Annotated in this window: 54 protein-coding genes (2 of these 54 running past the window's edge); 32 read left to right on the forward strand and 22 right to left on the reverse strand. The window is 73.2% G+C overall.

From position 1 onward, the window contains the following. A protein-coding gene (locus ACQP1N_RS09610; RefSeq protein ID WP_433230536.1) for a GTP-binding protein crosses the window boundary here: on the forward strand, positions 1-112 show its end. It extends 494 nt beyond the left edge of the window; only the last 112 of its 606 coding nucleotides appear in the window; its start codon lies off the left edge, out of view; the stop codon is at positions 110-112. Between the two features lie 75 nt (positions 113-187). On the opposite strand, the gene ACQP1N_RS09615 is transcribed toward ACQP1N_RS09610, so the two are convergent. Beyond that, positions 188-880, reverse strand: a complete 693-nt coding sequence (locus tag ACQP1N_RS09615) for a cupin domain-containing protein (protein WP_433230539.1) — start codon at positions 878-880, stop codon at positions 188-190. A 208-nt stretch (positions 881-1,088) separates the two neighbouring features. Here ACQP1N_RS09615 and ACQP1N_RS09620 point away from each other — a divergent pair, with 208 nt between their 5' ends. Next, the gene (locus ACQP1N_RS09620) at positions 1,089-1,649 is read left to right on the forward strand and encodes a DUF1707 SHOCT-like domain-containing protein (protein ID WP_067807966.1); all 561 of its coding nucleotides are present in this window, start codon (positions 1,089-1,091) and stop codon (positions 1,647-1,649) included. A 108-nt stretch (positions 1,650-1,757) separates the two neighbouring features. Next, positions 1,758-4,199 carry a hypothetical protein gene (locus ACQP1N_RS09625; protein WP_433230542.1) on the forward strand — a complete coding sequence of 814 codons (2,442 nt, stop codon included), beginning with the start codon at positions 1,758-1,760 and terminating at the stop codon, positions 4,197-4,199. A 265-nt stretch (positions 4,200-4,464) separates the two neighbouring features. Here the strand turns inward: ACQP1N_RS09625 and ACQP1N_RS09630 are convergent, their stop codons facing one another. The 3 genes from ACQP1N_RS09630 to ACQP1N_RS09640 all read right to left on the reverse strand — a co-directional run bounded on the left by ACQP1N_RS09630 (position 4,465) and on the right by ACQP1N_RS09640 (position 6,879). Further along, complete coding sequence (locus ACQP1N_RS09630; protein WP_067806423.1) at positions 4,465-4,650, reverse strand: hypothetical protein; 186 nt, start codon at positions 4,648-4,650, stop codon at positions 4,465-4,467. 129 nt (positions 4,651-4,779) lie between these two features. After that, entirely contained in the window at positions 4,780-6,627 is a 1,848-nt protein-coding gene (locus ACQP1N_RS09635) for an endonuclease/exonuclease/phosphatase family protein (protein ID WP_242608925.1), read from the reverse strand. Between the two features lie 60 nt (positions 6,628-6,687). Then, positions 6,688-6,879, reverse strand: coding sequence for a ferredoxin (locus ACQP1N_RS09640; protein ID WP_067806425.1), 192 nt, complete (start codon positions 6,877-6,879; stop codon positions 6,688-6,690). 155 nt (positions 6,880-7,034) lie between these two features. On the opposite strand from ACQP1N_RS09640, the gene ACQP1N_RS09645 reads away from it, so the two are divergent. Continuing rightward, a complete protein-coding gene (locus ACQP1N_RS09645; protein WP_067806426.1) occupies positions 7,035-7,748 on the forward strand; it encodes a class I SAM-dependent methyltransferase in 714 nt (237 codons plus the stop codon). Between the two features lie 16 nt (positions 7,749-7,764). Here the strand turns inward: ACQP1N_RS09645 and ACQP1N_RS09650 are convergent, their stop codons facing one another. The 8 genes from ACQP1N_RS09650 to ACQP1N_RS09685 form a co-directional block, all read right to left on the reverse strand. Continuing rightward, positions 7,765-8,880: a prenyltransferase gene (locus ACQP1N_RS09650; protein ID WP_433230547.1), complete on the reverse strand. Its 1,116-nt coding sequence runs from the start codon at positions 8,878-8,880 to the stop codon at positions 7,765-7,767. Next, a complete protein-coding gene (locus ACQP1N_RS09655; protein ID WP_174548907.1) occupies positions 8,870-9,631 on the reverse strand; it encodes a class I SAM-dependent methyltransferase in 762 nt (253 codons plus the stop codon). Before ACQP1N_RS09655 ends, ACQP1N_RS09650 begins: the two co-directional genes overlap by 11 nt. 42 nt (positions 9,632-9,673) lie before the next feature. Then, entirely contained in the window at positions 9,674-10,954 is a 1,281-nt protein-coding gene (locus ACQP1N_RS09660; RefSeq protein ID WP_067806432.1) for a glycosyltransferase family 4 protein, read from the reverse strand. 28 nt (positions 10,955-10,982) lie between these two features. Further along, the gene (locus ACQP1N_RS09665; RefSeq protein ID WP_433230549.1) at positions 10,983-12,218 is read right to left on the reverse strand and encodes a cytochrome P450; all 1,236 of its coding nucleotides are present in this window, start codon (positions 12,216-12,218) and stop codon (positions 10,983-10,985) included. Positions 12,219-12,254: 36 nt separating this feature from the next. Continuing rightward, positions 12,255-13,526, reverse strand: coding sequence for a cytochrome P450 (locus tag ACQP1N_RS09670; RefSeq protein WP_067806440.1), 1,272 nt, complete (start codon positions 13,524-13,526; stop codon positions 12,255-12,257). Positions 13,527-13,677: 151 nt separating this feature from the next. After that, positions 13,678-14,667 (reverse strand): MBL fold metallo-hydrolase, encoded by a 990-nt coding sequence (locus tag ACQP1N_RS09675; protein WP_433230552.1) that lies wholly within the window; start codon positions 14,665-14,667, stop codon positions 13,678-13,680. Positions 14,668-14,742: 75 nt separating this feature from the next. Next, complete coding sequence (locus ACQP1N_RS09680) at positions 14,743-15,900, reverse strand: steroid 3-ketoacyl-CoA thiolase (RefSeq protein WP_067806445.1); 1,158 nt, start codon at positions 15,898-15,900, stop codon at positions 14,743-14,745. An 82-nt stretch (positions 15,901-15,982) separates the two neighbouring features. After that, positions 15,983-17,227, reverse strand: coding sequence for a cytochrome P450 (locus ACQP1N_RS09685; protein WP_433230554.1), 1,245 nt, complete (start codon positions 17,225-17,227; stop codon positions 15,983-15,985). Between the two features lie 330 nt (positions 17,228-17,557). On the opposite strand from ACQP1N_RS09685, the gene ACQP1N_RS09690 reads away from it, so the two are divergent. After that, positions 17,558-17,971, forward strand: coding sequence for a hypothetical protein (locus ACQP1N_RS09690; protein ID WP_131732804.1), 414 nt, complete (start codon positions 17,558-17,560; stop codon positions 17,969-17,971). On the opposite strand, the gene ACQP1N_RS09695 is transcribed toward ACQP1N_RS09690, so the two are convergent. Beyond that, the gene (locus ACQP1N_RS09695) at positions 17,968-19,152 is read right to left on the reverse strand and encodes a cytochrome P450 (protein WP_067802276.1); all 1,185 of its coding nucleotides are present in this window, start codon (positions 19,150-19,152) and stop codon (positions 17,968-17,970) included. The two genes, ACQP1N_RS09690 and ACQP1N_RS09695, sit on opposite strands and share 4 nt — an antisense overlap. Before the next feature lie 188 nt (positions 19,153-19,340). Between ACQP1N_RS09695 and ACQP1N_RS09700 the strand changes: the two genes are divergently transcribed. From ACQP1N_RS09700 to ACQP1N_RS09730, 7 genes are read left to right on the forward strand one after another with little or no spacing between them, the layout of a single operon-like run. Further along, a complete protein-coding gene (locus ACQP1N_RS09700) occupies positions 19,341-20,342 on the forward strand; it encodes a 3-oxoacyl-ACP synthase III family protein (protein WP_067802273.1) in 1,002 nt (333 codons plus the stop codon). A 2-nt stretch (positions 20,343-20,344) separates the two neighbouring features. Then, complete coding sequence (locus tag ACQP1N_RS09705; RefSeq protein ID WP_067802270.1) at positions 20,345-21,097, forward strand: glycosyltransferase family 2 protein; 753 nt, start codon at positions 20,345-20,347, stop codon at positions 21,095-21,097. Next, on the forward strand, positions 21,094-22,248 hold the full coding sequence (locus ACQP1N_RS09710; RefSeq protein ID WP_433230559.1) for a cytochrome P450: 1,155 nt from the start codon (positions 21,094-21,096) through the stop codon (positions 22,246-22,248). Before ACQP1N_RS09705 ends, ACQP1N_RS09710 begins: the two co-directional genes overlap by 4 nt. Continuing rightward, a complete protein-coding gene (locus ACQP1N_RS09715; protein WP_433230562.1) occupies positions 22,245-23,762 on the forward strand; it encodes a class I adenylate-forming enzyme family protein in 1,518 nt (505 codons plus the stop codon). Before ACQP1N_RS09710 ends, ACQP1N_RS09715 begins: the two co-directional genes overlap by 4 nt. Beyond that, entirely contained in the window at positions 23,759-24,685 is a 927-nt protein-coding gene (locus ACQP1N_RS09720) for an NAD-dependent epimerase/dehydratase family protein (protein WP_433230565.1), read from the forward strand. The genes ACQP1N_RS09715 and ACQP1N_RS09720 overlap by 4 nt, the downstream gene beginning before the upstream one ends. A 50-nt stretch (positions 24,686-24,735) precedes the next feature. Next, complete coding sequence (locus ACQP1N_RS09725) at positions 24,736-25,467, forward strand: Clp protease N-terminal domain-containing protein (protein WP_067802260.1); 732 nt, start codon at positions 24,736-24,738, stop codon at positions 25,465-25,467. Between the two features lie 40 nt (positions 25,468-25,507). After that, a complete protein-coding gene (locus ACQP1N_RS09730) occupies positions 25,508-26,368 on the forward strand; it encodes an alpha/beta fold hydrolase (protein WP_067802255.1) in 861 nt (286 codons plus the stop codon). Here the strand turns inward: ACQP1N_RS09730 and ACQP1N_RS09735 are convergent. Next, positions 26,337-27,773 carry a PucR family transcriptional regulator gene (locus ACQP1N_RS09735; RefSeq protein WP_433230568.1) on the reverse strand — a complete coding sequence of 479 codons (1,437 nt, stop codon included), beginning with the start codon at positions 27,771-27,773 and terminating at the stop codon, positions 26,337-26,339. The genes ACQP1N_RS09730 and ACQP1N_RS09735 overlap by 32 nt on opposite strands. Positions 27,774-27,869: 96 nt before the next feature. Here ACQP1N_RS09735 and uraD point away from each other — a divergent pair, with 96 nt between their 5' ends. From uraD to ACQP1N_RS09790, 11 genes are all read left to right on the forward strand, one after another. After that, on the forward strand, positions 27,870-28,337 hold the full coding sequence (gene uraD, locus ACQP1N_RS09740) for a 2-oxo-4-hydroxy-4-carboxy-5-ureidoimidazoline decarboxylase (RefSeq protein WP_242608926.1): 468 nt from the start codon (positions 27,870-27,872) through the stop codon (positions 28,335-28,337). Beyond that, positions 28,334-28,645: a hydroxyisourate hydrolase gene (gene uraH / locus ACQP1N_RS09745; RefSeq protein WP_067802251.1), complete on the forward strand. Its 312-nt coding sequence runs from the start codon at positions 28,334-28,336 to the stop codon at positions 28,643-28,645. The genes uraD and uraH overlap by 4 nt, the downstream gene beginning before the upstream one ends. Before the next feature lie 5 nt (positions 28,646-28,650). Further along, positions 28,651-29,511 (forward strand): factor-independent urate hydroxylase, encoded by an 861-nt coding sequence (gene pucL / locus ACQP1N_RS09750; RefSeq protein WP_433230570.1) that lies wholly within the window; start codon positions 28,651-28,653, stop codon positions 29,509-29,511. Between the two features lie 12 nt (positions 29,512-29,523). Continuing rightward, positions 29,524-30,402: an FAD binding domain-containing protein gene (locus tag ACQP1N_RS09755; protein WP_067802244.1), complete on the forward strand. Its 879-nt coding sequence runs from the start codon at positions 29,524-29,526 to the stop codon at positions 30,400-30,402. Then, complete coding sequence (locus ACQP1N_RS09760; protein ID WP_067802241.1) at positions 30,402-30,884, forward strand: (2Fe-2S)-binding protein; 483 nt, start codon at positions 30,402-30,404, stop codon at positions 30,882-30,884. The genes ACQP1N_RS09755 and ACQP1N_RS09760 overlap by 1 nt, the downstream gene beginning before the upstream one ends. Beyond that, positions 30,881-32,224 (forward strand): 8-oxoguanine deaminase, encoded by a 1,344-nt coding sequence (locus ACQP1N_RS09765; protein WP_174548883.1) that lies wholly within the window; start codon positions 30,881-30,883, stop codon positions 32,222-32,224. Before ACQP1N_RS09760 ends, ACQP1N_RS09765 begins: the two co-directional genes overlap by 4 nt. Next, complete coding sequence (gene pucD, locus ACQP1N_RS09770) at positions 32,224-34,536, forward strand: xanthine dehydrogenase subunit D (protein ID WP_433230575.1); 2,313 nt, start codon at positions 32,224-32,226, stop codon at positions 34,534-34,536. The genes ACQP1N_RS09765 and pucD overlap by 1 nt, the downstream gene beginning before the upstream one ends. Continuing rightward, on the forward strand, positions 34,533-35,843 hold the full coding sequence (gene allB, locus ACQP1N_RS09775; RefSeq protein WP_067802238.1) for an allantoinase AllB: 1,311 nt from the start codon (positions 34,533-34,535) through the stop codon (positions 35,841-35,843). Before pucD ends, allB begins: the two co-directional genes overlap by 4 nt. Next, positions 35,840-36,841, forward strand: coding sequence for an allantoicase (gene alc, locus ACQP1N_RS09780; protein ID WP_067802235.1), 1,002 nt, complete (start codon positions 35,840-35,842; stop codon positions 36,839-36,841). Before allB ends, alc begins: the two co-directional genes overlap by 4 nt. 234 nt (positions 36,842-37,075) lie before the next feature. Next, on the forward strand, positions 37,076-37,897 hold the full coding sequence (locus tag ACQP1N_RS09785) for a GntR family transcriptional regulator (protein WP_433230579.1): 822 nt from the start codon (positions 37,076-37,078) through the stop codon (positions 37,895-37,897). After that, positions 37,894-38,655, forward strand: a complete 762-nt coding sequence (locus ACQP1N_RS09790) for a sulfite exporter TauE/SafE family protein (protein ID WP_067802230.1) — start codon at positions 37,894-37,896, stop codon at positions 38,653-38,655. The genes ACQP1N_RS09785 and ACQP1N_RS09790 overlap by 4 nt, the downstream gene beginning before the upstream one ends. Before the next feature lie 33 nt (positions 38,656-38,688). Here ACQP1N_RS09790 and ACQP1N_RS09795 read toward each other — a convergent pair whose 3' ends face one another. Continuing rightward, positions 38,689-38,925, reverse strand: coding sequence for a DUF397 domain-containing protein (locus tag ACQP1N_RS09795; protein WP_067802229.1), 237 nt, complete (start codon positions 38,923-38,925; stop codon positions 38,689-38,691). A 104-nt stretch (positions 38,926-39,029) separates the two neighbouring features. Then, positions 39,030-39,665, reverse strand: a complete 636-nt coding sequence (locus ACQP1N_RS09800; protein WP_407642229.1) for a TetR family transcriptional regulator — start codon at positions 39,663-39,665, stop codon at positions 39,030-39,032. A 297-nt stretch (positions 39,666-39,962) separates the two neighbouring features. Between ACQP1N_RS09800 and ACQP1N_RS09805 the strand changes: the two genes are divergently transcribed. Further along, positions 39,963-41,120, forward strand: coding sequence for an acyl-CoA dehydrogenase family protein (locus tag ACQP1N_RS09805; RefSeq protein ID WP_433230583.1), 1,158 nt, complete (start codon positions 39,963-39,965; stop codon positions 41,118-41,120). Between the two features lie 37 nt (positions 41,121-41,157). Further along, positions 41,158-42,330, forward strand: coding sequence for an acyl-CoA dehydrogenase family protein (locus ACQP1N_RS09810; protein WP_433230585.1), 1,173 nt, complete (start codon positions 41,158-41,160; stop codon positions 42,328-42,330). Here the strand turns inward: ACQP1N_RS09810 and ACQP1N_RS09815 are convergent. Together ACQP1N_RS09815 and ACQP1N_RS09820 are read right to left on the reverse strand one after the other, a co-directional pair. Beyond that, complete coding sequence (locus ACQP1N_RS09815) at positions 42,266-43,762, reverse strand: glutamate decarboxylase (RefSeq protein ID WP_433230588.1); 1,497 nt, start codon at positions 43,760-43,762, stop codon at positions 42,266-42,268. The two genes, ACQP1N_RS09810 and ACQP1N_RS09815, sit on opposite strands and share 65 nt — an antisense overlap. Before the next feature lie 106 nt (positions 43,763-43,868). Then, complete coding sequence (locus ACQP1N_RS09820; protein WP_067802217.1) at positions 43,869-44,540, reverse strand: TetR family transcriptional regulator; 672 nt, start codon at positions 44,538-44,540, stop codon at positions 43,869-43,871. Between the two features lie 150 nt (positions 44,541-44,690). Here ACQP1N_RS09820 and ACQP1N_RS09825 point away from each other — a divergent pair, with 150 nt between their 5' ends. Both ACQP1N_RS09825 and ACQP1N_RS09830 read left to right on the forward strand, forming a co-directional pair. Further along, complete coding sequence (locus ACQP1N_RS09825) at positions 44,691-46,310, forward strand: MFS transporter (protein ID WP_433230591.1); 1,620 nt, start codon at positions 44,691-44,693, stop codon at positions 46,308-46,310. A gap of 26 nt (positions 46,311-46,336) precedes the next feature. Further along, positions 46,337-46,990: a rhomboid-like protein gene (locus tag ACQP1N_RS09830; RefSeq protein WP_067802210.1), complete on the forward strand. Its 654-nt coding sequence runs from the start codon at positions 46,337-46,339 to the stop codon at positions 46,988-46,990. Between the two features lie 8 nt (positions 46,991-46,998). On the opposite strand, the gene ACQP1N_RS09835 is transcribed toward ACQP1N_RS09830, so the two are convergent. Then, entirely contained in the window at positions 46,999-48,276 is a 1,278-nt protein-coding gene (locus ACQP1N_RS09835; protein ID WP_067802207.1) for an RNA polymerase sigma factor, read from the reverse strand. Between the two features lie 263 nt (positions 48,277-48,539). On the opposite strand from ACQP1N_RS09835, the gene egtA reads away from it, so the two are divergent. From egtA to egtD, 4 genes are read left to right on the forward strand one after another with little or no spacing between them, the layout of a single operon-like run. After that, positions 48,540-49,754, forward strand: coding sequence for an ergothioneine biosynthesis glutamate--cysteine ligase EgtA (egtA, locus tag ACQP1N_RS09840; protein ID WP_433230595.1), 1,215 nt, complete (start codon positions 48,540-48,542; stop codon positions 49,752-49,754). Further along, complete coding sequence (gene egtB, locus ACQP1N_RS09845) at positions 49,742-51,106, forward strand: ergothioneine biosynthesis protein EgtB (RefSeq protein WP_433230597.1); 1,365 nt, start codon at positions 49,742-49,744, stop codon at positions 51,104-51,106. Before egtA ends, egtB begins: the two co-directional genes overlap by 13 nt. Further along, positions 51,107-51,841, forward strand: coding sequence for an ergothioneine biosynthesis protein EgtC (gene egtC, locus ACQP1N_RS09850; RefSeq protein ID WP_433230599.1), 735 nt, complete (start codon positions 51,107-51,109; stop codon positions 51,839-51,841). 11 nt (positions 51,842-51,852) lie between these two features. Further along, positions 51,853-52,806: an L-histidine N(alpha)-methyltransferase gene (gene egtD / locus ACQP1N_RS09855; RefSeq protein WP_067806692.1), complete on the forward strand. Its 954-nt coding sequence runs from the start codon at positions 51,853-51,855 to the stop codon at positions 52,804-52,806. 3 nt (positions 52,807-52,809) lie between these two features. Here egtD and ACQP1N_RS09860 read toward each other — a convergent pair whose 3' ends face one another. Together ACQP1N_RS09860 and ACQP1N_RS09865 are read right to left on the reverse strand one after the other, a co-directional pair. Then, the gene (locus tag ACQP1N_RS09860; protein WP_433230602.1) at positions 52,810-53,550 is read right to left on the reverse strand and encodes an SGNH/GDSL hydrolase family protein; all 741 of its coding nucleotides are present in this window, start codon (positions 53,548-53,550) and stop codon (positions 52,810-52,812) included. Between the two features lie 317 nt (positions 53,551-53,867). Beyond that, positions 53,868-54,392: a cysteine dioxygenase gene (locus ACQP1N_RS09865; RefSeq protein WP_067806686.1), complete on the reverse strand. Its 525-nt coding sequence runs from the start codon at positions 54,390-54,392 to the stop codon at positions 53,868-53,870. 149 nt (positions 54,393-54,541) lie between these two features. On the opposite strand from ACQP1N_RS09865, the gene ACQP1N_RS09870 reads away from it, so the two are divergent. Beyond that, positions 54,542-55,549, forward strand: coding sequence for a LacI family DNA-binding transcriptional regulator (locus ACQP1N_RS09870; RefSeq protein WP_067806683.1), 1,008 nt, complete (start codon positions 54,542-54,544; stop codon positions 55,547-55,549). A gap of 3 nt (positions 55,550-55,552) precedes the next feature. Here ACQP1N_RS09870 and ACQP1N_RS09875 read toward each other — a convergent pair whose 3' ends face one another. Next, positions 55,553-55,749, reverse strand: partial view of an aromatic amino acid ammonia-lyase gene (locus ACQP1N_RS09875; protein ID WP_433230606.1) — the final stretch only. It continues 1,267 nt past the right edge of the window; only the last 197 of its 1,464 coding nucleotides appear in the window; the start codon falls outside the window, past its right edge — the gene reads right to left on this strand; its stop codon occupies positions 55,553-55,555.

The raw sequence follows: 55,749 nt of genomic DNA on the forward strand, positions 1-55,749 counted from the left end.
TCCCATCATCTCCTGTGACGTCCGCGACCGCGAGGACGCCAAACAGGTCCTCATCACCCTGATCGAGCACATCATGCGGACCATGAGCGGCCGCCAGGCCGTCAGCTACTGACCGCGCGCCCGGCCCCCGGACCGTGTGCGGTCCGGGGGCCCCGGTGCGTCCGGGCGGGCGGCGGCGCCGCGCCCGTCAGGGCCCGGCGCGGAAGTCGGCGAAGTCGAAGCCGGGGGAGACGACGCAGCTGACCAGGACCTCCCGGTCTCCGGCCGGACGGGCGGCCTGCCACACGTTCGCGGGGACGACGGCCTGGGGGACCTGCCCGCCGGTCACGTCCGTGCCGAGCGTGACCGGTTCCGGCGTCTCGGACGGCCTGTCCCCGTCCCCGCCGAGGAGCAGCGTCAGCGGCCCGCCGCCGTGCCACAGCCACACCTCCGCGGACCGGACGGCGTGCCAGATCGACTCCTCGCCGGGCGGCAGCAGGAAGTAGATGCCGGTGGCGCTCGCCCGCTCGCCCGGATAGCCGTCCGGCGTGAAGGTCACCTCCGACCGCCACGTCTCCCGGTACCAGCCGCCCTCGGGATGCGGGAGGAGGCCGAGCGCCTCGGCGGTGGCGGGCCGGTCGAGCAGCGCCGCATGGCGCCCGCCCGGCCCGCGCCGCAGATAGCGGACGCGGGACGCGGTCGTCTTGTCGATCACTCCGCGGCCCGGCACCGCGCCGGGCTCGGGATCCAGCGTGACGGCGACGACCTGCCCGCCGGTGAACACGTCGTCGGCGACGGCGAGCGCGGCCTCCTCCGGCGCCCACACCGCCCCCGCGTCGGACAGGACGAACCGCGGACCCGGCTGGGCCTGCCAGGCATCGAGCGTCGTGAGCAGCAGCACGCGCCCGAGCCTAGACCGTCAGGGCGATCTTCCCGATCCGCCGCGGTACCGCCTTCGCCCGGGGACCGGGTAGGGGTGATCGTTTCGCCGGGGCGGCCCGGATGTCTCGAAAACCGAGCGGTGGCGAGTTAAGATACATCGCGTCTTGACCCTCCAGGTGCTGGAGGGAGCAGGCTGCGGAGGCAGACCGCCTCGAAGGAGAGATGCGATGAGCGTCGAGCAGCATCCCGCGCCCGCACTGCGCGCCTCGGACCGTGACCGCGACGACATGCTCGTCCGGCTGCACACCGCCTTCGCCGAGGGGCGGCTGGACGAGCCCGAGCTGGACGAGCGCATAGACCTCGTCCTGGCCGCGCGCACCCACGCCGAACTCGGCGCCGTGGCGGCCGACCTGCCCTCCGGCCGAGCCGTCCCGGAGGGCCCCGGTGGCGGGACCGCGGGGCGCTTCCAGATCGCCTACAAGGGCTCGGTCACCCGTGCCGGACGCCGGCGGCTCCCCGAACGCTTCACGGCCGTCGTCTACAAGGGCTCGGGCACGCTGGACCTGTGCGCCGCCGACCTGGAAGGCCAGGTCACGACCCTGCGCGTGCTCGCCTACAAGTCGCGGGTGGAGATCATCGTGCCTCCGGGGATTCGCGTGGAAGCGGACGGCGCGGGGGTGTCCGCCGAGATCCACGGGGACCCTCCGGCCGGTGCACAGGTCGTCCATGTCCGGGGTTTTGCGTATAAGGGGGTTATCAGTGTGAAAGGTCTGATACGTCGGCCCTGAAGTGATAGAACGCTCCAGCAGCCCCATTGGCCGCCGTTCATGCGGATTTCGGTACAGGACGTCCCATGGCGCGATTTGATGGTGTCCTACGGACCGTAAGGAGCGCGTGTGACGGCGAGGAGCCCGGAGCAGGACGAGGCCCGGCTGACGGCCGAGGGCGAGCCGGCGGGCTCCCGCCAGGTCCGGCGGCGGCTGACGTTCGGCGTCGCCGGGGACATCGCCGGCATGCCCGCCGCCCTGTCGCCCTGGCAGCGCGCCTACGAAGCGTGGCGGACGGCCGGGCTGGACTGGGGGCACGGCGCCCCGCCCCGGGAACTGCGCGGGGAGGGGACGAGCCCCGGCGCGGTCCGCCCGGAGAGTCCGCCGGACGTCCCCGAACCCGCCGAGCCGAAGCCCGCGCCCAGGAAGGTGAAGCGCGACCCGGGGGACGTACTGGTCGCCGGGCCCCCGAAGCCGGCATCGATGCGGCGCTTTCGCGTCCGGGCGGCGGTCGGGGCGGGGCTCGCCGTGGTCGCCGCCGGGACGATCTTCGCCGTGTCGCGGGGCGAGGACGCGCCGGACGGGCCGGGCACCCCCGCCCCGATCGCGGCGGACGCGCTGTTCGCCGCCGACCCCGCCGCGACGACCGACGGCCTCGTCCAGGAACTCACCGCCATCGCGGCCGGTGGCCGGACGATCGTCGCCGCCGGTACCGAGGGCGACGGCGTGCCCGGACGGGAGCGCGCCCGGTTCCTCGTCTCCACCGACGCCGGGCGCGTCTGGAAGGTCGCCAGGATCCGTACGGCGGACGGCGCCACCTCCCCGGCCGGCGACACTCCGCGTCTCGTCTCCGGTACCTCCGGGCGCTGGGTCGCGCTCGGCCGGACGCCCGGTGGCGGCACGGTGGCGTGGACGAGCGAGGACGCCGGGACCTGGACGCGGCGCCCCCTGGGCCCCGCGTTCACGCCGTCCGACCGGGTGAACGACCTGACCCGCACCGCCCAGGGCTTCGTCGCCGTGGGCGCCGCGACGGACCGCGCGCTGGCGTGGAGTTCGGCGGACGGGCGGGCGTGGCAGCGCATCGACGGCATCAGGGGGATCACCGGCCTGGACCGTGTCGCGGCGTCCGGGAGCGTCGTGGTGGCGCACGGTACGTACGCCAGGAAGGTCGCGAAGAAGCGGGGCCGGAAGAAGGTCACGCGGACGGTGCGCGGCGACGGCCTCTGGCGGTCCGCCGACGGCGGCCGGACCTGGACGGCCGTGAACATCCCGCAGGCGCAGGGCTCCTACGGCCCGACGAAGGGACTCGTGGTCGGTCCGGGCGGGTTCGCCACCGTCCGCGAGGGCAGCCGCACGACCGGGCGGAAGAAGCACCGCAGGACCACGCGGTTCGGGGTCCTGTTCAGCTCGGCGGACGGCCGGACGTGGCAGGCCGCGAGCCGGTTCGGCGGCTCCGGTATCGAGCGCTTCGGCGGGACGCCGTCCGGTCTCGCCGTGCTCGTGCGGGGCGCGAAGGGCGCGCACGTGATCCTGCGCAGCGCCGACGGCCGGACGTGGCAGCCCGGCGGCGGCGTCGCGGCGCCGGTGCGCGGCAGCGGGCTGACGGTCGCCGCCGGCGGCGCGCCCGCGATCTCCGGGCGGCGGGGCGACGACGCCTACCTGCACGGTGTCGACCTGCGCACGGTGCCGGGCGCCGTCCACGCCGAACGCTCGATCAGGTCACTCGCCACGGGGCCCGCCCTCTCCGTCGCGGTGGGCGGCAGCAACGGCGGCGCCGCGATCTGGACGGCCCCCGACGGGCGCCAGTGGACCCGCGCCCAGGTCCCCGGCACCGGCGGGCGGCTGGCGGACGTCGTGCACGGCCCCCGCGGCTGGCTGGCCGTGGGCCGCGCGTCCGGCGCGTCGCCCGCCCCGCTGGCACTGACCTCGCAGGACGGGGCGGCCTGGCAGAAGGCGGTGTTCCCCGCCGGTCCGCCGCCGGCGGCCGCCGCGACGGGACCGTCCGGGTATGTCGTGGTCGGGTCTCGGGTGGCGTGGCGCTCCGCCGACCTGCGGACATGGAAGCGCGCCGGTCTCGACGGCGCCCCGTCCGATGTGACCGCGGCGTCCGGGAAGTACGTGGCGGTCGGCGCCCGGGGCAGGGCGCCCGCCGTCTGGACGTCCCCTGACGGCGCCACGTGGACGGCCGCCAAGCCGCCCGCCGGCCTCACCGCACCGCTCACCCACGTCGCCGCCCGCGGCAACGTCCTGGTGGCGATCGCCGCGAACGCGACCGCGCTGGTCTCCACCGACGCGGGGACGACCTGGACGCAGCGCGCCCTCGGCCCCGGCCTGACCGCCACCGCCGTCACGCCCACCCCGCAGGGCTTCGCCGTGACCGCCACCGCGAACGGGAACACCACCGTGCTGTCTTCCCCCGACGGTACGTCCTGGCGCCGCCTCGACGTCCCGGCCCTGCCGGGCCCCGGCGATCAGCGCCTCACCGTGCTGACCACGATGGGCCCCGACCTCTTGGCCACGGGATGGAAGGACGAGACCCCCATCCTCTGGCGTGCCCCCATCCCAAGGTAGGGGATGTGCGCCCGCCCCGCCGCAAAGGCGCCCAAGGGCTTCGCGGGGCGGCGCAGGTGTCAGCCGTTGCAGCCGCAGGAGCAGCCCTTCGGGCACGAGCATCCGCCGCCATGTCCGCAACTACAGTCTTTTCGCGTCATGGGCGGAACGTAACCTTCGTGCCCCTGTGCGGTCTATGGCCGGTGCGCGATGTGCGTCTTTCCTGGAGGACACGGGCCGTCCCGAGGTGGGGATGGAGGGGACGGCCCGTGCCCGGTCGTGGGGGTCAGGTGTGGATGTGGAGGTCCACGCCGAGCAGGACCAGGAACCACAGGAAGACGGCCAGCAGCGCGCTGCCGACCTCACGGACGAGGTCCAGGTTGATGTAGCCGCGGTCCCAGGCGATGAACACGCCGATGATGACGTAGATGAGGCCGACCAGGCTCACCTGCGGCCGGTATCGGGTCGCCATGAAGGCGTCTCCTCCGAGTGGGGGGTGTGACGATCCGTCGTTGCCCGGCCGGTTCGGAGGAAAACACCGGCGGTATTGCGGGCCATGTCCTGACGATCTTTTTGGTGGCTCCCAAATTCGGGGAGTCGCCTACTTCCCGGACATGTCGATGCGGACGACGGTCGGGTCGCGGTCCCCGGCCCGGTCGGCGAACTCGGCGTTGCGGTGCACGATGTCGACCTCGTGCTTGCGCCTGTGCAGCGACGGGCTGAGCAGGATGTGGTCGAGGTCCTCGGCGTTGCCGTCCGACACGGCCGTGTAGCGGTCGCCCGCGGGCAGTTCGGCGGGCAGGTCGCCGAGACCCGCGCCCTTGGCGAGGGTCTGGACGGGCACGGACGTCCCGCGGTCGTTGAGGTCGCCCGCGACGATCACGCGGGCGTTCGCGTCCACCTTCCGGACGGAGTTCACGAAGCCCGCCACCACCCGGGCCTGCGCGTCGCGGCGCCACCCGGTGGGCCGGGCCGGCGGCTGGTTCCGCCCGAACAGCGGCTGGTCGTCGCCGGTGCGCGGATACCAGCGGCTCGCGACGACGATGAAGCGGCGGCCCCGCCAGCTCAGCTCCCCGGCGAGCGGCTTGTGCGTTCCCGTCCAGGCGGCGTCGCCGGGCATGATCCGGCCGGGGCTGAGCGTCAGCCCGGCGGTGTCGCCGCGCCGGACGGCCCGTACCGGGGTGACGGCCGGGTCGGGCCGTGCGGACGGTTCGTCCGGGACCGGCTCCGGCGGCGCGGGACGGTCGACGAACGCGAGCCCCCGGTCGGTGCGGAACAGGAACCCGGCCCGGTCGTTGGCGCCCCTCGCGCCGCCGTCGGCGTTGTCGCGCGGGTCCACCGAGCGCCAGTCGTAGGCGGGCCCGCCCGCCGCGCTGATCGCGGTGATGAGCTGTGCGACGGTCTGGTCGGCGGCGACGGTTCCGTCGTCGTCCGGGCCGCTGTTGTCGCCGAGCCCGCTCACCGCGACGAGGTCGGGGGAGCGCAGGCCGTGCACGATGTCGTCCGCGAGCGCGGTGAAGCGGGCGGGCGGGGCGTCGGGGTTCAGCCCGTCCAGCCCGACGGTGGCGACGGCCATCTCCCCGGGGCGCTGCGGCCGGGTCGTCTCGCGGCGCAGGCCGCCGGCGGCGTGCCGCGGGGTCGCGGTGAGCAGCAGCTTGTAGTCGCCGTAGGAGTAGTCGAGGACGCCGTGGTTCGCGCCCGGCAGCCGGTCACCGACGTTCATGCCGGGCAGTGGCGCGAGGGCGTCGCCGAGGACGACCCGCTCGGGGTTGGCGTCGCGGTCGCGGAGCAGGAGGCCGCCGCGCGCGGTCCGCGCCCCGGCGCCGGCCCCGCCGGCGGGCAGTACGGGCAGTTCGCCGTCGTGGGCCGGCCCGACCGCCACGGCGTCGTCGATCTCGATCCGCATGCCTTCGAGGGACTCGTAGAAGTCGAGGCCGTCCCGGCGCGGATCGAACGCGCCGCCCCGCTCCACGTTCCCGTGCCCGCTGTCGATCACGTTCCCGGGGGCCCTGCGCCCGCGCGGCCCGAGAGCGGCGGGCGGGGGCAGCGGGGTCCCGTGCGCGGCGACGGCGACCGCGGTGGCGCCGATCTCGGTGCGGGTCAGCCCGCCGGACGAGGGGCCGCCCGGACGGAACTCGCCGACTTTGCCGTCCACCAGGACCGAGTCGCCGACCGCGGCGCCCGGCCGTGTCCGGGTGAAGACGAAGACGCCCTCGGACGTCGCGGCGTTCCTGTCGGGGCGGGGGTCCTGCATCCAGAACCCGTTGACGGTCAGCGCGGTCACCACGCCCGGTACCCGGACGACCCTGGCACCGTAAAGCGGTGAGATGTGCGCGGCGCCCTGGATGTCGTGAATGCGGACGGGACGGGCCGCCGCGTGGGCCGGCGCCGCGAGCAGGGGCGCGGCAAGCGCCGCCGCGGCCAGGACCGTCCCCAGACCGTGCACCACCCGCGCTCCACGACGACTCGGATCCGACCGGACGACAAGGATGATACGCCGAGGCGGGGGTCATTCCTCCAGTGTCAGCGCGGCCTTCGGGCATGAGCGCACCGCGTGCCGGACCCGGTCCTGCAGTTCCGGCGGGACGTCCGGCAGCAGGATCTGGAGTTCGTCGTCGTCATTGAGGTCGAAGATCTCGGGCGCGAGCCCGACGCACACGGCGTTCGCCTCGCACACCAGGGGGTCGACGCTTACTTTCATCGCCTTCTCCGTTCCAGAGTCCGCCCGCCAACCTACCGAACCCGGTTCTGGCCGGGCGCCGACCCTGGAAGTAGAACACGTTACAGTCAGCCGGGCAAGACTCGCGTCTCATGGCGAGGATCACTGATAGTAGGGTGCCCCGACGGAGGAGATCGATGACCAACACCAAGGCGTCCGCCGACCCGGGGACGACCGCCCATTCCGCTCTCGCGATGCCCGGGGACCTGCTGCGCGCCGCACGCGCCGCCAAGGGCTTCATGCCGGACGACGAGGGCCTTGCGCTGTACGAGACGGGCCTGGAGTACGGGGCCCGCCTGGCGGGGACCGGCCCCATGCTGGAGGTCGGCACCTACTGCGGCAAGTCCGCCGTCTACCTGGGGGCCGCGGCCAGGACGGGGGGAACGGTCCTGGTCACCGTCGACCACCACCACGGCTCGGAGGAGAACCAGGCGGGCTGGGAGTACCACGACCCGTCCCTGGTCGACCCCAGCACCGGCCAGATGGACACGCTGCCCACATTCCGCAAGACGATCGCTGCCGCCGGCCTTGAGGATGAGGTCGTCGCCATCGTGGGCCAGTCCCGCACCGTGTCCGCCTTCTGGCGGACGCCCCTGGCACTGCTGTTCATCGACGGCGGTCATGCCGAAGAGCACGCGCAAGGCGACTACGGGGGTTGGGCACCGCACGTCGCCGTCGGCGGAGCCCTTGTCGTGCACGACGTCTTCCCCGACCCCAAGGACGGCGGGCAGGCGCCCTACCACGTCTATCTACGGGCCCTGGCGAGCGGCGCCTTCGAGGAACGACGGGCCGAGGGGTCGCTGCGCGTCCTGGAACGCGTCAGCGACACCGACCCCCTGACCCGCGCTTAAGTCCCTCTGCGGCCCCTCAGCCGCGATTGGCGGCGGCCACGAGCGCGCACCCGCACACCAGCGGATCGGACGCCTCCGACGGCCCCAGCGGCCGGCCCGCGATCTCCTTGAAGAGCCGGGAGCCGGGGGAGGCGTCCGCCAGCGCGTCCGCCGCGAGGATCACCGCCGCCGCGGTGTAGGTGGAGCGGTCCCCGGGGAAGTGGCGCTCGTTCTCGAACTGCCAGCCCGTCCAGTACGAGCCGTCCTCGTGCCGCAGATGCTGGATCGTGGTGAACAGTTCCAGCGCGCGGTCCCGGTCACCGGCCGCGTCCAGCGCCAGCACCAGCTCGCAGCTTTCCGCCGCCGTCACCCACGGCTGGTCCGACACGCAGCGGCAGCCGAGGTCCGGCACCACGAACGTGTCCCAGCCCTCGTCGAACCGGCGTGCCGCCTCCGCGCCGCGCAGCGGGCCGGTCAGCACCGGGTAGTACCAGTCCATCGACCAGCGGCTCTTGTCGGCGAACGCCTCCGGATGCGCGGCCACCACGTGCCCGAGCTGGTCGGCGGCGAGCTCCCACTCCGGCTGCGGCTCGCCGAGATGCTCGGCCAGCGCGACCGCGCAGCGCAGCGACTGGTAGATCGACGAGCAGCCGGTCAGCAGCGCGTGGTCGGACGGCTCGCCGCCCTCGTGCCGGATCCAGATGATCTCCCCGCGCCGGGTCTGCAGCCCGAGCACGTAGTCGATCGCCCGCCGCACCGCCGGCCACATCCGCCGCGCGAAGTCCCCGTCCCCGGTCACCAGCAGCTCGTGCCAGACGCCGACCGCGAGGTAGGCGGCGTGGTTGGACTCCCCGCCCGGCTCGGTGACCTCGCCCAGCACCCACTTCGCGGGCCACGACCCGTCCGGCCGCTGGACGTCCCGCAGCCACTCGTAGGCGCGCCTCGCCTCCGCGCCGAACCCGGCGGCGGTCAGCGCCATCGCCGCCTCGACGTGGTTCCAGGCGTCCACGTGGCCGGGCACGCCGCCGGTCGGCGCGAACCACGGGATCGCGCCGGACTTCTCCTGCTGCGCCGCGATGCTCCGCGCCGTCGCGACGATGTCGTCCGGCGTCAGGACTCCGGGGACCGAGGGCGGGACGGTCTCAGACCGCATCCGCCGTCTCCTTGGCCGGGGCCGCGGGGGTGCCCGGCACCGCGGGCTTGGCGAGGTAGACGACGACGCTCTTGCCGACCAGCGGGTTCATCACGCGCTCGGCGAGCCGCGTCGCGAGGGGCCGCTTCATGATGTCCCAGACGAGGACCTGGTGGTAGGCCCTGGCGAGCGGGTTGCCGTCGTTGTTCACCCCCACCGCGCACTTGATCCACCAGTACGGGGCGTGCAGGCCGTGCGCGTGGTGGTGGCCGCCGACCTTGAAGCCGACCGACTTCAGCTTGGCCTCCAGCTCGGCGCGGGTGTAGATCCGCACGTGCCCGCCGGGGGCGGTGTGGTAGTCCTCCGACAGCGCCCAGCACACCCGCTCGGGCAGCCAGCTCGGCACCGTCACCGCGAGCCTGCCGCCCGGCTTGAGGACGCGCAGCAGCTCGCGCATCGCCCGCATGTCGTCGGGGATGTGCTCCAGCACCTCGGACGCGATGATCGCGTCGAAGTGGTCGTCGGGGAACGGCAGGTCGAGCGCGTCACCCCGCACGGTCTCGGCGGTGGCGTCCGCCGGCACCTCGTCTTCGAGGCGCATCGCCCCGAACATCGTCTCGACGCCGGCCAACTCGTCCGCGTCCTGGTCGAAGGCCACGACGTGCGCACCCCTGCGGTACAGCTCGAAGGCGTGCCGTCCGGCGCCGCATCCCATGTCGAGGACGCGGTCTCCCGGGGTGATGCGGAACCGCTGGAAATCCACGGTCAGCAGGGTCGTGCTCCTTCCGTACAGGGGGTGCCGGACGGCGCTCCCTCACTTGCCCTTCGCGGCCAGCCGCAGGTAGTTCTGCTGGGCGATGGCCGCCCGGTAGTGCTCGACGGTGGCCTTCGCCACGGCCGGCCAGGCGAATCGCTCCTGGACGCGCGCGAGACCCGCGGCACCCGCCCTCGCCCGCTCCTCGGCGGAGTCGTGCAGGCGGTGCAGGGTCGCGGCCAGCTCCTCCACGTCCCCGGGCTGGACGAGGACTCCCGCGTCGCCGACCACCTCGGGCAGCGCCCCGGCGCGGCTCGCGACCAGCGGGGTCCCGGACGCCATGTGCTCCACGGCGGGCAGCGAGAACCCCTCGTAGCGGGACGGGACGACGGCGATCTCCGCGGACGCCAGCAGTTCGCCCAGCTCCCCGTCGTCGATCCCGCTGACGAACGTGACGCGATCGCCGAGCGCCAGCTCCCGCACGAGCTTGTCGGTGGGGCCGTCCTTCTTCGGCTTGCTGACGACGACCACGTGGACGTCCCGCTCGGTGGCGACCTTGGCGACGGCGCGCAGCAGCACGTCCACGCCCTTGATCGGCGCGTCCGCGCTGGCCATCGCCACGATCCGGCCGGGGACGCGCTCGCCGCGCGGGCGGAAGACGCGGGTGTCGACGCCGAGGGGCAGGATCTCGATGTCGCGCGGGTCGACCTTGAAGTCCTTGACGATGTCGACCTTGGACGACTCCGACACCGTCAGCACCGGCCCGACCCGCCGCGACACCTGCGCCTGCATCGCGACGAACCCGTACCAGCGGTGCTTGCCGAGCTTCTGCTTGATGCCGCGGGCGGCCTCGATGTCGATCCGGCGGTCGACGCTGATCGGGTGGTGGATGCTCGTCACCAGCGGCAGCCCGAGCCGGGCGATGCCGAGGTTGCCGAGCCCGAGGACCTGGTTGTCGTGGACGACGTCGAAGTCGCGGCGCCGCCGCCTGAGCAGCCGCAGCGCGCGCAGGCTGAACGTCAGCGGCTCGGGGAAGCCGCCCGTCTTCATGTGCGCGAACTCCAGGACGTCCACCCAGTCGCGGAACTCGCCGAGGGCCGGGGTGCGGAACGGGTCCTCGTCCCGGTACAGGTCCAGGCTCGGGATCTTGGTGAGGGTGATCTCCTCCCGGTCCAGCTCGGGGTACGGCTGGCCGGAGACGACCTCCACCGTGTGCCCGAGATCGACCAGTTCCCGGCTCAGATGCCGGAGGTAGACCCCCTGGCCACCGCAGTGCGGCTTGCTCCGGTAGGAGAGCAGCGCCACACGCAGCGGACTTCCCGGCTCGCCCGCCTCACCCACGCCATCCCCTGCCCACGCACCGCTCCCGTCAGTCGAGGGACACCGGACGCACGCGCACCGGCATCTCCTTTATCCCATTGATGAAACTAGACCTTAGCCTGCGAACGTTACCGCTGAGTTCAATATTGGGCATGGCGTCCAAGAGTGTTTCGAAAAGCACACTCAGCTCCAGTCGGGCGAGGTGGGAGCCCAGGCAGAAGTGGGGACCGCCTCCGCCGAAGCCCAGATGCGGGTTCGGGGCGCGCCCCACGTCGAAGGCGTACGGGTCGGCGAACACGGTCTCGTCGCGGTTCGCGGAGGCGTAGAAGACGACGACCTTGTCGCCCTCGCCGATCTTCTTGCCGCGGATCTCGGTGTCCCGGACGGCCGTCCGCCGGAACAGGTTGACCGGGGTGACCCAGCGGACGATCTCGTCCACGGCCGCCGGCACCAGCGACCGGTCGGCCCGCAGCCGCGCCCACTGCTCCGGATGCTCCAGCAGCGCGAGCATGCCGCCGGTCGCCGCGTTGCGGGTCGTCTCGTTCCCGGCGACCGCCAGCAGCATGACGAACAGCTCGAACTCGTCCCCGGTGAGGACCTCGCCGCCGGCGTCCGGCTGGAGCAGCCTGGTGACGATGTCCTCGCGCGGGTTCTCCCGCCGGTCGGCGGCGAGGACGTTGGCGTAGGCGTACAGCTCCGCCGCGGCCGCCTGGCCCTCCTCGGGCGTCCGCTGGAACTCCGGATCGTCCCCGCCGATCAGCGTGTTCGACCAGTGGAAGATCTTCTCCCGGTCCTCCGGCGGCGCGCCGAGCAGCTCGCAGATCACATAGAGCGGCAGCGGCGCCGCCAGATCCCGGACGAAGTCGGCCTCGTCCCCCCGCCGGGCGGTCTCGTCCACCAGCCGCCGGCAGATGCCGCGGATGTGCTCCTCCAGCGCGCCGATGGCGCGCGGGGTGAAGCCCCGGTTGACGATGCTCCGCTTGCGCGTGTGCTCCGGCGGGTCCTGGTTGAGCATCATCATCCGCTGCAGGACGAGATGCTCCTCCTCCGGCTCGTCGAACAGGGCGAGCCGCCGCCAGGACGAGAACAGCTCCGGATGCCGCGACACGTGCACGACGTCCTCGTGCCGGGTGATCGCCCAGAACGGGGGGTACCCCCGCTCCGGGTCGCCGTGGTGCCGGTGCACCGGATCGTGCTCGCGCAGCCACGCGAGCTGCTCGTGCGGGATACCGCCCCGCTCGTACACGGCGGGGTCGGCCAGCTCGATGTCGGGGACGGTGGTCATCGCCTCGAACCTCCTCGTCCGGAGTGACCGGCGCCGTCAACCTCCCAGGGGGGCCGATGGCGTGAAGCTCACCGGGATCTCCTTGTAGCCGTTGACGAAGTTGGACCGGAGCCGGCGGGGTTCGCCGGCCAGCCGGATGTCGGGCATCCGCTCCAGGATCGTCTCAAAGATGATCCGCAGGTTCAGCCGGGCCAGATGCGTGCCGAGGCAGTAGTGCGGGCCTCCGCCGCCGAAGCCGAGGTGCGGGTTCGGGTCGCGTCCCACATCGAACGTGCAGGGGTCCTCGAACACGCGCTCGTCGCGGTTGGCGGAACTGTAGAACACCACGACCTTGTCCCCGGCCTTGATCTCCTTGCCGCCCAGTTCGGTGTCGGTGAGGGCCGTCCGGCGGAACTGGTTGATCGGGCTGACCCAGCGGACGATCTCCTCGACCGCCTTCGGCAGCAGGCTCCGGTCGGCGCGCAGCCGCTCCCACTGGTCGGGCCGCTCGAAGAAGGCCAGCATGCCGCCCGCGGTGGCCGTCCGGGTCGTCTCGTTCCCCGCGATCGACAGCATGATGATGAACAGCTGGAACTCCTCCAGGCTGATCTTGCCGCCGTCCGCGTCCGGGGTGAGCAGCTTGGTCACGATGTCGTCGCGCGGCGTGGAGGCGCGGGCGGCGGCCAGCTGCCCGCCCCACTCGGCGAACTCGGCGGCGCACAGCGTCGACTCCTCGCGCCCCCCGATGAACTCGGGGTCGTTGAACGCGACCAGCTTGTTCGACCAGTGGAAGATCTTCTCCCGGTCCTCCAGCGGGGCGCCGAGCAGCTCGCAGATCGTGTAGAGCGGCAGCGGCGCCGCGAACTTCTCCACGAAGTCGCACTCGCCGAGCGGGGCCGCCTCGTCGATCAGCCGGTTGCAGATCCCCCGGATGTGGTCCTCCAGCCGGCCGATCATCCGCGGGGTGAACCCCTTGTTCACCATGGCGCGCAGCCGGGTGTGGTCCGGCGGGTCCTGGAACAGCATCATCTGCCCGTACATGGCGATGTCGTCGGCCGAGAACTCCTCGAACATCGCGGTCCGCTCGTGCGAGGAGTACGGGTCGGCGCGCCGCGACACCGACACCACGTCCTCGTGCCGCGTGACGGCCCAGAAGCCGGGGACGCCCTCGTTCGGGTCCTGGTGCCAGTGGACGGGATCGTTGTCGCGCAGCCACTGGAACTGCCGGTGGGGGATGCCCCCGCGCTCGTAGACCCCTGGATCGATGATGTCGATCTCGGGCGCGCGGAAGGCCCGGTGAGCGGAGTCGGCGGACGTCGCGAGTGCCATGGAAGACCCTTCGTGCCGGGACGGGACCGGTCGCTGAACTGAGCGCTTGCTTGGCTCATAGACCTAGAACACGTTCTAGCATGAGACTGCAGTCTCATCAAGAGCCCGCCCGCCCCGGTCCGCCGTCGGCGAAGCCCGATGGAGCGCGCGGTCAGCGCAGGACGTAGCGGAGGGGGTCGTCGGTGCCCTCGCGGCGGGCCGTTCCCCGGGTCTCCAGGGTGCGCAGGTGGGCGGCGGCCTCGGCGGCGGCCATGCGGCGGGCCTGCTGGGACATGCCGGCCCACGGGTGGCGCCAGGTGAGGCCCGCCGTGAGGTCCCAGAGGGTGATGGGGGTGCGGGAGAGGAGGGCCGCCACTTCGGCCAGGCGTTCCTCGTGGTGGGCGATGATCTCGCGGGCGCGGGCGGAGAGGCCGTTGAAGCGGAACTGGTGGGCGGGCAGGACCTCGCCCACGGTCATGGCCGACACCTTGTCGAGGGAGCCGAGGAAGTCGCTCAGCGGGTCGACGTCCGGGGTGTCGTAGGGGTAGAGGCCGATGTGCGGGGTGATGCGCGGCAGGACGTGGTCGCCGGTGAAGATGCGGTCGCCGTCCTCCAGATGCAGGCAGATGTGGCCGGGGGAGTGGCCGGGCGTCCAGATGGCGCGGAGGCGGCGGCCGGGGACGTCGACGAGGTCGCCGTCGGACAGTTCGCGGTCCGGGATCGCCGGCGGGGCGACCCGGGTCTGCTGCTTCGGGCCGGTCAGGTCGGACTCGGCGGCGCCGGCGCGGCGCAGGGCGGTCAGCTCGAACTGGCGGCGGCCACCCTGCCCGACCTCGCTGAAGAGCCGGACGATGCCGGCGTCCGCGTGGTGCATGGCGATCCAGGCGCCGGACGTCTCACGGACGCGGCCGGCGAGGCCCGAGTGGTCGGGGTGGAAGTGCGTGACGACCACGCCGTGGACGTCCGACACGTCGATCCCGAACGTGCCGAGGCCGTCGCGGAGGGCCGTCCAGGCGTCCTCGTGGTGCCAGCCCGCGTCGATCAGGACGGGGCCCTTCGGGCTCTCCACCGCGTATACGAGCGTGTACGCGAGCGGGTTGTCCGGGATGGGGACGGGCACGCTCCACAGCCCGCCGCCGAGGTCCTCTGGTTCCGGCTGCACCGAGACCGCCTTTCGCGCCTGTCATGGTCGAAGGCCCCGGCCGCTGTGACCGGGGCCCGTTGTCCAGAATGCCCGTCAGATTCGTTCGAGGATGGACGCGGTGGACAGGGCGCCGCCCGCGCACATCGTGATGAGGGCCGTCCCGGCGTCGCGGCGCTCCAGTTCGTGCAGCGCGGTGGTGATCAGGCGGGCGCCGGTGGCCCCGACGGGGTGGCCGATGGCGATGGCGCCGCCGTTGACGTTGACCGTGTCCATGTCGGGCTCGTGGACGGACGCCCACGACAGCACGATCGAGGCGAACGCCTCGTTGATCTCGGTGATGTCGATGTCGCCCATCGTCATGCCGGACCGCCGGAGGACGCGCTCGGTCGCCTGCACCGGGCCGTCCAGGTGGTAGTACGGCTCGCCGCCGACGAGGGCCTGGGTCCTGATCCGGGCGCGGGGCCGCAGGCCGAGCGCCTTCGCCTTCTCCTCCGACATCAGCAGGACGGCGGCGGCGCCGTCGGAGATCTGGGACGAGGTGCCCGCGGTGTGCAGCGCGTCCGGCATGACCGGCTTGAGGCCGGCGAGCGAGTCGGCGGTCGTCTCGCGCAGCCCCTGGTCGCGGGTGACCTCGCGGGTTTCCCCGGTCGGATCGCCGGCGGCGTCCAGAACGGGCGCGCTGAGGGGCGCGATCTCGCGGTCGAAGCGGCCGTCCGCCCACGCCTTGGCGGCGAGCTGCTGCGAGCGGGCGCCGAACGCGTCCAGGTCGGCGCGGGTGAGGCCGCGGCGGGCGGCGATCCGCTCGGCGGCGTCGAACTGGTTCGGCATGTCGAGCGACCAGTCGTCCGGACGCGGGTTCGCGGGCATGACGTTGGTGCCGAGCGGTGCGCGGCTCATCACCTCGACGCCGCAGCCGATCGCGACGTCCACCACGCCGGCGGCGATCTGCGACGCGGCGAGGTGGACGCCCTGCTGCGACGAGCCGCACTGCGCGTCGAGGGTGGTGACGCCGGTCTGCCACGGCAGCCCCGCGTACAGCCAGGAGTACCGGCCGATGTGCCCGCCCTGCTCGCCCGCCTGCGTGACGCAGCCCGCGAACACCTGCTCCACCTCGGCGGCGTCGATGCCGGACCGCTCGACGAGCGCGTTCATCGCGTGCGCGAGGACGGCCATCGGCTTCAGGCCCGCCAGCCATCCGTTGCGCTTCCCGAGCGGTGTGCGCACCGCCTCGACGATCACCGGGGTACCCATGTCGACTCCTTCTAGAACACGATTCACTTTGACTGTAACGTGTTCTAACTTTCCTGGGGAGGGGCGGTCCCGGTGAGAGGGATCAGTACCGGACGCGCAGCTCCTTGATGCCGTTCAGCCAGGCGGAGCGCAGCCGGCGCGGCTCGCCCAGCCGGGTGACGTCCGGCATGTGGTCGGCGATCGCGTCGAACATGAGCCCGATCTCCAGGCGGGCCAGGTTCGCGCCGATGCAGTAGTGCGCGCCCGTGCCGCCGAACCCGAGGTGCGGGTTGGGCGAGCGGGTGATGTCGAACGTCATCGGGTCGGTGAAGACGTCCTCGTCGAAGTTGGCGGAGCTGTAGTACATCGCCACCCGGTCGCCGGCCTTGATCTCGACGCCGCCCACCTCGGCGTCGTGCACGGCGGTGCGCTGGAACGCGGTGACGGGGGTGGCCCACCGGACGATCTCGTCCGGCGTGGTCTCGGGGCGCTCGGCCTTGAACAGCTCCCACTGCTCGGGGCTGTCCATGAACGCGATCATGCCGTGGGTGATCGCGTTGCGGGTCGTCTCGTTGCCGGCGACGGCGAGCAGGATCATGAAGTAGCCGAACTCGTCGTCGGTCAGGCCGCGTCCGTCCACGTCGGCCTGGACGAGCTTGGTGACGATGTCGTGGGCGGGGCAGCCGCGGCGCTGCTCGGCCAGGCCCATCGAGTAGCCGATGATCTCGGCGGCCGCGTAGGCCGGGTCGTCGTTGTACTCGGGGTCGTCGTAGCCGAGCATCTTGTTGGACCAGTCGAACAGCCGGCGCCGGTCCTCCTGCGGGACGCCCATCAGCTCGGCGATCGCCTGCAGCGGCAGCTCGGCCGCGATCTCGGCGACGAAGTCGCCCTCGCCGCCGCGGCGGCGGGCCTCGGCGACGATCCGCTCCGCGCGCTCCTGCAGCGCGCTGTGCAGGCTCCTGATCACCCGGGGCGTGAAGCCGCGGGACACGATGTTGCGCAGCTTGGCGTGCTGCGGCGGGTCCATGTGCAGCAGCAGGTTCTCGCGCTGGACGTCCAGCTCCTCGGGGCCGAACCGCTCGTTGAAGCGGATCACCGCGCCGTTGGCGTTGGACGACCACTGCTCGTGGTCGCGGGAGATGTCCTTGATGTGCGCGTGCTTGCTGATCACCCAGAAGCCGTCGTCGTCGAATCCGGTGCGGCCGCGCGGCTGCTCGTTCCACCAGGGCGCGCCCGTCCGGCGCAGCAGCGCGAACTCGGCGAGGGGGATGCGCTCGGCCAGCAGGTCCGGGCTGGCGAAGTCGAACCCCGGGGGGACGGCGGTGGTCTGCGAAGTGGGGGCGGTCATGCGCGGTTCCTCCCGATGTGCACGGCGCTTGGCGCCCACCGTAGAACCCGTTTCATGAAGAGTTCAAGAGCAAATGAGACTCAAGTCTGATCTGCTGTCTCCAGCAATCGATTGATTGATGACCCCGTGGTCATGCTTGACGTCATCGGGGAAAACGTGACCGGCGGTCTCTGATGCCACATCGGTTGGTTGACATCAAGGGGGCGGCCGGTGAACTTCCTCACCCGCTGAAGAGGGTTTAGATAGAACATGTTCTAAAAATGGTCGGGAAGGATCGCCCGGCACGTGGACTAGCCTGGGCACTCGACTGCCCCCGCGCCGGAGAGCCCCATGGCCGCAGATTTCGACGAGCCCGTGTTCGACGAAGAATTCGTCAGGAGCGCCAGGTTCACCGAGCCGTCCGCGCGCGAGCGCGCCCGCCCGCCGAGCCGGCGCGAACGCCGCCGCGCCCGGCGGACCGCGCGGCGGGGCGGCGGCCGGTCGGCGTTCCGGCGCCGGCACCGCGAGCCGAGCCATCGCATGGCGGTGCTCCAGGTGATCGGCGGCGTGCTGGTGCTGCTCGCGATCTCGTTCGCGCTCTGGTGGTGGAACTCCGCGCCGCGCGACGAGAAGCCGGTGCGCCCGGTCGGCCCGACGATCACGCACTCCCCGCCGTCCGCCCCGACCACGCCGTCCGCCCCGGCCCCCGTGACCCCGACGGCCCCCGTGACCAAGGCGCCGCCGTCCGCGATCCCCCCGGTCTAGGCCCGCCGCACCCGCAGTTCCGCGTACGCGGGGACGAGGACGCGGCGAGCCGGGCGCCGCGACACGATCCGGTACGGACGGCCGCCGGACAGCAGCGTCGCCAGCATCCGCGCCACCTGAGCGCGTGCCACGGCCGCGCCGAGGCAGAGGTGGCGGCCGCCGCCGAACCACAGCTGCCGCGTCTGCGGGACGTACTCGCGGTGCACGTCGAACGGCCCGGCCCCGTTCGTCGCCCGGTACGTCAGCAGCAGGACCCGCTCGCCCGCGCGGAGCCGCCGCCCGCCGACGGTCGCGTCCCGGGCCACGTGCCGGCCGATCACCGGGGCCGGGGCGGCGACGCGCAGGCCCTCGCGCACCGCGTTGTCCAGGAGGGACGGGTCGTCCAGCAGCGCGCTCTGCAGGCCGGTGTCGTGGAGCAGCGCCACCGTGCGGACGGTCCCGGACGCGCCGGTCTCCGTCCCGGCGATGACCAGCAGCGTCGCGAGCCCGCGGGCGAGCGGGAGGCCGAGGCCCAGCCCGCGGCAGCGGCCGAGGAGGGTGTCCGGCCCCGCGCTCGGGTAGGCGTGCGGGACGCCGGCGGTGATGTCGTCCACGATCTCCCTGGCCTGCGCGGTGATCGCCGGGTCGAGGACGGTGGACGCGGTGGTGCCCAGCGCCAGCCGGGCGAGCCGCTCCCCGGCGGCGAACAGCGTCCGGTAGGCGGCGTCGGGCCGGCCGGCGGGCAGCCCGAGCAGGTCGGCGACCATCCGTCCGGACAGGACACGGGCGGCGTCGGCGACGTCCACGGTCTCGCCCGCGGCGAGCCGGTGCGCCAGCGCGGCGTGGGACGGGCCCTGGGAACGCTCCACCAAGGTCCGGGCCGCGTCCTCGGTGAACAGGTCGCGGACCCGGGTGCGGATCTCCGCGTGCCGCGCGCCGCCGAAGAACTGCGCCATCTCGTCCCCGAACAGCTGCGTCCACAGGTGGCCGACGCCGCCCTCGCCGTTCATGCCGAAGGCGACGTGGTCGTTGAGGACGTGCCGGGCCAGCAGCGGATCCGTCACCACCCACCCGAGCCCGGGGACGCGCGTGATCGGCCCGGTGTGCCGCGCGGCCTCCAGGAGCGCGAACAGCCCGGGGTTGGCGGACCACAGCAGCCGCGCCTCGTGCCGGGCCGCGTCCAGGATCTTCGTGCTGGTCATCCCGCGATTGTGCCGGGTTGGGAAGCGCGGTGGAAACGCGGTACTACTCAAACCGGATAAGTGGCAGTACTCACTACGAATCGGGTACAAGGCGCGGCCGGTGTTCCGTAGGGTCTCCCTCACCGCCGGCGCCCGGAGCGGCGAGGCTGGCCGCATACCGAGCACGAGGAACCGGGGGAACCCAGCCCATGAGAGCCCGCATCACCGCCGTGGCGGCGCACCTGCCCGAGCGGACCGTCACCAGTGCCGAGGTCGAGGCGCGCGTCGCGGCCGAGAGCACGGGCTACCGGCCGCATCCGACGATCGTCGAGCGGATGACCGGCATCCGCGCCCGGCACGTCATGCGCGACGACGAGCAGGCGTCCGACCTGGCCGTGGCCGCCGCCCGCGGCGCCCTCGCCCGGCGTGCCGTTGCCCCGGCGGGCCTCGACCTGCTGATCTTCGGGTCGGCGTCGCAGGACCTCATCGAGCCCGCGACCGCGCACATCGTCGCGGCCAAGCTCGGCGCGGTCTGCCCCGTCTTCGACGTGAAGAACGCCTGCAACAGCTTCCTGAACGGGCTCCAGATGGCGGACGCGCTGATCCGGACCGGGCAGCACGAGCGGGTGCTGGTCTGCACGGGCGAGAGCCCGTCCCGCGCGATCCGCTGGAACGTCCGCGACCGCGCCCAGTTCGTGGACGCGTTCGCCGGCTACACCCTCTCCGACGGCGGCGCCGCGATGCTCGTCGAGGCCGCGCCCGACGGCGGGATCTTCTACCGCGACTTCGCCGCCGTCTCCAGCGCCTGGGACATCGGGACGCTCCCGGCGGGCGGCTCGATGCACCCCCGCGACCCCGACTTCACCTACTTCAGCGGGGACGGGCGGCGCCTGAAGGACGCGTTCGTCGCGAGCGGCCCGGAGATCTTCCTGACCGCGCTGGAGAAGACCGGGCTGACCTGGGACGACTTCGCCGTCATCGCCGTCCACCAGGTGACGCTGCCCTATCTGGAGGTGCTGCGCTCGATCCTCGGCATCCCGTCCGACCGGCTCGTGGTCACGCTGCCCGAGCACGGCAACGTCGCGTCCGCGAGCCTCCCGCTGCAGGTCGCGACCGGGCTCGCCGAGGGGCGCTGCGGCCCCGGCGACCGCGTCGCGCTGATCGGCCTCGCCGGCGGCGTCAGCCTCGGCGTGATGTTCGCGGAGTTGTGATCATGAATCTGTGGGTCGTCATCCCCGCCTATGCCGAGGAGCGGTCGATCGGCGCGACGCTGCGCCGCCTCGCCGAGCAGACCGACACCGGGTTCTCGCTGGTCGTCGTCGACAACGGCAGCACGGACGGGACGGCGCAGGTCGTCAAGGAGTTCGCGGCCGGGTGCACGGCGTTCGACGTCCGGATCGTCCACGAGCCGGAGAAGGGGACGGGCGCCGCCGCCGACACCGGCGTCCGGCACGCGATCGGCGCCGGCGCCACGCACGTCGCCCGCACCGACGCCGACTGCCTGCCGCATCGCGGCTGGGTCGCGGCGGTGAAGCGGGCGTTCGGGGACGGGCTGGAGATGGTGTCCGGGCCGCTGCTGCCCCGCACCGACGAGTTCCCGCTGAAGTTCTGGGAGCGTCGCCTGCTGCCCGCCGTCATCGACATCGCCGCCCTTTTCGGACGGTTCCGTCCGGGCAACCAGGACCCGCTGTACCTCGGGCCGTACGTGATGATGCCGGGCTGCAACGTCGCCATCACCGCGGACCTGTACGAACGGTCGGGCGGCTTCCCGCGCACCCGCATCGAGGAGGTCCACGAGGACCGCGCGCTCGTCAACCGCGTCCGCTACCTCACCGACGCCTACGGGTTGCGGGGGGACGTGATCGTGTACGGGTCGGTACGGCGGCTGCGAGCGTTCGGCCTGGTCAGGACGCTCGGCTGGTATGCCGACCACCGTTACAAGCCGGCCGTCGTGGACATCCGGTGAACTGGGAACAGCGGCTCTACACGGCCGCGCATCCGCTCGCGTATCCGCTGCTGCGCGGGGTCGCCCGGCGTGGCCCGGTCGTGCGCGTGCCCGGCGTCGGCGTGGTCGTGAACGAGGCCGCGCCGGCCCGCGAGATCCTGATGGACGGCGAGACGTTCCGCAAGGACGGGCCCGGCTCGCCCGGCGAGCTGTGGACGCCGGTACTCGGGCCGTCCGTCCTGCTCAACATGGAGGGGGAGGCGCACCGGGCCTTCCGGCGCAGGCTCACCGACCTGTTCGTCCCGTCCTATACCGAGGCGCTGTGCGCGCGGGTGCTGGCCGAGCCGCTGGCCCGGCTCGCCGACCGGCTCGCACGCGGCGCGACCGTCGACCTGGTGGACACCGCCCGCGTCATGGCCGGCACGGTGATCGGCGAGGTCATCGGCCTGGAGGGCGGCGGCGAGGCGGCCTACCGCGACCTGTTCGAGCAGGGCGAGCGGATCGTGTCGATGGTGTCGCTGCGCACGCGCCGGCTGTCGCCGGCCCAGGTGCGGCGGGCCCGCGAGGTGCTCGACCCGCTCGGTGACATCGCGGCGAAGGCGTATCTCGCGGGGGACGAGTCGACGGTCATGGGACGGATGCGGGCGCTCGGCCTGTCGCGGGATGAGGCGCGCGGCGCGGCCGGGGCGTTCTTCCTGACCGGCACCGAGACCGTCGCGACGCTGCTGCCCCGGCTGATCGCCCTGCTCTGCGACCACGGGCAGCTGCTCCGCGTCGCGCATGATCTCTCGCTGCTCGACCGGGCCGTCGAGGAGGCCATGCGGGTGACGACGCCGACGCCGGTGATGCTGCGCAGCGTGCACCGCCCGGTCACGGTCGGGGGTGTCGCGATCCGGCCCGGCGACCGGGTGGTGATCGCCACGCACAACTGCTGCCGCGCCTACGGGCCGTTCGACCTCGACCGCCCGCATCCGCCCGAGCTGCGGCGGCTCTGGTTCGGCGCCGGGCCGCACTTCTGCATCGGCTATCCGCTGGCCATGGCCCAGATCCGGCTGGCCGCCCGGACGCTCCTCGCCGCGGCGCCCCTGACGATCACCCGCCGGGCGGCGGCCCGGGGAGTGCTGATCCCGACGTACCGGTATCTGGCCGTCCGGTCGGAGGTGGCGGCGTGACGCTGGTCAGGCGGCTGCTCGACCAGGCCGCCCGGACACCGGAGGCGGTCGCCCTCGTCGCGGGGGACGGCGCGGAACTGACCTACGGCGAGCTGCGGCGGCAGGTCCTCGCCGTCCGGCACGGCCTGCTGTCGGCCGGTCTGGCGGCGGGGGACGGGGTGCTGTTCTCCGTGCGGCCCGCACCGGAGTCGCTCGTGCTGGCGCTGGGCGTGGTCGCGGCCGGGGGAGTGGTCGTCTTCGCCGATCCGGGGGCCGGGCCCGAGATGTTCACCGCGCGGCTGAGGCTGGCGCGCCCGCGCTGGTCGGCGGCGGAATCGGTGCTGTACGCGGGGAGCCGGCTGCGGCCCGTCCGGGCGTATGCGCGGCGGCGCGGGCTGCTCCTGCCGAACCTCGCCGATCTGCGGGTTCCCGGTGCGGGCCCGATGCGGCACATCCACGTGGGACGCCGGCTGCCGGGCGTGCCGCGCGGCGCCCTGTCGTTCGCGGACCTGCTGCGCGGCGACGCCCCGAAGAGCGCCCCGCAGATCGCCGGGGACACCGACCCGGACGCGCCCGCCGCGGTGATCTTCACCTCGGGGACGACGGCGAGCCCGCGCGCGGTCGTCCACACGCAGGCATCGCTGGCGGCGGCACTGGAGCTGTTCCGGGCCCGGCTGCCGCTCGGCCCCGGCGACGTCGTGCACACCGACCAGCTGATGCTCGGCCTGCCGACGCTGATCGCGGGCGCCCGCTGGTCGATGCCGCCGCTGTTCTGCCCGCCGGCCGGCTTCGCCCGCCTCATGCGGGAACGAGGGGCGACGCACACCTTCTGCGTTCCCGTGCACCTCGCGGAGATCCTGGACGCCGCTCCCGAACTGCCGCCGCCCCTCCGCCACGTCCTGCTCGGCGCCGCGCCCGCACCCGCCGCGATCCTCCGCAGGGCGGCCGCGGCGGCGCCGTCGGCCGAGGTCCTGTCCGTGTACGCGATGACGGAGATCCTTCCGGTGGCGATCGCGTCGGCGGAGGAGAAGCTCGCGCACCTGGCATCGGGCGATCTGCTGGGCGTGCCACTACCCGGCGTAGGCGTGCGCCTGGCGGACGACGGCGAACTCCTGCTGTCCGGCCCGAACCTGTGCCGCGGCTACCTGGGCGCGGACCCGCTCACCGAACTCCCGACAGGCGACCTGGCCCGCCTGGACGGAGACCGTCTCGTCCTCATGGGCCGCAAGAAGGACATGCTGATCCGAGGCAAGTTCAACCTGTATCCGGGCCTATACGAACCAGCGATCGCGGCCCTCCCGGATGTGGCCGAAGCCGCCATCGTAGGCGTGCCCGACCCGCACACCGGCGACGAAGAAGTCGTGCTGGCCGTGGTGGGCCCGTCCCACCTGCCCACCCGGCTGCGCCGCGCTCTCCCGGACGTCATCGACCACGATGCCCTGCCCGACCGCATCGTCGTCCTGGACGAGCTGCCCCGCGCCGGCCGCACCCGCAAACTGGACCGCGACCGGCTCCGCGCCATGGTGGCGCCATGAAGATCGCGGTGACGGGCGCATCGGGTTTCGTGGGCGGCGCGGTATGCCGTGCCCTGACGTCCCGCGGCGTCACGACGTACGCGTTCGGACGCCGTCCGGCTGTGCCCCCGTCCCATGTGGGCGGCGCGCCGTACCGCTCCTGGGATCTCACCCGCGGCCCGCTCGGGGACGCCCCCGGCGTGGACGCGGTCATCCACTGCGCGGGCAGCGTCACCGACTGGGGGCCCGCCCCGGCCCTGTTCGCCGCCAACCTCACCGGCACCCGCAACGCCCTCGCGGCCTTCCCCGGCGCGCGGTTCGTCCATGTCAGCACGGCCAGCGTGTACGACCCGTTCCGTCCGAGCATCATGGCCCGCGAGGACGAGGCGCCCGCGTCCCGCTACATGAACGCCTACGGCGCATCGAAGGCCGCCGCCGAACGTCTCGCCTCGGAGCACGGCGCGATCATCCTGCGCCCGCACGCGGTGTACGGCCCCGGCGACCCGACGCTGCTGCCGCGCGTCCTGTCCGCGGTGCGCGGCCCCCTCCTGCCCGCGGTGGGCTCGGGGGAGACCCGCATCAGCCTCACCTCGATCGGCAACCTCGTCCAAGCCTGCCTCCTGGCCGCGACGGGCCGCGTGGCCTCGGGCGTCTTCAACGTCGCCGACGCCGAACCCGTGACGATCGACGCCGCCTTCCGGGCGATCCTCGGCGAACGCGGCATCCGCGCGCGACCGGTCTACATCCCCGCCCGCATCGCCGGTCCCCTCGCCACCGTGGTGGAGGGGGCCTTCCTGCTGACCCGGCGCCCGGAACCCCCGCGCCTCACCCGCTACGCCATCGGCCACCTGGCGGTGGAACGCACCCTGGACATCACCGCCGCCCGCGAACTCCTGGGCTACACCCCGCACGCGACGACGTTCGACGGAGCCGCCGCCTGGTAGATCGTCAACCCGAGGTTGACGCACGAGAATCGTCAACTTATGGTTGACGTATGACCGAACAAACTCCGGTGACCGGCCAGGTCCGGCTGGACGATCTGATCAACGCCATCAAGAAGGTCCACACCGACGCCCTCGAACAGCTCAGCAGCGCGGTGATCGCCGCCGAGCACCTCGGCGATGTCGCCGACCACCTCATCGGCCACTTCGTGGACCAGGCCCGCCGCTCCGGCGCGTCCTGGACCGACATCGGCAAGAGCATGGGCGTCAGCAAGCAGGCCGCGCAGAAGCGGTTCGTCCCGAAGGGCGAGGCGCCCGACCTCGACCCCTCCCAGGGGTTCTCCCGCTTCACCCCGCGTGCCCGCAAAGCGGTCATGGCGGCGATGCACGAGGCGAAGGCCGCGGGCAACGACCACATGACGCCCGCCCATCTCGTCCTCGGCCTCCTGGCGGACCCGGGGTCGGTCGCGGGCGAGGCGATCAAGGCCCAGGACGTCCTGCTCGACTCCGTCCGCCAGGCGGCCACCGCCGCGCTGCCGCCGGAGGCCGCGGACGTCCCCGACCTCATCCCCTACAACGCGGACGCGAAGAAGGCACTCGAACTGACCTTCCGCGAGGCCCTCCGCCTGGGCCACAACTACATCGGCACCGAACACATGCTCCTGGCCCTCCTGGAATTCGAGAACGGCGCCGGTGTCCTCTCCGGCGTGGGTCTCGACAAGGAGGCCGTCGAAACGAGCATCACCGAAGCCCTGAACGCCCTTGCCCCAGAGGAGAACCCCTGACGTGCGATGAGTTTCGGACGGCCCGGAGGTCGCAACGGGCATGGAGAAACTCATCACCGTCAACGGCGTCGAACTCTGCACCGAGACCTTCGGGAGCGAGGACGATGTGCCGGTGCTGCTGATCGGGAACACGATGCTCACCTGGCCCGACGCCTTCTGCGAGCGGCTGGCCGCACTGCGGCGGTTCGTGGTCCGCTACGACCTGCGGGACACGGGGCGGTCCACGGCCGCCGATCCGGAGGCCCCCTCCTACACGCTGCGGGACCTCGTCGCGGACGCCGCGGGGCTGCTCGACGCGCTGGGCCTGGCACGGGCGCATGTCGTCGGTGCCGGGCCCGGCGGGTGGATCGCCCAGCTTCTCGCGCTGGACCACCCTGGACGCGTCCGCACCCTCACGCTGATCGGCACCCGCCCCACGGCGCCCGGCCCCGCCGACGCCGACCTGCCCGACCACGCGCCCGAGCTCATGGAGCACTTCATGAGCCCGCCGCGGGTGGACTGGACGGACCGGGCCTCCGTGGTCGCCTTCCAGGTGGAGAACGCCCGGCACATGGGCGGGCGTGACTTCGACGCGGACGAGGCCCGCGAGGACATCGAACGCGTCCACGACCGCACCCGGCCCGAGGACGAGCACGGTGCGGCCCACCGCGCCGACCAGATGGCCATCGTGTTCGCCGCCCTCGACTGCGGGGAGCGCTGGCGCGAACGCCTCCCGGAGATCACCGCGCCGACCCTGGTCGTGCACGGCGAGGACGACCCGTTCTTCCCGCTCGGGAACGCCGAGGCGCTGGCCGCCGAGATCCCGCGTGCGGAACTGGTCGTCCTCCCGCGCACCGGGTCCGGGCTTCCCCGCCGGACCTGGAACACGGTCATTCCCGCCCTGGTCCGCCACACGAGCTGAGGCGCAGGGCCAGGAAGAAGTCGACCCGGTCCTCCAGGCGGGACAGGTCGCGACCGGTCAGCTCCTCGATGCGCTGGATCCGGTAGCGGACGGAGTTGACGTGCAGGTGCAGCTGCCCGGCGCAGCGCGTCCAGGAGCCGGAGTGCCGGAGGAACGTCTCCAGGGTGCGGACGAGATCGGCGCCGTGCGTCTCGTCGTAGGCGCGCAGCGGGTCGAGCAGGCGCGCCTTGAACATCCGGCGGACGCCGTCCGGGACGCCGGCGAGCAGCAGCATGTGCGTGGCGAGTTCGTCGTGCCGGACCACGCACACCGGGAACGGGCGGGTCGCGGCGAGGCGGCGGGCGTAGCGGGCCTCCTCGATCGCGGCGCGCACGCCCGGCGGCGCGGCGACGTCGCTGACGCCGACCGTGATCCGGTCACCCGACAGGCCGGGGGCGAGGAAATCGAGAGCGTCCTGCAATCCGGCCGCGATGTCCTCGCCGGAGGGGACGAGCGCGATCGCCTCGTCGTCCAGCACGCCGACCACCGGACGCGCCGTGGTGAGGATCTCGGCGAGGACGGCGCGTAGCTCGCCCGGGTCCCGGCCGGCCGCGGCGACCACGACGTAACGGGCACCGGGCAGCCGGGAGACGTCGCCGGCGGCCGCGGCGGCCACGAGCTCCTGGTCCGCGGGGGTCCGCATGCGGGCCCGTTCGAGGGCGACGATCGCGGCGAGTTCGGCCGTGAGGGCGCGGCGTTCCGGCGGCCAGTCGGCGGCGTCGCCCTCGGCCGCGATGAACCAGTCCGCGACCCGCGCCCCACCCTCGACCGGGAAGACCGACATGCCCAGCTCGCGGACGTGGTGCGGCAGGCGCGGCGCGGTGAGGAAGGCGCCGGCCAGCGCGGCGGGGCCGGGCGGGGACGGCCCGGCGACGACCCGCCCGGTCGGGGTCAGGACGTGGCAGTCCCCGACCAGGTCGAGGACGGCGTCCAGGCCGGTGCCCTCCACCAGGCGGCGGTGCCGGTCCAGGACGGCGGCGAGGTCGGCGGCGCGGGCGCCGGACAGCCGCCGCACCACCTCCTCGGTGATGGTCGCGAACGCCACGTCCTCGGGCACCTTGAACAGCGGCAGCCGGTGCCGGCGGCAGGCGGCGACGAGGTCGTCCGGGATGGCGCCGAGCGTGAGATCCCAGGCGGCGAGGCCCGACACGCCCGCCTCGGTGAGCGCCCGGACGAACGTCTCGGAGTCGGCGGGGCCGGTCCGCCAGACGAGCCCGCTCAGGACGAGTTCCCGCCCGCGCAGGTACCGGCCCGGGTCCAGCAGGTCGGTGGTGACGACCCAGCGGATCGTGCGGTCCAGCTCGTCCTCCCCGGTGACGACCTCCAGGCGCAGGCCGGGCATGGCGAGCAGGGAACGCAACCTCATGTGGAGCAAGCTACAAAAGGACGTGCGTGACGGGGGCCACAGTTCGGACGTCCTGTGCCTCGACCCCCGGCCGGGCGGCTGTGTGTACTGGCAGGCGTGGAGCTGAGCGAGGCGGATCTGGCGGCGTGCTGCGCGTCCCGCCGGTGGATCGCGGCGGTCGCCGGGCAGCGGGATCTCGATGCGGTGCGCGCGGTCTCCAAGCGGGTGCTGGACGAACTGGAATGGGCCGATGTCGAGGAGGCGCTCGCGGCCCATCCGCGCATCGGGGAGCGGATGCGGGGCGACGCGCGGGAGGCGGGCTGGTCGAGGGGCGAGCAGTCCGGGATGGCCGGCGCGGCGCGGGAGGTGCGGGACGCGCTCGTCGAGGGGAACCGGGCGTATGAGGAGCGTTTCGGGCATGTGTTCCTGATCCGCGCGTCGGGCCGCTCGGCCCTGGAGATGCTCGTGGATCTTCGGGAGCGGCTGGGGAATGACGCCCGGACCGAACGGGAGGTCGTCCGGAGGGAACTGGCCGAGATCGTCGATCTGCGGCTGGCGAGGCTCGGCGCGAAGGAGAACCCATGAGCCTGTCGACGCACGTGCTGGACGCGGCGAGGGGGCTGCCCGCCGCGGGCGTTGCCGTCCGGCTCGACCGGCGGGACGCCGGCGGCTGGACCACGCTGGCCGAGGCCCGCACCGACGACGACGGCCGCATCGGGGAGTGGGGCGTCCAGCCGCGAAGCGGGGTGCACCGGCTGACGTTCGCGACCGAGGGCCTGTCGGACTTCTACCCCGAGGTCACGGTCGCCTTCACGATCGACGACCCCGGACGGCACTACCACGTCCCGCTGCTGATCAGCCCGTTCGCTTACTCGACCTACCGCGGGAGCTAGCCACGATGGCCATCGTGCTCGGATCCAACCGCTACGGGAAGGCGGAGACCCGCCTCGTCCGCGTCACCCGCGACGGCGGCACCCATCGGCTCAAGGACGTCAACGTCAGCATCTCCCTCTCGGGCGCGATGCGGGACGTGCACCTGACCGGCGACAACTCCGCCGTGCTGCCGACCGACACCCAGAAGAACACCGTGTTCGCGTTCGCGAAGAAGCACGGCATCGCGGCCATCGAGGATTTCGGGCTGCTGCTCGCCCGCCATTTCGTCGCGTCGCAGCCGGCGATCACCCATGCCCGCGTGGAGATCCACGAGTACGGCTGGAGGCGGATCGGCGGCGGACACTCGTTCGTCCGGGACGGCGGCGAGGTCAGGACGGCGCTCGTGCACGGTGACGCCGAAGCCGAGACGGTCGTCTCCGGCCTCGCCGATCTGGTCGTCCTCAACTCGACCGGCAGCGAATTCCACGGGTTCGCCCGGGACGAGTACACGACCCTGGAACCGGCCGACGACCGCGTTCTCGCCACGGCGGTGACCGCCCGATGGCGGCACCGGGACACGAACGCGGCATGGGACGCCTCGTACGCCGCCGCCCGCGACGCGCTGCTCAAGGCGTTCGCCGAGACGCACAGCCTGTCCCTCCAGCAGACGCTCTACCAGATGGGACGCCGCGTCCTTGAGGGCCGGCACGGCATCTGCGAGATCAGGCTGTCGCTGCCCAACAAGCACCACTTCCTGGTCGATCTGGAGCCGTTCGGCCTCAAGAACGACAACGAGGTCTACTTCGCGGCGGACCGCCCGTACGGGCTCATCGAGGGCACCGTGCGCACCGACGACGCCCCGGACGCCCCGTCCGCCTGGAACTGAGGAACCCGAGCCATGGACTTCCTGCGACCGCCGACCTGGCAGGACGCGCTCGCCGCCAAGGCACAGCGGCCGGGCGCGCGGCCCGTCCAGGGCGGCACCGACGTCATGGTCGAGATCAACTTCGGCGTGGACCGGCCGGACGCGCTGCTCGACCTGTCCGGCATCCCCGCGCTGGCCGAATGGGACAGGGCGGACGGACGGCTCCGCGTCGGCGCCGGCGTTCCCTACGCGCGGCTGATCACCGAACTGGGCGGGCGGCTGCCGGGGCTCGCGCAGGCGTCCCGGACGGTCGGATCGCCGCAGATCCGCAACCGGGGCACGGTCGGCGGCAATCTCGGCGCCGCCTCGCCCGCCGGGGACGCCCATCCGCCGCTGCTGGCCGGGGACGCGGTCATCGAGGCCGAGTCGGCGGCGCGCGGCGTCCGGATGATCCCGGTGATCGAGTTCTTCACCGGCGTGAAGAAGAACGCGCTGCGCCCGGACGAACTGATCCGCGCGTTCTGGACGGCCCCCGCGTCCGGCCCCCAGTACTTCTCCAAGATCGGCACCCGGAACGCGATGGTGATCGCCGTCTGCTCGTTCGCGCTCGCCCTCCATCCCGGGGAGCGCCGCGTCGGCACCGGCATCGGTTCGGCCGCGCCGACCCCGCGCCGCGCCACCGAGGCCGAGACGTTCCTGTCCCGCGAACTCGACTGGGACGGCCGCCGCCCCCTCGGCGACGCGGCCGTGCGGCGCTTCGGCGAGCTGGTGCGGGACGCCGCGTCCCCGATCGACGACGTCCGCGGGACGGGCGGCTACCGCAGGCACGCGCTGGCGGTGATGGCGCGCCGCACGCTCACCTGGGCCTGGGACGACCACAGAGCGGAAGCACCCGGAAGGAGGGCCTCCTGATGCGCGTGAACGTGACCGTCAACGGGTCCGCGGAGGCCGTGGACGACGTCTGGGAGGGCGAGAGCCTCCTTTGCCTGCTGCGCGAGCGGATGGGCCTGCCCGGCTCGAAGAACGCCTGTGAACAGGGGGAGTGCGGCTCCTGCACCGTCTACCTGGACGGTGTGCCGGTGTGCGCGTGCCTGGTCGCGGCCGGGCAGGCGGAGGGGCGGGAGGTCGTCACCGTCGAGGGCCTGGCCGCGGGCTCGCCCGGCGAAGAGCGGCTCGACCCCGTCCAGCGGGCGTTCGTGGCGGCGGGCGCCGTCCAGTGCGGGTTCTGCACGCCCGGCCTGATCGTGCAGTCGCACGACCTGCTCACCCGGAACCCGGCGCCGGCCGACGCCGAGATTCGCGAGGCGCTCGCCGGGAACCTGTGCCGCTGCACCGGCTACGAGAAGATCCTGGACGCGGTGCGTCTCGCGGCGAAACGGAAGGCCACGACATGATCATCGAGAACGCCCACGTCGTCACCGTCTCCGGCGACGAGTACCCCGGCGGCCACATCGTGATCGAAGGCGACCGCATCACGGCCGTCGGCCCGGGGAAGGCCACCGCGCGCGATCCCGAACGCATCGACGCGCGGGGCTGCCTCGCCACCCCCGGCCTGATCAACACCCACCACCACCTCTACCAGTGGGCGAGCCAGGGCATGGTCACCGACGGCACGCTCTTCGAGTGGCTGACCACCCTCTACAAGCCCTGGTCGAAGATGGACGCCGAAGTGGTGGCGGGCGCGGCCACCGCCGGGCTCGGATGGCTCGCCAAGTCGGGCTGCACGACCTCCACCGACCACCACTACCTGTTCCCGAAGGGCCGCGGCGACCTGTTCGCGGCGGAGATCGAGGCGGCGCGGGAGATCGGCGTCCGGTTCCACCCGTGCCGGGGGTCGATGGACCGGGGCGAGTCGCAGGGCGGGCTGCCGCCGGACGAGGTCGTCGAGGACCTCGGCACGATCCTCGCCGAGACCGAGGCCGCGATCGACCGGTACCACGACCCGTCGCCCGGCTCCATGCTGCGCGTCGCCGTCGCCCCCTGCTCGCCGTTCTCGGTCACCCGCGAACTGCTCACCGAGTCGGCGCGGCTGGCGCGCGACAAGGGCGTCCGCCTGCACACCCACCTCGCCGAGACGCTGGACGAGGAGGAGCACACGCGGGAGCAGTTCGGCATGACGCCGGCCGAGTACATGGACTCGATCGGCTGGCTCGGCCCCGACGTGTGGCTCGCGCACTGCGTCCACCTGCACGACACCGACGTGAAGCGGCTCGCCGAGACCCGCACCGGCACCGCGCACTGCCCGAGTTCGAACGCGCGGCTCGGCGCCGGGATCGCGCGCGTGTCGCACCTGCTGGCGGCGGGCGCGGCGGTCGGGCTCGGCGTGGACGGGGCGGCGTCGGCGGAACTCGTCCCGCTCGCCGGGGAACTGCGGCAGGCCCTCTACATGCAGCGCGCCCGCTACGGCCCGGCCGCGCTGACCGCCCGGCAGGCGCTGGAGATGGCGACGCTCGGCGGGGCCCGCTGCCTCGGCCGCGAGGACGAGATCGGCTCCCTCGAACCCGGCAGGCTCGCCGACATCGCGCTGTGGCGGATGGACGGCTTCCGCGCCGCGATCGACGACCCGGTCGTGGCGTTCGCGTTCGGGCCGACACCGCCGCTGCACCGCCTCCTCGTCGGCGGCCGCACCGTCGTGGACGCCGACACGCTCGTCACCGTCCCGCAGGACGAGGCCGGACGGCGCGGTGCCGACGCCCATCGCCGCCTCATGCGCCTCGCGCGGGAGGTGCTCTGATGGCCTCGCCGGTGCGGAGCCCGGGCCAGGTGGCCGCGCCCGGAATCGGCGGGGTCGGAGAGAGCCCGCTCCGGCCGGACGGGACGCTCAAGGTCGCGGGCGAGTTCGCCTACGCCTCCGACCTGTGGATGGAGGGGATGCTCTGGGGCGCGACGCTGCGCAGCCCGCACCCCCGCGCGCTGATCCGGTCGATCGGCGTCGGGCCGGCGCTCGCGCTGCCCGGCGTCCAGGCCGTCCTCACCCACGAGGACGTGCCGGGCCGCAAGATGTTCGGCATCGACCACACCGAGGACCAGCCCGTCCTCGCGATCGACCAGGTCAGGTACCAGGGCGAGCCGGTCGCGCTGGTCGCCGCCGACCATCCGGAGACGGCGCGGCGCGCGCTGGCGGAGATCGCCGTCGACTACGAGGTGCTGGAGCCGATCACCGATCCGCGCGCCGTGATCGCCGACCCGGAGCGGCTGAAGGTCCAGGACCGGGGCGGCATCACCCGGTACCAGCCCGTCCGGGTCGGGGACGTGGACGCGGCGAAGGCCGAGGCCGACGTGGTCGTTTCGGGCGAGTACGAGGTCGGCATGCAGGACCAGGCGTTCCTCGGGCCCGAGGCCGGCCTGGCGGTCCCGGCCGAGGACGGCGGCCTCGACCTGTACGTCTCCACGCAGTGGATCCACAACGACCTCAGGCAGATCGCGCCCTGCCTCGGCCTCGCCGAGGACCGGATCCACATGACGCTGGCGGGCGTCGGCGGCGCGTTCGGCGGACGCGAGGACCTGTCGATGCAGATCCACGCCGGGATGCTCGCGATGCGCACCGGCAGGCCGGTGAAGATGACCTACAACCGGCACGAGTCGTTCTTCGGGCACGTCCACCGGCATCCCGCCCGGATGCGCTACGAGTACGGCGCCACGTCGGACGGCAGGCTCCGCTACGCCGACGTCGAGATCATCCTGGACGGCGGCGCGTACACCTCGTCCACCATGAACGTGGTCGGCAACGCGGCCTCGCTCGGCGTCGGACCCTACGAGATCCCCGACATCCGGATCGACGGGTACGGCGTCTACACGAACAACCCGCCGTGCGGGGCGATGCGCGGGTTCGGCGCCGTCCAGGCGTGCTTCGCCTACGAGTCGATGATGGACAGGCTGGGCGCCGCCTGCGGGCTCGGCCCGGTCGAGATCCGCCGCCGCAACGCCGTCTCCCAGGGGTCGAGGCTCGCGACGGGCCAGGTCATCGAGTCTCCGGCGCCGCTCGCGGAGATGCTGACGCGGCTTGAGGCGATGCCGATGCCGGATGAAGCGGATTCCACCGATATCCGGAACCTTCCGGGCGGGGTGGCGCAGACGACGCACGGCGAGGGCGTGGTGCGCGGCGTCGGCTACGGGGTCGGGATCAAGAACATCTGCTTCTCCGAGGGCTTCGACGACATGTCCACGGCCCGGGTCCGGCTGGAGGTCATCGGCGGCGAGGCGACCGCGCTCGTCCACACGGCGGCGGCCGAGGTCGGGCAGGGGCTGGTCACCGTCCAGGCGCAGATCGCGCGGACGGAACTGGGCGTCCAGAAGGTCACCATCGCCCCGGCGGACAACGGGGTCGGCGATGCCGGCTCCTCCAGCGCGTCCCGCCAGTCGTACATGACGGGCGGCGCGGTGAAGGCGGCCTGCGAGGCGGTGCGGGCACGGCTGCTCGCGCTCGCCGGGCGGCTGCTCGGGCGCGGCGGCCTGAACGTCGCCGGCGGGAAGATCGTGTCGCCGGCGGACGGGGTGCTCGCCGCGATCGAGGACGTCCTCGGCGACGCCGTCATCGAGGAGACCCGCGAGTACCATCACCGGCCGACGACGCCGATGGACCCGGTCACCGGGCAGGGCCGCAGCCACACCCAGCTCGCGCTGTGCGTCCACCGGGCCGTCGTCGACGTGGACGTGGACCTCGGCCTCGTCAAGGTCGTCGAGATGGCCGCCGTCCAGGACGTCGGCAGGATCCTCAACCGGCTGTCGCTGGAGGGCCAGATCCACGGCGGCTCCGCGCAGGGCCTCGGGCTCGCCCTGATGGAGGAGATCGTCGTGCGGGACGGCCTCGTCCGGAACCCGTCCTTCACCGACTACCTGATCCCCACCATCCTCGACATGCCGCCCATGCGGCTCGACATCCTGGAGAATCCCGACCCGGCGGCACCGTACGGGCTGCGCGGGGCGGGGGAGCCGCCGACGCTGTCGTCCACGCCCGCCATCGTCGCCGCGATCCGGGACGCGACGGGCCGCCCGCTCACCCGCGTCCCGGTCCGGCCGGAGCACATCGTCCAGGGAACCCCGTGAGCCGCGTGGACGACCTCCTGATCCGGTCGCGCCGGGCCGTGCTGCCGGACGGCGAACGCCCCGCCGCCGTCGCCGTCCGGGACGGCCGGATCACCGCGATCGCGGACCACTCGGCCGCCGTGCCGGCCGCCGCCTCGGTCGATCTCGGCGACGTCGCGCTGCTGCCCGGACTCGTCGACACCCACGTCCACATCAACGAGCCGGGCCGGACGCGGTGGGAGGGCTTCGCCACCGCGACCCGCGCCGCCGCGGCGGGCGGCGTCACCGCGCTCATCGACATGCCCCTCAACTCGCTGCCGCCGACCACCGGCCCGGACGCGCTGGCCGTCAAGCGCGAGGCCGCCGAGGGCGCCTGCGCGGTGGACGTCGGGTTCTGGGGCGGGGCCGTCCCGGGCAACGCCGCCTCTCTGCGGCCCCTGTACGACCTCGGTGTCTTCGGGTTTAAGTGCTTCATGTCCGACTCGGGCGTCCCGGAGTTCCCGCCGCTGTCCGGCGAGCAGATGCGGGCCGCGTTCGCCGCGATCGCCTCGTTCGGCGGGCTGGTCATCGTCCATGCCGAGGACCCGGCCGCGCTGAGCCCGCCGGCCGGCGGCCGGTACCCGGAGTTCCTCGCCTCGCGGCCCCCGTCCGCGGAGCGCCGGGCCGTGCAGCGGGTCGTCCGGCTGGCGGAGGAGACGGGGGCGCGCGCCCACATCCCGCACCTGTCCGCCGCCGACTGCCTGGACGTCCTCGCCGAGGCCCAGGCCGGCGGCGTCCCCGTGACCGCCGAGACCTGCCCCCACTACCTGGCGCTCACCGCGCGGGACGCCCGGACCCCGGCGTTCAAATGCTGTCCGCCCATCCGCGACGACGCCAATCGCGAGTCGCTCTGGCAGGGCCTCGCGGGCGGCGTCATCTCGTGCGTCGTCACCGACCACTCGCCCTGCACACCCGAACTGAAGCGCGGCGACTTCGCGACCGCGTGGGGCGGCATCTCGTCCCTCCAGCTGGGGCTGCCCGTGGTGTGGACGGCCGCACGCGAGCGCGGGCACGGCCTGCACGAGGTCGTCCGCTGGATGTCGGAGGCGCCCGCCGCCCTCGCCGGCGTCCCCCGGAAGGGCGGCATCGCCGTCGGCAACGATGCCGACCTCGTCGCCTTCGCCGCCGACGAGACCTTCACCGTCGACCCGGCGGCCCTACACCACCGCCATCCCATCACCCCCTACGCGGGCCGGACGCTGACGGGGGTCGTCCGGGCCACCTGGCTTCGGGGGACGCCGGCCGGGGACGGGGCCGGCGGGCGCCTGCTCGGCCGGGAGGCGAGATGACCGCGTTCACGTCCCTGCCCGACCTGGCCGTCCGCACGCTCGGCGGATCGGTCATCGCGGCGAGCGACGAGTCGTTCGCCGAGAAGGAGAACCTGATCAACCCGTGGGCGCCGGCGTTCACGCCGGAGACCTTCGGGCCGAAGGGCCAGGTGTACGACGGCTGGGAGACGGCCCGGCGCCGCGGCGGCGGCCACGACTGGGCGCTGGTCAGGCTCGGCCTGCCCGGCGTCATCCGCGGCATCGTGATCGACACGGCCTGGTTCAAGGGCAACTACCCGCCGCGGGCGTCGGTCGAGGCGTGCGCCGTGGACGGCTACCCGTCCGGCCTCTCCGATGCGGGCTGGGTGGAGATCGTGCCGGAGAGCCCCCTCAGCGGGGACACGGTGCACGCCTTCCCGGTGCGGATGGAGCGCCTGTTCACGCACGTCCGGCTGAACATGTTCCCGGACGGCGGCATCGCCCGGCTTCGCGTCCACGGCGAGGTGGTCCCCGACCCCCGCCTGCTGACGGGGCTGACCGTCGACCTCGCGGCGCTGGCGAACGGCGCCCGCGTCACCGAGTGCTCGGACATGTTCTACTCCTCGCCCGACAACATGCTGTACCCCGGCCTCGCCCGCACTCAGGCGGAGGGCTGGGAGACGGCCCGCCGCCGCGACGGCGGCCACGACTGGGCCGTGATCCGGCTCGCGGCACCCGGCGTCATCCGGCTCGCCGAGATCGACACCACGAACCTGAAGTTCAACGCGCCCGGCGCCGCCGTGCTGCGGGGCCGCGACGCCCGCGCCGCCGCGCCGTCCACCTGGCGGCCCCTGCTGCCGAGAACGGACCTCCTGCCCGACACCCCGCACCGGTTCCGCCTCACGACACCCGAGGTCACGCACGTCCGGCTCGACATCCATCCGGACGGCGGCATCGCCCGGCTCCGCCTCCTCGGCGACCTGACCCCCGGGGGAGAGCGGGATCTCGCCGCTCGCTGGAACGCCCTCACGCGGCATTAACGGTACGCGCCGGCCGTCCGGCCGGCACGCCCATAATGAGGTGTGCGGAGACTGCGGGGCCGGGTGCGGCGGACGATCCGGAGGATCGCCCGCGGTGTCCGGGCCGCGCACCGCGGCCGGGTGCCCTTCTAGGCCCGGACCCGTGAGCGCGGGGTTCGCCGGGCTCCCCTTCTTTGCGGAAACGTCCAAATGTACGTACATTAAGGCCCGGTGGACAGGGGAAGAGGGGGATGCATGGGGGCTCAGCCCGTGGACCGGTCCAGCGCGCTGCCGCTGTGGGCGCAGCTCCAGGCCGACCTGGTACGGCGTCTGGAGGGCGGGGAGTTCCAGCGCGCGTTCCCCGGCGAGCACGCGCTCGTCGCCGAGTACGGCGTGAGCCGGCACACCGTCCGGGAAGCGCTGCGGCGGCTGCGCGCCGACGGCGTGGTGGTCGCCGAGCGCGGGCGCGCGCCCCGGCTCGCCGAACCGGCCGAGATCGAGCAGCCCCTCGGCGCCCTCTACAGCCTGTTCGCGTCCGTGGAGGCCGCCGGGCAGCGGCAGCGCAGCATCGTGCGCGCCCTCGACGTCCGGGCGGACGGGGTCGTCTCCTCCCGGCTCGGGTTGGAGGAGTCCACGCCGCTGCTGCATCTGGAGCGCCTCCGCCTCGCCGACGAGGAACCGCTCGCACTCGACCGGGTGTGGCTGCCCGCCGACGTCGCCGCGCCGCTGCTGGCCGCCGACTTCGCGCACACCGGCCTGTACGGCGAGCTCATGGCCCGCTGCGGCATCCGGCCGACCGGCGGGCACGAGCGCATCCGCGCGGTCGTCCCGACCGACGCCGAACGCGAGCTGCTCGCCGTCGAGCCCGGTGTCGCCGCGTTCGCCATCGACCGGCTCGCCTCGCACGGCCGCCGCCCGCTGGAGTGGAGGCGCACCCTCGTGCGGGGTGACCGGTTCGCCGTGCTCGCCCAGTTCTCCGCGCGGGCCGGGTACGAGCTCAGCGTCGCCGCCGAGCCGGCGGTCCGCAAACGCGGCGCCCGCCGTGCTCGTCCCGCCGCGGCCGGCCGCCGCGCATGACGCTCGTCCTGGCACTCGTCCTGGGGCTGCTGATCGGAGGCGTGCTCGGCGCGCTCGGCGGCGGCGGCGCCATCCTCACCGTCCCGCTCCTGGTGTACGTCCTGGGCCAGGACGCCCGGGCCGCCACCGCCGCCAGCCTGATCATCGTGGGGCTCACCGCGGTGGCCGGAACCGCCGGCCATGCCCGGGCCGGACGCGTCCGCTGGGGCACCGGGGTGGTGTTCGGATCCGTCGGGGCCGTCGCGGCCATCGCCGGGACGGCGGTGAACCGGCTGCTGAACCCCGACCTGCTCATGCTCGGCTTCGCCGTGCTGATGGGCGTCGCGGCGACCGGAATGCTGCTGCGGGCCGCGCCGGAGGAGCAGACCCCGCCCGACGGGCCGCGCTCGGTCGTTCCCGGCGGCATCCTCGCGGGCCTGGGGGTGGGGTTCCTCACCGGCCTGTTCGGCGTCGGGGGCGGGTTCGTGATCGTCCCGGCGCTGGTGCTGGCGCTGCGGATGCGGATGCCCGCGGCGGTCGGCACCTCGCTGCTGGTCGTCGCGATCAACTCGGCCGCCTCGCTGGCCGCGCGCGGCGGCGGCCCCGGCCTCGACTGGGCGGTGGTGCTGCCGTTCACGGCCGCCGCCGTGGCCGGCGCGCTCGCCGGCGGCAAGGTCGCCGAACGGCTGCCCACCGCGCTGCTCACCCGCGCCTTCGCGGTCCTGCTGCTCGCCGTCGGCGGCTGTGTCGCCGTGACCAGCGCGGCCGCGCTGGGCTGAGGCGTCCCCGGCGGGCCGGGGACGCCCCGGGGGTCAGGAGGTCTCGGCGGGGTCCTCTTCCAGGAGGTCGTCGAACTCGCCGTCCTTGACGCCGGCGATGAAGGCGTCCCACTCGGCCTCGGTGAAGTAGAGGATCGGCCCCTCGGGGTTCTTGGCGTCGCGCATCACGACGGCCCTCTCACCGAAGTCCTTGTGCTGGACGGGGACGTCCTTGCCATCGATGAACTCGATGATGACCCCGTCGCTGAGGATCGGTTCCTGCTCGCTCACTGGCACACCTTCTCATCCTGGCTCTGGACGGCTTCGTCCCGGCTCCGGTAGGGGTCCAAGGCTAGTGGGGAAGGCGACCTCGGCACACGGGAAACCCTGTCCCGTCAGGTGTCGATGAGCAGACGGGCGGCGGAGATCTCCAGCCGGGACTGGATCTCCTCGGCGGTGGCGTTGCCGCGCAGCATCTCGATCATCTCCATGGTCCAGATGCCCGACAGCGCGCGGGCCACGAGCCGGCGCGGGTCGTCGGCGGGGATCTCCTCCGGCGGGCCGGACGCCGCGCGCAGCAGCAGCTCGCTCATCCGCTCGCCGAAGTCGGTCTTGACGTCCGACAGCAGCAGCGAGCGGATCAGCGCCTCGGCCAGTTCCGGCTCGCGCATCAGCCCGCGGGTGGCGCGCATCAGCACCTCCACCGCGCGCTCGGGCGCGGTGCCGGCCCGTGGCGGGCGGCGCTCGATGCTGCCTTCGAGGAGGTCGAGCTCCTCGCTGACGACGGCGACGACCAGGTCCATCTTGGAGGGGAAGTAGCGGTAGAGGGTGCCGAGCGCGACCCCGGCCCGCTCGGAGACGGTGCGCATCTGCATCGCCTCGATACCGCCGCGCGACGCCAGCGCGGCGGCCGCCTGCACGATACGCTTGCGCCGCTGGTGCTGACTGCGGGAGCGCACGCCCTGCCCGGCCGCCTGTCCCGCCGGCCGACCCGGGGTCTCCTCCCCGGTCACTGCCCGCTCTGCGGTCACGGTCGTCATCCCTTCTGGCGCGGGCTCGGCCGCCCGACGTGTCCCCGCAAGCCTACAGCCCTCGCAAGAACGTGTTATCTGATTGAGCCCCACCGGTTCCTTTGTCAGGGGCGCAGAGTGCCCGATCGGCCCTGCCACACCAGGGTAACCGGCCGACCTTGGGAACGATCAGACCTCTGGACACTTACTAGAATCTGTTCTACTTTTTCGCCGTGGGTGCGTCCGGGAGAGGCGCATGGCAAGCGTGCCGGGTTCGGGCGGCGCGGCCGGCTGCACCTCCTGGAAGGGAGCGGATGAGTGGACTTCAACCTCGACGAGACCCAGCAAGAGATCAAGGGCCTCGTGGCGGACGTGCTCGGGCGCGAGGCCACGCGGGAGCGGCTGGAGGCGTTCGAGAAGAGCGCCACCCGCCCGGCCGGGGAGCGCGGTGAGCCGTCCTCCCGCAGTGGCCCGCCCTACGACGAGGCGACCTGGAAGGCGCTCGCCCAGGCGGGGCTGCTCGGCCTCGTCCTGCCCGAGGACGTGGGCGGCGCCGGGCTCGGGCCCGTCGAACTGGCGCTGCTCCTGCGGGAGATCGGGCTTCATGTCGCGCCCGTCCCGGCGCACGCGTCACTGGCGCTCGCGGCCGTCCCGATCGCGCGGCACGGGACGGCGGAGCAGCGCGCCCTGCTGGCCCCGCTGGCCGAGGGCGCGACGATCCTGACCGGTGCGTACCGCGAGCCCGGCCCGGCCGGGGAGATCACCGCGACCGCCCGGAGGGACGGCGACGGCTATGTCCTGAACGGTGTGAAGACGTTCGTCCCGTACGCGCGGGAGGCGTCGCTGATCCTCGTCCCGGCCCGCGTCGAGGGCGCGGGCGTCGGGGTCTTCCTCATCGAGCCCGCCGCCGCGGCGATCACCGGGCAGCCGTCGGCGACGAGCGAGCCGCTGTCGCGCGTCGCGCTCGACGGCGTCCGGGCCGGCTCCGACGCCCTGCTCGGCGGCGCGGCGGACGGTGCCGCCTGGGACACGCTGCGCCGCTCCGCCGTCGCGGGCGCGGTCGCGATCTCGTCCGGCGTCATCGAGGGCGCGCTGGAACTGACCAAGGAGTACACCAGGACCCGCGAGCAGTTCGACCGGGCGCTCGCGCAGTTCCAGGCGGTCACGATGCAGATCAGTGACGTCTACATCGCCAAACGCGCGCTGGACGTCGCCGTCTGGGCGGGGGTGTGGCGGCTCGCGCAGGGCGCGGACGACGCCGAAGAGGTCCTCACGGTCGCCGCCTACAACGCGTGCGATCCCGTCATCAAGGCCCTCTACACATGCCAGCACCTGCACGGCGGCATCGGCCTGGACGTGACCTACCCGCTGCACCGCTACTTCGCCTGGGGCAGGCACTGCGCGCATCTGCTCGGCGGCGCGGACGACCGGCTCGACGCGCTCGGCGCGCTCATCGCGAGCGGAGGTGCCGGTTGACGGGGGACGGCGGGCGGGGAAAGAGAAGGGAGCCTGAATGTTCATCGACCTGACCGGCGAGCAGAAGAGACTCCGCGCCGAACTGCGCGAGTACTTCGAGAACTGCCTGACCGCCGAGCAGCGCGCCGCGATCGCGGCCGACCCGTTCGGCCCCGCGTACCTGGAGCACTGCAGGCGGCTCGGCCGCGACGGGATGCTCGGCGTCGCGCTGCCGAAGGAGTACGGCGGCCGCGGCTACGGCCCGGTCGAGCAGACGATCTTCGCGAACGAGATCGCCCGCGCCGAGGTCACCTATCCGCTGATCACGCTGAACTCCGTGGCGCCGACGATCCTGCAGTACGGGACGGACGCGCACAAGGAGTTCTTCATCCCGCGCATCCTCGCCGGGGAGTGCCACTTCGCGATCGGCTACAGCGAGCCGGGCGCCGGCACCGACCTCGCCGCACTGCGCACCACCGCGGTGAGGGACGGCGACCACTACGTCGTGAACGGGCAGAAGATCTTCACCTCCGGCGCGCACCACGCCGACTACGTGTGGCTCGCGGCCCGCACCGACCCGTCCGCGAAGAAGCACAAGGGCATCTCGATGCTCATCGTCGACTGCAGGGACCCGGGATTCTCCTGGACGCCGATCATTACGATGGACGGCGCCCACCACACCAACTCGACGTACTTCCAGGACGTCCGGGTCCCGGCCGACATGCTGATCGGCGGGGAGAACAAGGGCTGGGACCTCATCGTCAACCAGCTCAACCACGAGCGGGTCACGCTCGGCCCGGCCGGCAACATCGGGCACACCCGGCTGCGGTTCGAGCGCTGGGCGCGCGACACGGCCGGGCCGGACGGGCGGCCGCTCATCGAGGAGCCCGCCGTCCGCCGCGCGCTCGCCCGGGTACATGCCTACCTGCGCGTCAACGAGCTCCTCAACTGGCAGGTCGCGGCGAACCAGGACCTCGGCTGGCTCGGTGCGGCCGACGCCTCCGCCACGAAGATCTACGCCTCGGAGCGGATGCAGGACGTCGGCCGGATCGTCGGGGACGTCCTCGCCCGCTTCGGCGACCCGGGCGACCCGGACACGGCCGAGTTCATGGCGGCGCTCGACCGGCTGGCCAAGGGCGCGCTCGTGCTGACGTTCGGCGGCGGCGTCAACGAGATCCAGCGCGAGCTGATCGCGATGATCGGCCTCGGCCTGCCCCGCGCGCCCCGCTGACGGGCTGGTCCGCGGTCTTCTTGGGGCCGGCGCCGTGCGTGAACCCGGTCGAGTCGGCCGCGTCCCGCCGCGGCTCGCGCTGCGCCCGCAGCCGCGGCAGGGCGCGGCGCAGGTCGTCCAGGAACAGGTCGGCGAGGTCGTGGCCGAACCCGTTGCGGACCACGACCCGCAGGACGTCCAGGTCGGTGCGGTTCTCCGGGAACGTGTAGGCGGGGACGAGCCACCCGGACTCGCGCAGCATGGCGGAGACGTCGTAGACGCTGAAGTTGCGGGCGTCCTCCCGCACCCGGAACGCGAACACCGGCAGCTCGTCGCCGCCGGTCAGCGTCTCGAACGGGCCGAGCCGCCCGATCTCGGTGGCCAGCGCGGTGGCGACGTCCCGGCTCGTCCGCTGGACGCGGCGGTAGCCCTCGAAGCCGAGCCGCAGGAAGGTGTAGTACTGGGCGACGACCTGCGCGCCGGGACGGGAGAAGTTCAGTGCGAACGTCGGCATGTCGCCGCCGAGGTAGTTGACGTGGAAGACCAGGTCGTCCGGCAGCGCTTTCTCATCGCGCCACAGTGCCCAGCCGACACCCGGCATGACGAGGCCGTACTTGTGCCCGGAGGTGTTGATCGAGGCGACCCGCGGCAGCCGGAAGTCCCACAGCAGGTCCGGGTCGAGGAAGGGCGCGATCATCGCGCCGGACGCCCCGTCCACGTGCACGGGCACGTCCACGCCCGTCCGCCGCTCCAGATCGTCGAGCGCGGCCGTGATCTCGGCGACGGGCTCGTAGCTGCCGTCGAACGTGGACCCGAGCACCGCGACGACGCCGATCGTGTTCTCGTCGCACAGCTCGGCCGCCTCGCGTGCGCCGAGATGGTAGCGGTCGCCCTCCATCGGGACGTACCGGGGCTCGACCTCGAAGTAGTTCGCGAACTTCTCCCAGCAGACCTGCACGTTCACGCCCATGACGAGGTTGGGCCGGTCCGCCGGCTCGCCCGCCGCCAAGCGCCGCTGCCGCCAGCGGCGCTTGAGCGCCAGCCCGCCGAGCATCGCCGCCTCGCTGGACCCGGTCGTCGAGCAGCCCACCGCCCGGTGCGCATCCTCGGCGTGCCACAGCCGGGCGAGCATGTGCACGCAGCGCATCTCCAGCTCCGCGGTGTGCGGATACTCGTCCTTGTCGATCATGTTCTTCTCGGTGCACTCGGCCATCAGCCGCAGCGCCTGCGGCTCCGCCCACGTCGACACGAACGTCGCGAGGTTCAGCCGCGCGTTGCCGTCCAGCATCAGCTCGTCGTGGACGACCTGGTAGGCGACGTCCGGGTCGAGTTCGCCGGCGGGCAGCGTGTACCGGGGGATCGTCAGCGGCTCGCGGCTGAAGATCGGATTGATCCGCAGGTGGCGCCCGCCGTGCCCGTCGCGTCCGGCGTGGCGGGGATGCTTGAGGGCCATGGCGTCGCCTCCTCCCGTGCGGGGACGGGACGTCCCCCGACTCCGCACGGCGTACCCGCGCCGCCCGGCGGCACACCAGCGGCGTCCGGCGGCGCCGGACGCCGGGTCACCCGGCCGGGCGGACGGGTTCGTTGAGGCCGTTCTCCAGGATGGCGAACGCCTGGTCGACCGCCTCCGACAGCGTGGCGAACGTGCCGCCCATGCGGCGGGCGGCGTCGGCGGCGGCCTGGAAGGCGCAGGTCGCGGCGGCGGCGATGACGTGCGGGCGCAGGTCGGTGTCGGGGTCGAGGCCCATCCGCCGCGCGACGATCTCGGTCAGCATCGCCTGCTTGCGCTGTGCGTGCTCCAGGCTGCGCGCCATCAGGGCGGGGCTGTCGCCCATCATCGCCAGCATGCACTCGAAGCGCCGCGGGTCGAAGCCCAGTTCGCCGGCCTCGCAGGCGCGGGCGATCTCCACCACGGTGTGCCGCAGCGCCGTCATGATCGGCTCGTCGGCGGGGCGCGTGGCCAGCGCCGTCATCACGGCGCGGACCTGCTCCTCCTGGAAGGTGAGCGCGACCTCCTCTTTCGAGGCGAAGTAGCGGAAGAACGTGCGGGACGAGACGTCGACGGTGTCGGCGATCTCCTCGACGGTGGTGGCGTCGAACCCCTTCTCGGCGAAGAGGGTGAACGCGGCGTCGACGAGCGCCTCGCGGGTGCGCTGCTTCTTGCGTTCGCGCCTGCCCGGGGGCTGGGGTCCGGGACCGGGCGGGCCGGCCTCGGGGGCGGTCGCGGTCATGGGCGAAGTGTAACCAGCCGGTGAACCCACGCCAAGCGACAGTGAACGACTCTTGTCGTGAAATGAATCATGTCTTAGTGTGACCACAGGCAGTTGACGACAAGTGTCACGCCATGACATTTTGAAGCCCTGCCAAGCCGGAGGTCGAAGATGACTCATTCGCAGGGCGCCGGAACACTCGAACCCGGCCCCGTCAACGGCCCGCTGCGCGACCGGGCGCGCGGACGTCCCGCCAGACCGGGGCACGGGCATCCCTGGCTCACGCTCGTCGCCGTCGCGCTCGGCGTGATGATGGTCGGGCTGGACGCGACCGTCGTGTCCATCGCCAACCCCGCGATCGCCAAGGACCTCGGCGCGAGCCTGTCCGGCCTGCAGTGGGTGACGAACGCCTACCTGCTGGCGCTCGCGGTCACGCTGATCCCCGCCGGGAAGATCGCCGACCGTTTCGGGCGCAAGCGGACGTTCCTCGCCGGGGTGGTCGGGTTCGCCGTGTCGTCCCTGCTGATCGGGCTGTCCGGCGGGCTCGGCATGGTGATCTTCTGGCGCGTCGTGCAGGGGTTCGCGGGGGCGCTCCTGCAGCCCGCCAGCCTCGCCATCCTGCGCAACACGTTCCCCGCCGAGCGGCTCAACACCGCGATCGGCATCTGGGGCTCCACGGTCGGCATCTCCATCGCGGGCGGCCCGATCGTCGCCGGCCTGCTGGTCGAGAACGTCAACTGGGAGTCGGTGTTCTTCCTCAACGCCCCGCTGGGGCTGGTCGCGCTGCTCGCCGGGCTGTGGGTGATCCGCGAGTCGCGGGACGAGCAGGCGACCGGCTCGTTCGACCTGCCCGGCGTCGCGCTGCTCACCGGCGCGCTGTTCGCGCTGGTCTGGGGGCTCATCAAGGCCGGCGAGAACGGGTTCGGGGACGCCGTTCCGCTCGTGTCGTTCGCCGCGTCCGCCGTGCTGTTCGCCGCGTTCGTCGGGAACGAGCTGCGGGTGGAGCGCCCGCTGCTGCCGCTCGCCCTGTTCCGCTCGGTGTCGCTGTCGGCGGCGACCGGCCTCATCGTCCTCGGCTTCTTCGCGATGTTCGGGACGATCTTCTTCATCACCCTCTACCTGCAGCAGGTGCACGGGATGAGCCCGGTGGACGCCGGCGTCCGGATGCTGCCGATGACCGGTGTGTTCATCATCGCCTCCCCGATCGCGGGCACGCTGACCAGCCGGTTCGGGCCGCGGCTGCCGCTCGTCCTCGGGATGGCGTTCACCGCGACCGCGCTGTTCGGGCTGTCGCGGATCGGGGTGGAGGCGCCCTACGTCCAGCTCTGGCCGTGGTTCGTGCTGGTCGGCCTGGCGTTCGGGATGGTGATCGTCGCCGGGACGGAGGCGATCGTCGGCAACGCGCCCGCGCACCTCGCCGGTGTCGCGGGCGGACTGCAGCAGACGGCCGCGCAGGTCGGCGGCGTGCTCGGCACGTCGGTGCTGGGCGTGCTGCTGTCCACCAAGGTCGGGGACGTGCTGTTCGGCCGGCTGACCGGCGCGGGCGTTCCCGGGCCGGCCGCACACCGGCTGGAGGGCGCGGGCGGGCTCGTCTCGCAGGGCGTCGCGCCCGTCCCGCCCGGCACCCCGGACCGGGCCGCCGACGCCATCACCACCGGGAGCCACCTCGCGTTCATGGACGGTTTCCAGTCGTCCCTGAGCGTCGCGGCGGTGGTCGCGCTCGCCGCCATCGTCGCGGCCCTGCTGGTGCGGCGCGGCGGCACGCCGGCCGACGGCGCCGCGGCCGTCTGAGACCACCGGGTTAGGCTGCCGGTGTGATGGGCGCGTTCGTGCGGCGGTACCCGATGCCGCTGACGTTCCTCGGGCTGTTCGCGGCCATGTGGCTGGTGCAGGCCCTCGTCCTGCCGCCGGAGGCGCGGCACGCGGTGATCGCCTGGGCCAGCACCAATCTGTCCAACCTCGCGGTCAACCCGGTCGGGACGATGGTCGCCTCGGCGTTCGTCGCCGAGGGGGCGCAGGGCGTGTTGCTGGTCGTGGCCGCGATCGGGCTGTTCCCCGTCACCCGGCGGTTCGGGAACCCGCGGGCCGTCGTGCTCGTCGCCGTCTCGCACGTCCTCGGCACCCTGATCAGCCAGGGGATCGCGCTGGTGCGGCTGGAGGCGGGCCTGCTGTCGGACTCCATCCGCACGATCCCCGACGTCGGACCCTCCTACGTGCTGTGCGCGGCGCTCGTCGCGGCGTTCCTGTACGGGCACGGGTGGGTGCGGCGGCTGATCGCGTTCGCCGGGTGGTGCGCGCTCATGCCCGTCCTGCTGGACGGGCTGCTCACGCTGGAGGTCCCCGCCGTCGGGCACCTGGTGGCGATGCTCGCGGGCGCGCTGATCGGCGGGCTGCTCCTGCTGCTGGAACGCCGCCGCGCCGCCGCCGTCGTCCCCGTGCCCGCGGCGTCCGGGCCGGTCGCGGAAGCCTGACCCCTCCGTCAGCCCTGCCCCGGCTGAGGGGCGGGGTTGGACGTGGGGCTCGGGCTCGGCGTCCCGGTGTCGTCCGCGGGCGGGCCGGGCGGGGTGTCCGTCGGAGGTGTGGCCGGTGGCGTCGAACCGTCGTCCGGCGGGGTCGCCGGATCCGAGGGCGTGCTCGGGGGAGTGGTCGGCTTCTCCGGCGGGGTGGACGGCTTCTCCGGCCGCCCCGGCGTGTCCGGCACCGGCTTCTTCCCCTCGGAGGGGGTGCCGGACGGGGAGTTCGCGGGCGGCGCGGGGGTCGCACCGCCGCCGGGGGTGCCCGCCCGCCGCGGTGAGCCGGCGGAGGCACCGGCGACCGGGTCGGCCGGCGTGGCCGGGGTGCCGCCCGTCGCGCGCTCGGAGCCGGGGAGGCCGGGCAGCGGATGCTGCGGGACGCCGCTGGACAGCGCGGACGCCGGATGCGTCCGCCCGTTGCTCGCCGTCGGGACCAGCGAGGCGGAGTCACCGCCGCCCCTGGCCGCCGGCCAGGAGACGAGCAGGCCGATGACGGCGGCGGCCGACGCGGCCACGCCCGCGGCGGCGCCGACTCCCCTGGAGATGCCGCCGGACAGGCCGCGCTTCGGCCGGTCTCCGGCTCGTCCGGTCCGCGCCCTCTCCGCGCCGATCACGACGAGGGGCGTCGGCGCGGCGACGCTCGGCAGCGGCCGGGTCGCCTCCTCCTCGCATGCGGCGAGGACGCGGTCGCGCAGTTCGCCGGGCGCACGCGACGGCGCGCGGCGGGCGAGCAACTGCGGCAGCCGGCCCTTCTCGAACGCGGCGATGAGGTCGAGCCGGGACTCGGCCGCGCCGCGCATCAGGATGTCGAGGACGGCCCGCTCCAGCCGTGTCCGGGCGGCTGCGAGCAACTGCATGACGGTGTCGGGCGCGATGCCGAGGACGCGGGCGATGTCGTGGGGTTCGAGCCATTCCCCCGCCTGCAGCAGCAGGACCTCGCGGTGGTCGGAGCGGAGCCCGCCGGCGGCGCGCAGCAGCGGGTCGGCGGCGGCGAACAGCGGCCCGCCGCGTCCGCCGGCCGCGCGTCCGTCGAGCGAGCCGGTGAACGCGCCGCGGTCGGCGCACGCCGTCCGGGCCAGCGAGTAGAGCCAGAGCACGCTGTCTCCGCGCGGCGGCTGGTGCACGGCCGCGCTGAAGGTGTCGCCGAGGGCCGCCGCCGCGAGCCGGTCGCCGACGAGCGACCAGCAGTAGGCGTACAGGCGGTCGGCGTGCGCGTCATAGAGCGGGCCCAAGTCCCCGCGCATGTGCTCCTCCGATCCCGTCCGATCCCGTCCGGCCGTCCGACAAAACGTGCATATCGCCAATCGACGGGACTCTAGCGCCTCGGGTCAACGGGTGAGAAGCCGGAGACCGGACGTGGCGTCGAATAGCGCGGAGGGTAACGGTGACGCCTGCGGACCGTGACGTTCACGGAGATTTAAGGAAGAACACGAACATTACCGGATTCCTGATGCGGTTCAGCAGGGAAGGACTCGAACTTGCTGTCGAATCAGGTGAGGAGTCAACGGTGACCCGGCTGACGATCGACGACGTCTACCAGCACATTCGCGGTGTGTGCTTCAAGACCGGCCCGCCCGGGACGGTCGGCGCGGAGACCGAGTGGTTCGTCGTCGACACCGCCGACCCGGCCGCCCACGTGCCCGCCGGACGGGTGCGCGCGCTCGTCTCCGGCGCCGGTCCGCCGGCCGCCGGAAGCAGGATCACCTATGAGCCGGGCGGGCAGCTCGAACTCAGCTCCGCGCCGTTCCGCGGGCTCGGCGCGCTGCACACGGCGCTCGGCCGGGACATCGCGCACGTGCGGGACGCGCTCGCCCCGGACGGGCTGGCGCTCGCCGGGCACGGTGTCGACCCCGTCCGGCGCCCCCGGTTCCAGGCCGATCACCCCCGCTACTCGTGCATGCGCGACTATTTCCGCGCGGGCGGCTTCCCCGACGCGGGCCTGGCGATGATGTGCTCGACCGCGTCCGTCCAGGTGAACCTGGACATCGGCGCCGACGATCCGGACGCGGCCCGCCGCTGGCGGCTCGCGCACGCGCTCGGGCCGGTGCTCATCGCCGCGTTCGCCAACTCGCCGATGCGGGCCGGCCGCGACACCGGGATGCGCTCGTCCCGGCAGGGCATCTGGACCGAGCTGGACCCGTGCCGCACCCTGCCCGTCCTGCGGGACGGGACGGACGGCGACCCGGCCGAGGCGTGGACGCGGTACGCGCTGGACGCACGGGTCATGCTCGTCCACACGCCGGACGGGGCATGGGTGCCCGACCCCGGGATGTCGTTCCGGGAGTGGCTGGACAAGGGCGAGCCCGGCGAGGACGACCTGGCCTACCACCTGTCCACGCTGTTCCCGCCGGTCCGGCCGCGCGGCTGGCTGGAGCTGCGGATGATCGACGCGCCGCCCGGCCGGTACTGGCCGGTGCCCGTCGCCGTCGCCACGGCGCTGCTGGACGACCCGGCCGCGTCGCGGGCCGCCGAGGCCGCCGCCGAACCGGTGGCGCGCCGGTGGGCGCGGGCGGCCCGGTGCGGGCTGTCGGACCCGCCGCTCGCCGCCGCCGCGCGGGCCTGCTTCGCGGCGGCGCTGGACGCGCTGCCCCGGCTCGGCGGCTCCGGGCTCGTCCCGCTGGTCGAGGAGTACGCCCGCCGGTACGTCGAGCGGGGACGCAGCCCGGCCGACGACGCCCCATCACGACCCCTCTCCGAGGAGGAGCAGACATGGCCCCGATGAGCTCCCCGAGCCCCGCACATGACATCGGCGCGCGGGACGAGGACGCGCTCAAGGAACTGATCGCCGGTGAACTGGGCGCGGTGCGCGACCGCAGCTTCGGCCTCACCACCGGCGTGCTCACCGAGGACGACCTCACCGCGCAGGTGTCACCGCTGATGTCGCCGCTCGTGTGGGACCTCGCCCACGTCGGCAACTACGAGGAACTATGGCTGCTGCGCGCGGCGGCGGGCCGGGAGCCGATGCGGCCGGAGATCGACCACCTGTACGACGCGTTCGAGCATCCGCGCGCCGAACGTCCGGCGCTGCCGCTGCTGCGGCCGGAGGAGGCGCGCTCCTACATCGGCACGGTCCGCGCCAAGGTGCTCGACTCGCTGGCGTCGGCGCGGTTCGACACGGCGAATCCGCTCATGTCCGGCGGCTTCGTGTACGGGATGGTCGTCCAGCACGAGCACATGCACGACGAGACCATGCTCGCCACCCATCAGTTGCGCAAGGGCGCGCCCGTGCTGCTCGACCCTGCGGCCGAGCCACTGCAGAAGCCTGCGGAGGCTTCCCCGGTGGACGAGGTGTTCATCGAGGCGGGCCCGTTCCAGATGGGGACCTCGGACGACCCATGGGCGTACGACAACGAGCGTCCCGTGCACATCGTCGACTTGCCCGCCTACTACATCGACGTGGAACCGGTGACCAACGCCGCCTACCTCGCCTTCATGGAGGCCGGTGGATACGACGATCCGCGTTGGTGGGATCCCGCCGGATGGGAGTGGCGCACCAGTACCGGCAAGCGTGCCCCCGCCTTCTGGAGCCGGGCCGGGGGGCAGTGGGTCCGGCGCCGGTTCGGACGGACGGAACCCGTCCCGCCCGGCGAACCCGTCCAGCACGTGTGCTGGTACGAGGCCGCCGCCTACGCGCGGTGGGCCGGCAAGCGGCTGCCGACCGAGGCCGAATGGGAGAAGGCCGCCCGCTGGGACCCGGCCACGCAGCGCTCCAGGCGCTACCCATGGGGCGAGGTCTACGAGGAGGGCCGCGCCAACCTCGGTCAGCGCACCTTGCGTCCGTCCGAGACGGGCTCCTATGCGTCCGGTGCCTCGGCCTACGGAGTCAGGCGCCTTCTCGGGGACGTATGGGAATGGACGTCTTCTGACTTCCACGGCTACCCCGGCTTCCGGTCCTTCCCCTATAAGGAGTACTCGGAGGTCTTCTTCGGTCCCGACTACAAGGTTCTGCGGGGCGGCTCCTGGGCGACGCACCCGCTCGCCATACGCGGGTCGTTCCGCAACTGGGACTACCCCATTCGCAGGCAGATCTTCTCCGGGTTCCGGTGTGCGCGCACCCCAGAGGAGGCGCGCTGAATGTGCCGCCATCTCGGCTACATGGGACCGGAACGCACCCTGCATTCGCTCGTCTACGACGGTGAGCACTCGCTGGAAACCCAGGCGTACGCGCCGCGCATGACGCAGGGGAACATCCTCAACGCCGACGGGTTCGGCGTCGGCTGGTATCAGGACGGCGCGCCGGTCCGGTTCCGCCGTGCCCAGCCCCTCTGGACCGACCAGTCGTTCCGCGAGGTCGCCGGGGCCGTCCGGGCGTCCTGCGTCGTCGCGGCGATCCGGTCGGCGACGGTCGGGTTCCCCGTCGACGAGTCGTGCGCCCAGCCGTTCCGCGCCGGCAGGTGGCTGTTCAGCCACAATGGCAAGGTCGAGGGCTACGGCGGTGTCGAGGCGAAGCTCCGCGAACTGGCCGGCGACGTGGCCGAGGTGCCCGACGCCCGCGCCCCGGTCGACTCCGCGCCGCTGTTCGCGCTCGCCGTCCGGTACTGGCGGGACGGCCTGCCGCTCGGCGACGGCCTCGCCGCCGTCGTCGCCGCGATCACCGCGCTCGCCCCCGGCCGCTACAACCTGCTCGCCTCCGACGGGACGTCCCTGGCCGCCACGACCTGGGGCGACTCCCTGTTCGCCCGCGAGGACGCGGACACCGTCCTGCTCGCGTCCGAGCCGCTGGACGGCGACGCCGCCTGGCAGGCCGTGCCCGACCGATCGCTGGTCACCGCCGGGCCCGGCACCGGCGTCCGCATCGATTCACTCTGAAGGAGAACCACGTGGACCGGTTCCTGACCGCCGACGACCTCGCCAAGACGCTCCGCCAGGACGTCCGGGAGGGGCTCACCGGCACGCCCAAGACCCTGCCGCCCAAGTGGTTCTACGACGAGCGCGGCAGCGCGCTCTTCGAGGAGATCACCAGGCTGGAGGAGTACTATCCGACCCGCCGCGAGCGGGAGATCCTGATCGCGCGGGCGCCGGACATCGCGGCCGCCACCGGCGCCCGGACGCTGCTGGAACTCGGCGCCGGGTCGGGGGAGAAGACCCGGCTGCTGCTCGACGCCCTGTCCGGTACGCTCCGCTCCTACGTGCCGGTGGACGTGAGCGGCGACTTCCTCGAAGGGGCCGCCGCCGGGATCGCCGCCGACCATCCGGGGCTGACCGTCCGGGCCGTCGTCGCCGACTACGAGCGGCACCTGCCGCTGCTGCCCGGCGGCGAGCGCCGGCTGATCGCCTTCCTCGGCGGGACGATCGGCAACATGCCGCCCGCCGAGCGGATCGGGTTCCTCGGCGGCGTCCGCGCCACCATGGACGACGGCGACTTCCTGCTGCTGGGCGCGGACCTCGTGAAGGACGCGGGCCGTCTCGTCCGCGCCTATGACGACGCGGCCGGGGTCACCGCCGAGTTCAACCGCAACGTCCTGTCCGTCATCAACCGGGATCTGGACGCCGACTTCGATCCTTCGGCGTTCGAGCACGTCGCGGTCTGGGACGAGGCGGAGGAGTGGATCGAGATGCGGCTGCGGTCCACCGCCGACCAGGACGTCCGTGTCGGCGACCTCGACCTGGCGGTGTCGTTCGCGGCCGGGGAGGAGATGCGCACCGAGATCTCCGCCAAGTTCCGGCGGGAGCGGCTGGAGGCCGAACTGAGCGCGGCCGGGATGGAGATCGCCGGGTTCTGGACGGACGAGGCGGGCGACTTCTCCCTCACCCTCGCCCGTCCCGCGGGCTGAGGCTCAGCCTTTCCGGACCGGGTGGGCAAGGCCCATCCGCTTGATGTCCGCGGCCAGGCGGGTCGCCACGTACCGGTGGCCCGTCTGGTTCGGATGGGTGCGGTCCCTCTTGACGAGCCGGGCCGCGTTGCCCTGGCCCGTCAGCCGGTCACCGGTGATCCACTGCTCGCCGATCGGGTCGACGAACGGGATGCGGAGCTGGTGCGCCAGGTTCTTCAGCGCGTCCCGGACGGCGAGCGCGCCGGGCATCGGGGAGCCCGTTCCCCACAGCGGGCCCATCAGCACGATGTGGGTGCCGGGCCAGCGCTGCCGGGCGCGTTCCAGCAGCAGCCGCGCCGCCGCCGCGACCTGCGGTGCCGGGGTCCGCCAGTCGTTGTGGCCGCCGGACACGATCAGCATGTCGGGCGCGGGCCGCCAGCCGAGCTGGCTCTCGAACAGGGAGAGGAACGCCTCCCGCCCGCGTCCCGTCGCGACGAACCCGGTGCCGGCGCGCCCGCCGACGACGGCCTGCCAGCCGAACAGGCGCGCCGTGGCGGAGGCGTACGTCGTCTCCGGCTGGACGCCCCGGTCGCCGACCGTGTAGCTGTCGCCGAGGAACATCACCACGGACGACGCCTTGCGCGGCTCGTCCTTGCGCGGCTCGCCCCCGTCGGGGCCGTCCGCCGCCGCCGACTTGTGCACCGAGCCCGCGAGCACGGAGCAGCCGGTGGCGAACGGCGCCGCCACCAGGCTCAGGCACAGCATCAGAGTCGCCGCGCCGCGTCGGGCGCGGCGAGATGTCATGGAGGACCGTCCAAAGGTTCCGGGGGGTGCATCCGGCATCTTACTGATCCGCCGCCGCCGCGGGGGGCGCGTCGCGTTTTACGTCGCCTCGGGAGCCACGGCGGCACCCTGACTCAGGCGGCGGGCGGGCGGTGTGACACGTCAGTGGTGGTGTGCGCTGAACAGGATGTGAGCGTCCGGTCAAGGCGAGCGGGCTTCGACTGGACGCACCCCCTCCGGCGGGCCCGGATCCCCCGGCCGGGCTCGCCGGGGGATTCCCCGGGTGCGGGGGCGTCCCGTCAGACCGGGTCTTCGGGCGGTCGCAGTTCGTCGGTGTAGCTGACCGTCAGGCGACGCATCACTCCCGACTCGTCGATGGAGTACTGGCCGAGCCGCCATAGCGGCGGCGAGTACGCGTGGATCGAGACGCTGGCGTCCTCCACCCCGGTGAGCCGGTGGATGTGGTCGGGGCCGAAGCAGAACGACAGCCCCTCCCCGACGACCGTCCGCACGGGGTCGCCGCCGATGCGCGGGTTGCTCTCCTCGATGGCCCCGGCGACGACGCGGACGGCGCCCGACGAAACGTCGTGGTCGTGCCATCCGGTGTCGTTCCGGGGCGTCCAGCACAGCAGCCAGACGTCCACGTGCTCGTCCCGGTGGAGGGACGCGTAGTGGCGGCCTCCCCCGGGAAACGCGACGTGCTGCCGCCACAGATCGGGGCGCTCCGCCAGGCCGTCGACCAGCTCCCGCAGTTCGCGCTTGTCGAGGGGGCGGCCGGGCAGGTGCTCGAAGCCGGCGGCGCGGGGCAGGACCTCCGAAGACATGGGTTCGCTCCTTTCCGTGCATGGCGGTGAAGTCGCTGGACAACGCATACTGAACCGCATCAGTTAACCGTTTCAGTGAAGCGGTTCAGAGATCGGGCCGTCAAGGTCGATCCCCTGCTTTGTCGGTGGCGGCATCTAGGGTTGGGAGGATGCCGGACAAGCGCAAGCGCACGACCATCCGGGAAGTGGCACAGGCGACGGGACTGTCGCCCGCGGCGGTGTCGTACGCGCTGCGCGGCATCCAGACCTCGGAGGAGACGCAGGAGCGGGTCCGCGCGGCGGCGGAGGAACTCGGCTACGAGGCCCATCCGATCGCGCGCGCCCTCGCCAGCGGCCGCACCGGCCAGGTCGGCCTGCTGTGCGGCTCGCTGGAGGACTACTGGCAGCAGTCCCTCGCGGTCGGCATCGGCCGGGCGCTGCTCGCGCGCGACCGCTACGCCCTCATCGTGGACGCGGGCGGCGATCCCGAGCGGGAACTGGCCCTCGCCCGCCGGCTCCGCGACCAGCGGGTGGACGGGCTCATCGTCCAGCCGCTCGACCCGTCCGCCGAGCTGTGGGCGGAACTCGCGGGGACCGTCCCCGTCGTCTCCATCGGCGACGCGCTGCACGGCGGGCAGGCGCAGGGCGAGGTCGTGTTCGACAACCGGCGCGGCGTCACGCTCGCGCTGGAGCACCTGCGCGACCTCGGCCACCGGTGCGTCACCGTGTTCACCCCGACCGGCGACAGCACCCCCGACCGTCCCGCCGACGTGCACGTCAACGCCGAAGCCGAACGGCTCGGCCTGCGGGTGGACGTGGTGGTCGTGCCGCAGTCGCTCGCCGAGGCCACCGAGGTCGCGACGCGGGTGCTCGGCGGGCCCGTCCGGCCGTCCGCCGTGTTCTGCTTCGCCGACTCGATCGCCTACGGCGTCTACGCCGCCACCCGCGAGCTGGGCCTGGCCGTCCCCGGCGACGTCGCCGTCTGCGGCTACGACAACCATCCGATGTCGGCGCTGCTCACCCCGCCGCTCACCACCGTCGACTGGGACATCGACGGCATCGTCCACTCCGCCGTCCGGCTCGTCGTGGACGTCATCGACGGCAAACCGCGCAAGCGCCGCGTCGTGCGCGAGCCGTCCCTGCGCGTCCGCGCCTCGACCGCCGGCCCGGCGGGGTGAGGGCTAGGGATGCAGCCGGGCCAGCCGGGGGAGGAGGTCCGCCGCGGCGGCGATGTCGGTGTCCAGCGGGCGGTCCTCGACCCGCGGGTCGAGGACGGCGCCGGCCAGGTCGGCCGCCGACCTGAGCGGCCCGCCGGACGGCGCGCGCCCCTGCATCCGCAGCGCCCGGACGGCGGCGACCAGTTCGCAGCCGAGCCCGA

Source organism: Actinomadura formosensis, assembly GCF_050948385.1.
GTDB classification, from domain to species: domain Bacteria; phylum Actinomycetota; class Actinomycetes; order Streptosporangiales; family Streptosporangiaceae; genus Spirillospora; species Spirillospora formosensis.

What these genes read in the sequence shown, in the direction of transcription:
- ACQP1N_RS09620 (WP_067807966.1), top strand. Translation starts at nt 1,089, where the DNA reads ATGAGCGTCGAGCAGCATCCCGCGCCCGCACTGCGCGCCTCGGACCGT.
- ACQP1N_RS09630 (WP_067806423.1), bottom strand. Translation starts at nt 4,650, where the DNA reads ATGGCGACCCGATACCGGCCGCAGGTGAGCCTGGTCGGCCTCATCTAC.
- ACQP1N_RS09640 (WP_067806425.1), bottom strand. Translation starts at nt 6,879, where the DNA reads ATGAAAGTAAGCGTCGACCCCCTGGTGTGCGAGGCGAACGCCGTGTGC.
- ACQP1N_RS09645 (WP_067806426.1), top strand. Translation starts at nt 7,035, where the DNA reads ATGACCAACACCAAGGCGTCCGCCGACCCGGGGACGACCGCCCATTCC.
- ACQP1N_RS09650 (WP_433230547.1), bottom strand. Translation starts at nt 8,880, where the DNA reads ATGCGGTCTGAGACCGTCCCGCCCTCGGTCCCCGGAGTCCTGACGCCG.
- ACQP1N_RS09665 (WP_433230549.1), bottom strand. Translation starts at nt 12,218, where the DNA reads ATGACCACCGTCCCCGACATCGAGCTGGCCGACCCCGCCGTGTACGAG.
- ACQP1N_RS09670 (WP_067806440.1), bottom strand. Translation starts at nt 13,526, where the DNA reads ATGGCACTCGCGACGTCCGCCGACTCCGCTCACCGGGCCTTCCGCGCG.
- ACQP1N_RS09680 (WP_067806445.1), bottom strand. Translation starts at nt 15,900, where the DNA reads ATGGGTACCCCGGTGATCGTCGAGGCGGTGCGCACACCGCTCGGGAAG.
- ACQP1N_RS09685 (WP_433230554.1), bottom strand. Translation starts at nt 17,227, where the DNA reads ATGACCGCCCCCACTTCGCAGACCACCGCCGTCCCCCCGGGGTTCGAC.
- ACQP1N_RS09690 (WP_131732804.1), top strand. Translation starts at nt 17,558, where the DNA reads ATGGCCGCAGATTTCGACGAGCCCGTGTTCGACGAAGAATTCGTCAGG.
- ACQP1N_RS09695 (WP_067802276.1), bottom strand. Translation starts at nt 19,152, where the DNA reads ATGACCAGCACGAAGATCCTGGACGCGGCCCGGCACGAGGCGCGGCTG.
- ACQP1N_RS09700 (WP_067802273.1), top strand. Translation starts at nt 19,341, where the DNA reads ATGAGAGCCCGCATCACCGCCGTGGCGGCGCACCTGCCCGAGCGGACC.
- ACQP1N_RS09705 (WP_067802270.1), top strand. Translation starts at nt 20,345, where the DNA reads ATGAATCTGTGGGTCGTCATCCCCGCCTATGCCGAGGAGCGGTCGATC.
- ACQP1N_RS09720 (WP_433230565.1), top strand. Translation starts at nt 23,759, where the DNA reads ATGAAGATCGCGGTGACGGGCGCATCGGGTTTCGTGGGCGGCGCGGTA.
- ACQP1N_RS09725 (WP_067802260.1), top strand. Translation starts at nt 24,736, where the DNA reads ATGACCGAACAAACTCCGGTGACCGGCCAGGTCCGGCTGGACGATCTG.
- ACQP1N_RS09730 (WP_067802255.1), top strand. Translation starts at nt 25,508, where the DNA reads ATGGAGAAACTCATCACCGTCAACGGCGTCGAACTCTGCACCGAGACC.
- ACQP1N_RS09735 (WP_433230568.1), bottom strand. Translation starts at nt 27,773, where the DNA reads ATGAGGTTGCGTTCCCTGCTCGCCATGCCCGGCCTGCGCCTGGAGGTC.
- uraH (WP_067802251.1), top strand. Translation starts at nt 28,334, where the DNA reads ATGAGCCTGTCGACGCACGTGCTGGACGCGGCGAGGGGGCTGCCCGCC.
- pucL (WP_433230570.1), top strand. Translation starts at nt 28,651, where the DNA reads ATGGCCATCGTGCTCGGATCCAACCGCTACGGGAAGGCGGAGACCCGC.
- ACQP1N_RS09755 (WP_067802244.1), top strand. Translation starts at nt 29,524, where the DNA reads ATGGACTTCCTGCGACCGCCGACCTGGCAGGACGCGCTCGCCGCCAAG.
- ACQP1N_RS09760 (WP_067802241.1), top strand. Translation starts at nt 30,402, where the DNA reads ATGCGCGTGAACGTGACCGTCAACGGGTCCGCGGAGGCCGTGGACGAC.
- ACQP1N_RS09765 (WP_174548883.1), top strand. Translation starts at nt 30,881, where the DNA reads ATGATCATCGAGAACGCCCACGTCGTCACCGTCTCCGGCGACGAGTAC.
- pucD (WP_433230575.1), top strand. Translation starts at nt 32,224, where the DNA reads ATGGCCTCGCCGGTGCGGAGCCCGGGCCAGGTGGCCGCGCCCGGAATC.
- alc (WP_067802235.1), top strand. Translation starts at nt 35,840, where the DNA reads ATGACCGCGTTCACGTCCCTGCCCGACCTGGCCGTCCGCACGCTCGGC.
- ACQP1N_RS09785 (WP_433230579.1), top strand. Translation starts at nt 37,076, where the DNA reads ATGGGGGCTCAGCCCGTGGACCGGTCCAGCGCGCTGCCGCTGTGGGCG.
- ACQP1N_RS09790 (WP_067802230.1), top strand. Translation starts at nt 37,894, where the DNA reads ATGACGCTCGTCCTGGCACTCGTCCTGGGGCTGCTGATCGGAGGCGTG.
- ACQP1N_RS09810 (WP_433230585.1), top strand. Translation starts at nt 41,158, where the DNA reads ATGTTCATCGACCTGACCGGCGAGCAGAAGAGACTCCGCGCCGAACTG.
- ACQP1N_RS09815 (WP_433230588.1), bottom strand. Translation starts at nt 43,762, where the DNA reads ATGGCCCTCAAGCATCCCCGCCACGCCGGACGCGACGGGCACGGCGGG.
- ACQP1N_RS09820 (WP_067802217.1), bottom strand. Translation starts at nt 44,540, where the DNA reads ATGACCGCGACCGCCCCCGAGGCCGGCCCGCCCGGTCCCGGACCCCAG.
- ACQP1N_RS09825 (WP_433230591.1), top strand. Translation starts at nt 44,691, where the DNA reads ATGACTCATTCGCAGGGCGCCGGAACACTCGAACCCGGCCCCGTCAAC.
- ACQP1N_RS09830 (WP_067802210.1), top strand. Translation starts at nt 46,337, where the DNA reads ATGGGCGCGTTCGTGCGGCGGTACCCGATGCCGCTGACGTTCCTCGGG.
- ACQP1N_RS09835 (WP_067802207.1), bottom strand. Translation starts at nt 48,276, where the DNA reads ATGCGCGGGGACTTGGGCCCGCTCTATGACGCGCACGCCGACCGCCTG.
- egtB (WP_433230597.1), top strand. Translation starts at nt 49,742, where the DNA reads ATGGCCCCGATGAGCTCCCCGAGCCCCGCACATGACATCGGCGCGCGG.
- egtC (WP_433230599.1), top strand. Translation starts at nt 51,107, where the DNA reads ATGTGCCGCCATCTCGGCTACATGGGACCGGAACGCACCCTGCATTCG.
- ACQP1N_RS09860 (WP_433230602.1), bottom strand. Translation starts at nt 53,550, where the DNA reads ATGCTGTGCCTGAGCCTGGTGGCGGCGCCGTTCGCCACCGGCTGCTCC.
- ACQP1N_RS09865 (WP_067806686.1), bottom strand. Translation starts at nt 54,392, where the DNA reads ATGTCTTCGGAGGTCCTGCCCCGCGCCGCCGGCTTCGAGCACCTGCCC.
- ACQP1N_RS09870 (WP_067806683.1), top strand. Translation starts at nt 54,542, where the DNA reads ATGCCGGACAAGCGCAAGCGCACGACCATCCGGGAAGTGGCACAGGCG.